The following is a 57,093-nucleotide window of genomic DNA, read 5'->3' on the forward strand; positions in this document are numbered from 1 at the left end:
TACTGGCACAGGAGTTGGGAATACGGGCGGGATCCGACAGAGGTCCCGAGGTTTAGGTCGCCACAGTGGTCCAGACCTATTGACCTGTGGTCCAGACCTTTCTATTCTCGCGGCACCGTGGGCGTGAAGGCTCAGTCACGCCCCCCCGACTCCCCCCGAGGAGGCGCAGGATGCGCTTCAGACACAGAGCCGCGGCAGCGTTCGCGACACTGTTGCTCCCGCTCACCGGCCTGGTCGGCCTCGCGAGCCCCGCCCAGGCCGCCACGACCGCCACCGCCACCTACACCAAGGCCTCGGACTGGGGCACCGGCTTCGAGGGCAGGTGGACGGTGAAGAACACCGGCACCACCGCCATCAGTTCGTGGACGGTCGAGTGGGACTTCCCCTCCGGCACCTCCGTCACCTCCGCGTGGGACGCCGACGTCACCTCCGCCGGCACCCACTGGACCGCCAAGAACAAGTCCTACAACGGCTCCCTCGCCCCCGGCGCCACCGTCTCCTTCGGGTTCAACGGCGCGGGCACCGGCTCCCCCTCCAACTGCAAGCTCAACGGCGGCGGTTGTGACGGCACCACGGTCCCGGGCGACGCCGCCCCGTCCGCCCCGGGCACCCCGACGGCGTCCGCCGTCACCGACACCTCGGTGAAACTGGCCTGGTCCGCCGCCACCGACGACAAGGGCGTCAAGAACTACGACGTCCTGCGCGACGGCGCCAAGGTCGCCACGGTGACGACGACCTCGTACACGGACAGCGGCCTGACCGCCGGCACCGACTACTCCTACACCGTCCGGGCCAGGGACACCGCCGACCAGACCGGCCCGGCCAGCGGCGCGGTCGCCGTGCACACCACCGGCGGCGGCACCACTCCCCCGACCACCGGCGACAAGGTCAAGCTCGGCTACTTCACCGAGTGGGGCATCTACGGCCGCAACTACAACGTCAAGAACCTGGTGACCTCGGGTTCGGCCGCGAAGATCACGCACATCAACTACGCCTTCGGCAACGTCACGAACGGCCAGTGCGCGATCGGCGACTCCTACGCCGACTACGACAAGGCCTTCACCGCCGACCAGTCGGTGAGCGGCGTGGCCGACACCTGGGACCAGCCGCTGCGCGGCAACTTCAACCAGCTGCGCCAGCTGAAGGCCAAGTACCCGAACATCAAGGTCCTGTGGTCCTTCGGCGGCTGGACCTGGTCCGGCGGCTTCGCCCAGGCCGCGGCCAACCCGGCCGCCTTCGCCCAGTCCTGCTACAACCTGGTCGAGGACCCGCGCTGGGCCGACGTCTTCGACGGCATCGACATCGACTGGGAGTACCCGAACGCCTGCGGCCTGTCCTGCGACACCAGCGGGGCGGCGGCCTACAAGAACCTGATGCAGGCCCTGCGCGCCAAGTTCGGCACCGGCAACCTGGTCACCGCGGCCACCACCGCCGACGGCTCCACCGGCGGCAAGATCGACGCGGCCGACTACGCGGGCGCGGCGCAGTACGTCAACTGGTACAACGTGATGACGTACGACTTCTTCGGTGCCTGGGCGGCCCAGGGCCCGACGGCCCCGCACTCCCCGCTCACCTCGTACAGCGGCATCCCACAGGCCGGGTTCACCACGGCCGACGCGATGGCCAAGTTCAAGGCGAAGGGCGTACCCGCGAGCAAGCTGCTCATCGGCATCGGCTTCTACGGGCGCGGCTGGACCGGCGTCACCCAGGACGCACCGGGCGGCACGGCCACGGGACCGGCGGCCGGCACCTACGAGCAGGGCATCGAGGACTACAAGGTCCTCAAGACGTCCTGCCCGGCCACCGGCACCATCGCCGGCACCGCGTACGCGAAGTGCGGCAGCAACTGGTGGTCCTACGACACCCCGGCCACCATCGCCGGAAAGATGACCTGGGCCAAGAACCAGGGCCTGGGCGGTGCGTTCTTCTGGGAGTTCAGCGGAGACACCAGCAACGGTGAGCTGGTGAGCGCCATCAACAGCGGACTGTCGTAAGGAAGCGGTCGTAAGAGCAGCATCCGTGTGACCGCATGACAGTCGCCCTCCCCCGGACCTCGTCCGGGGGAGGGCGAACGCGGCTATGCCACATTCACCCGCTGGCCGGGCGGGGCCGCCTCCAGCCACGCCAGGAAACCGGTCAGGGCGTCCTCGCTCATGGCGAGTTCGAGGCGCGTGCCCCGGTGCACACAGGTGAGGATCACCGCGTCGGACAGCAGCGCCAGCTCCTCCTCGCCCTCGGGCAGACGCCGGCCGGCCACCTCGATCGAGCCCCGCTCCAGGACACGGCGCGGACGGTAGGCGTAGGAGAAGACGCGGTACCACTCGATGCGGTCGCCGTTGTAGCGGGCGACGCCGTAGCTCCAGCCCTTTCCGCTCGTGTCCGGTTTCTCGGGGACGTCCCAGCGCAGGGAACAGTCGAAGGTGCCGCCGGAGCGCTGGATGAGTCTGCGGCGCAGGCCGAAGACGAACAACCCCAGCGCCACCAGGGCCACGACGATTCCGCACACAGTCAGAGCGAGGACCATCGACACCGACCTCCTCGTCTCCTAGATACCGGAATAGGTAACGGAACGGAAAAAACATCCAGATCTGCCTCAGCCGCGGTCGGCTCCGGATTGCTCCGGTGCCGACCGCGGCTGAGTGACGTCATACGCTTCCGCGCTGGTTCAGCGCGAGGCCGCCGCGCGCAGTCGAACGTCCGCGCGACGCTCGGCGGCGGCGTCGCCCTCCGCCTTCGCGCGCTCGAGTTCCCGCTCCACGCGCTGGACGTCGATCTCGTCCGACAGCTCGGCGATCTCGGCCAGCAGCGACAGCTTGTTGTCGGCGAACGAGACGAAACCGCCGTGCACCGCGGCGACGACCGTTCCGCCATCACTCGTACGGATGGTCACCGGGCCCGACTCCAGCACACCGAGCAGCGGCTGGTGACCGGGCATGACGCCGATGTCGCCGGACGTGGTGCGCGCGACGACCAGGGTGGCCTCGCCGGACCAGACCTCTCGGTCGGCCGCGACCAGCGCGACGTGCAGCTCAGCAGCCAAGGTGGCTCCTCGGGTCACCACCCGGCGGGTCTGCCGGGTGTTGGTTACAAGTCTAATGGGCGTGAGTGAGGGGGCGGGACGCGCCCGCCCCCTCAGACGTGAGCCGAAGGGCTCACTTCGAACTCAGGGAGTTCAGGAGACGCCCAGCTCCTTGGCGTTGGCCTTCAGGTCCTCGATGCCACCGCACAGGAAGAACGCCTGCTCCGGGAAGTGGTCGTACTCGCCGTCGATGATCGCGTTGAAGGCCACGATCGACTCGTCCAGCGGGACGTCCGACCCGTCGACGCCGGTGAACTGCTTGGCGACGTGGGTGTTCTGGGACAGGAAGCGCTCCACGCGACGGGCGCGGTGGACGGTGAGCTTGTCCTCCTCGCCCAGCTCGTCGATACCGAGGATCGCGATGATGTCCTGAAGGTCCTTGTACTTCTGCAGGACCGTCTTGACGCGCATCGCGGTGTTGTAGTGGTCCGCCGCGATGTAGCGGGGGTCCAGGATCCGGGACGTGGAGTCCAGCGGGTCCACGGCCGGGTAGATGCCCTTCTCGGAGATCGGACGGGAGAGAACCGTCGTCGCGTCGAGGTGGGCGAAGGTGGTGGCCGGGGCCGGGTCGGTCAGGTCGTCCGCGGGGACGTAGATCGCCTGCATCGAGGTGATCGAGTGACCACGGGTCGAGGTGATGCGCTCCTGGAGGAGACCCATCTCGTCGGCCAGGTTCGGCTGGTAACCCACCGCGGAGGGCATCCGGCCGAGCAGGGTCGAGACCTCGGAACCGGCCTGGGTGAAGCGGAAGATGTTGTCGATGAAGAACAGCACGTCCTGCTTCTGCACATCGCGGAAGTACTCCGCCATGGTCAGACCGGCCAGGGCCACGCGCAGACGGGTGCCCGGGGGCTCGTCCATCTGACCGAAGACCAGGGCGGTCTTGTCGATGACGCCGGACTCCGCCATCTCCTCGATGAGGTCGTTGCCCTCACGGGTGCGCTCGCCGACACCGGCGAACACGGAGACACCGTCGTGGTTGTTGGCGACGCGGTAGATCATCTCCTGGATGAGCACCGTCTTGCCGACGCCGGCACCACCGAACAGACCGATCTTGCCGCCCTTGACGTACGGGGTCAGCAGGTCGATGACCTTGACGCCGGTCTCGAACATCTCGGTCTTCGACTCGAGCTCGTCGAAGTTGGGGGCCTTGCGGTGGATGGACCAGCGCTCGCCCTCGTACTGCTCGTCGACGTTCAGCACCTCACCGAGGGTGTTGAACACCTTGCCCTTGGTGAAGTCGCCGACCGGGACGGTGATACCCGTGCCGGTGTCGGTGACCGCGGCCTGGCGGACCAGACCGTCGGTGGGCTGCATCGAGATCGTGCGGACCAGGCCGTCACCCAGGTGCTGGGCGACCTCCAGGGTCAGCGTCTTCTTCTCGCCGGCGAGGGCCGGGTCGGCCACCTCGACGTGAAGGGCGTTGTAGATCTCCGGCATGGCGTCGACGGGGAATTCCACGTCGACGACCGGGCCGATGACCCGGGCGACGCGGCCCGTGGCAACGGCCGTCTCAACTGTCGTCGTCATTACCTGTCACTCCCCGCGGTCGCGTCGGCCAGGGCTGCGGAGCCACCGACGATCTCGCTGATTTCCTGGGTGATTTCGGCCTGGCGGGCCGCGTTGGCAAGGCGGGAGAGCGTCTCGATGAGCTCTCCTGCGTTGTCGGTGGCCGACTTCATCGCGCGCCGCGTGGCGGCGTGCTTGGAGGCTGCCGACTGGAGGAGAGCGTTGTAGACGCGGCTCTCCACATAGCGCGGCAGCAGGGCGTCGAGGACGTCCTCCGCCGACGGCTCGAAGTCGTACAGCGGACGGATCTCGCCCTTCGACGCCGACTCCTCGGCCACCTCGTCGAGGCTGAGCGGAAGCAGGCGGTCGCCGAGCGCCGTCTGCGTCATCATCGAGACGAACTCGGTGAAGACGATGTGGAGTTCGTCCACGCCGCCGTCCGCCGTCTCCTTCTCGATGGCCTCGATCAGCGGACCCGCGACCTTCTTCGCGTCCGCGTAGGTGGGCTCGTCGGTGAAGCCCGACCACGACTCCGCGACCTTGCGCTCGCGGAAGTTGTAGTGGGCCAGACCGCGGCGGCCGACGATGTACGTGTCGACCTCCTTGCCCTCGGCCTCGAGGCGCGCCGTCAGCTGCTCGGCAGCCTTGATCGCGTTGGAGTTGAAGGCGCCGGCCAGTCCGCGGTCGCTCGTGAGGAGCAGCACCGCGGCACGGGTCGCCGTCTCCGCCTCCGTGGTCAGCGGATGCTTGGTGTTCGAACCGGTACCGACCGCCGAGACCGCGCGGGTGAGCTCGGTCGCGTACGGCGCGGAGGCCGCCACCTTGCGCTGCGCCTTGACGACGCGCGAGGCGGCGATCATCTCCATCGCCTTGGTGATCTTCTTGGTCGCGGTGACGGATCGGATGCGACGCTTGTAGACCCGGAGCTGGGCTCCCATGAGTCAGGTCCCTTCCTTACGTCACTTGGCCGCGGCCGGGGCGTCCTCGCCGAGAAGCTTGCCGTCCGAGGTCTCGAACTGCTTCTTGAACTCGGCGATCGCGTCGGCAACAGCGGTGAGGGTGTCGTCCGACATCTTCGCGCCCTCCTTGATGGAGGTCATGAGGCCCTGCTCCTTGCGGTGCAGGTACTCCAGGAGCTCCTTCTCGAAGCGGCGGATGTCGGTGACCGGAACGTCGTCCATCTTGCCGGTGGTGCCGGCCCACACGGAGACGACCTGGTCCTCGGTCGGCATCGGCTGGTACTGAGGCTGCTTGAGCAGCTCGACCAGGCGCTGACCGCGCTCCAGCTGGGACTTCGACGCGGCGTCCAGGTCGGAACCGAAGGCGGCGAACGCCTCCAGCTCACGGTACTGGGCGAGGTCGAGGCGGAGCCGGCCGGACACCTGGCGCATCGCCTTGTGCTGGGCGGAACCACCGACGCGGGAGACCGAGATACCGACGTTCAGCGCGGGGCGCTGACCGGCGTTGAACAGGTCCGACTCCAGGAAGCACTGGCCGTCGGTGATGGAGATGACGTTGGTCGGGATGAACGCCGAGACGTCGTTGGCCTTCGTCTCGACGATCGGCAGACCGGTCATCGAGCCGGCGCCCAGGTCGTCGGAGAGCTTCGCGCAGCGCTCCAGCAGACGGGAGTGCAGGTAGAAGACGTCGCCCGGGTAGGCCTCGCGGCCCGGCGGGCGGCGCAGCAGCAGCGACACGGCGCGGTAGGCGTCGGCCTGCTTCGAGAGGTCGTCGAAGATGATGAGGACGTGCTTGCCCTCGTACATCCACTGCTGACCGATGGCCGAACCGGTGTACGGCGCCAGGTACTTGAAGCCGGCCGGGTCGGACGCCGGGGCGGCGACGATGGTCGTGTACTCCAGCGCGCCGGCCTCTTCGAGGGCGCCACGCACGGAGGCGATGGTCGAGCCCTTCTGACCGATGGCGACGTAGACGCAGCGGACCTGCTTCTTCACGTCGCCGGAGCGCCAGTTGTCGCGCTGGTTGATGATCGTGTCGACGGCCAGGGCGGTCTTGCCGGTCTGGCGGTCACCGATGATCAGCTGACGCTGACCACGGCCGATCGGGGTCATCGCGTCGACGGCCTTGTAGCCGGTCTCCATCGGCTCGTGCACCGACTTACGGGCCATGACACCGGGAGCCTGAAGCTCCAGGGCACGGCGGCCGGACGTCTCGATCTCGCCGAGGCCGTCGATCGGGTTGCCGAGCGGGTCGACGACACGGCCGAGGTAGCCCTCGCCGACGGCGACGGACAGGACCTCTCCCGTGCGGGTGACCGGCTGGCCCTCCTCGACGCCGCTGAACTCGCCGAGGATGACGGTACCGATCTCGCGCTCTTCGAGGTTGAGCGCGAGGCCGAGGGTGCCGTCCTCGAACTTCAGCAGTTCGTTGGCCATGGCCGAGGGAAGGCCCTCGACCTTCGCGATGCCGTCGCCGGCAAGGGTGACCGTACCGACCTCCTCGCGCGAGGCCGCGTCCGGCTTGTACGACTGGACAAAGTTCTCCAGCGCGTCCCGGATCTCCTCCGGCCGGATCGTGAGCTCCGCCATCTGGGTTCCCTGCTCTCCTTGTTGGGCCCGAAGTTTCACTTTGGGGGGATGGGGACTCCCCCCTGAAAGAGGTGAATCCTCTGCACGGCCCAACCAGGGCCGCCATCAGTTCGTACTGCGGTCTTGAGTTGCTGCTAGCTCGCCATGCGGCGGGCGGCGTCCTCGATGCGGTCCGCGAGGGAACCGTTGATCACCTCGTCGCCGACCTGCACCCGGATCCCGCCGAGGACCGCGGGGTCCACGTCGAGGTTCAGGTGCATCGGGCGGCCGTAGAGCTTGGCGAGGGCGGCGCCGAGGCGCTGCTTCTGCGGGTCGCTCAGCGGTACCGCCGAGGTGACGACGGCAACCATGCGGTTCCGGCGCTCAGCGGCGAGCTTGGACAGGGCCTCGAGGCCCGCTTCCAGGCTACGTCCACGGGGCGCGGTCACGAGGCGCGTCACCAGTCGCACGGTGGCCGCGTCGGCCCGGCGCGTGAGCAGGCTGCTCAGCAGCGCGCTCTTGGCCGAGGCGGTGGCCTTCCGGTTGGTCAGTGCGGCGCGCAGCTCGGGATTCGAGGCGACGATCCGTCCGAAGCGGAACAGCTCGTCCTCGACGTTGTCGAGCGTGCCGGCCTTCTGCGCGGCGGTGAGGTCGGCGATGTCCGCCAGCTCCTCCAGCGCGTCCACCAGGTCGCGGGACTGCGACCAGCGGGAACGCACCAGGCCGGACACCAGGTCGACGGCGGGGCCGCTGATCCGGGATCCGAGCAGGCGCTGGACCAGCTCGGCCTTGGCCTCGCCGGCCTGCGCCGGGTCGGTGAGGACCCGACGCAGCGAGACCTCGCGGTCGAGCAGCGCGGCGACGGTCGCCAGCTCACCCGCGAGCTGTACGGCGTCCACGGACGTGGAGTCCGTCAGCGCGTCGAGACGCTCACGGGCTGCTGCGAATGCCTCGCGGCTCGCTCCGTGTGCGGTCATCGAGACGCCTCGGCCTTCTCCTCGAGGTCGTCGAGGAAGCGGTCGATGACGCGGCTCTGACGGGCGTGGTCCTCGAGGGACTCCCCGACGAGCTTGCCGGCCAGTTCGGTGGCGAGCCTGCCGACGTCCTGACGCAGCGCGGACGCGGCGGCCTTGCGGTCCGCCTCGATCTGGCTGTGCCCGGCGGCGACGATCTCCTCGCGCTGTCGCTGGCCTTCCGCACGCATCTCGGTGATGAGTGCGGCGCCCTGCTCCTGCGCCTCCTGGCGCAGCCGCGCGGCCTCGTGACGGGCCTCGGCGAGCTGGGCCTTGTACTGCTCAAGAACGCTCTGGGCTTCGGTCTGTGCGGCCTCTGCCTTCTCGATACCGCCCTCGATGGCCTCGCGCCGCTGCTCCAGAACCTTGTTGATGTTCGGGAGAAGCTTCTTGGCGAGGAAGCCGAAGACGATGACGAAGGCGATCAGGCCGATCACGAGCTCCGGAATCGGCGGGATGAGCGGGTTTTCCGCTTCCTCAGCCGCCAGCTGAACCAGGGGGCTCATATCAGTGCCTTTCGTCGAAAGGGACGGTCCGACGGATCAGGACGTCGGGTAGACGAACGGCATGACCAGACCGATCAGGGCGAGCGCCTCACAGAAGGCGAAGCCGAGGATCTGGTTGGCGCGGATCAGGCCGGCAGCCTCGGGCTGACGGGCGAGCGCCTGGGTGCCGTTACCGAAGATGATGCCGACGCCGACGCCCGGGCCGATCGCGGCGAGGCCGTAGCCGATCGAGCCGAGGTTGCCCTTGATCTCGACGCCGGCGGCAAGGGTCTGGAGAGCGGACATGCCGGTTCTTCCTTCTCTTTCAAGGACCGGTGGGGGTTGGCCACCGGATGTCTGGGTGGGGGTCGGGCTGGCTCAGTGGTGCTCGGCGAGCGCGCCCTGGATGAAGCTGCAGGTCAGGAGGACGAAGACGTACGCCTGCACAGCCTGGATGAAGAGTTCGAAGGCCGTCATCACGAGAACCATCACGAACGAGACGGCGGAGTAGGCGATGCCGATGCCGTTCAGCATGTACCAGGTGGCGATCGTGAAGAGCAGCAGGAGGGTGTGGCCGGCGAACATGTTCGCGAACAGTCGGACGGCGTGAGTGAAGGGCCGCACGAGGAGGTTCGAGAAGAGCTCGATCGTCATCGACAGCGGGAGGACCGCGCCGAGCGACTTGTCGTAACCGGTGAAGTTCTTCCAGGCGCCGACGAATCCTTGGCGCTTGAAGGTCAGGGAGACCCACAGGATGTAGACGATGCCGGCGAGGACCGCGGGGTACGAAATGATCGCGGTGACCGGGAACTGGGCGATCGGGACGATCGACCAGAGGTTCATCATCCAGACGAAGAAGAAGAGCGAGACGACCAGCGGTACGTACTTCTCGCCTTCCTTCTTTCCGATGGTCTCGTAGACGACACCTCGGCGGACGAAGTCGTAGCCTGCTTCGGCGACCAGCTGGAGCTTGCCGGGGACGACCTTCGGGCGGGCGAAGGCGGCCCAGAAGAAGCCGACGATGATGATCGAGCCGAGCAGCGCCAGCAGCATCGTCTTGTTGAAGTACGAGTTGCCGTCCGCGTCGCCGAAGAGCGGCTCGAACAGGAACGAGTGCAGGCCCGGAGCCGGGAAGCCACAACCGTCGAACAGGTGGCAGTCGGTCTCGAAAGCGAGCACCTGCGTCGGGTCAGCACTCACCGCGGGCTCCTTCGTCGTGGTGCATGGGTACGGCAACCTCGTTGTGTCGGCGCGGCGTACGACCGCGTTTCGGCACGGGACTGGTGTTTCTGATGTGGGGGCGGCTTGGGGGCATCTCGCCTCGCGATTGAGCAGGCGTCAGCTCGAATGCCCGCGCCCGCGATGCCGCAGTTGGCACCGGACGATAGCAGGATCTCCCAGACGTCTTTATCCCGGCCCTACCCCTCACGACGAGTGCCTCGAATTTTCGGGCTTTTCGCCCTTCGAGGAGGTCGTGGAGGCCGAATCGGGTTCGACGTACAAGATCTTGGCCTTCATGTGCGCACGCGCCTGTGCGGCGATCCACGCGATGGTGGCGGCGACGAGCGTGATGGCGAAGGCCCGGGGGTTGAACAGCGTCGTGTTCTTGAACGCGGCCATGAAGATGAACAGCAGCAGGATCTGAGCCGCGTAGAGCATCAGACCCATGGCCTGGAACAACTGCGGAAGCGATTTGGCGGTGCGTTGCAGGACGTACAGCCCCAGCCCCATGAACGCGATCACGATCACCGTGCCGATGGCGGCCCCGATGGCTCCCTTGCCGCCCGCGACCACGCCACTGACGACGACGGCGACAGCACCGACGGCGACGGTTGGCACGGCGGCCTGGGCCAGGGTCCGGACGTCATTGGACGGCATGGCGGCAACTCCGCTTTCAAAGGGGGCAGGGTGTCGTCATGGACGAGCGTAGTCCCGGTTCGAGGGGCGAAAGAACTCACGCCGGCCTCGCCTCGAAGGGCCGTCGCAGGACGGTCCTTCAGTGGTGTTCGGGGTTCTCGTGAACCGTATCACAAACTATTTGATGAGGTCTTTACCTGGCAGGTGTGCTCGCTGTCACACATGAGAGTGACAGTGCGCGTCTGTGCAGGAACCTGGAGGGCTTGTCTGGTATTGGGATGCTTTGCCCTCCCTGCGCTTCCCCACGACTTGGCAATGCTCTAGTCAGATTCTTACCTTGGAGCTGCGCCGCCCGCCGATCGCGGTGGCCCCGTTCGCCCCTGTCACACCCACCGCGACGGGCGTCTGCTCCCCCGCGTGACCGTCGGCTCCGTCCGCCCCGGCCGTGGCCGCGGGCTCCGTCCCGGCCGGTCCGTACTGCCCCTCGAGCGCCGCAGGCTCCGCCCCGGAGGCGGCGCCCCGCCGGCGCCGGTAGCGCGGCGGCACGAACGCCTCGGCCCAGCGCGGGGCGCGCGGGCGGAAGCGCGGCAGCAGGAGCAGCGCCAGACCGATCGCGCTGAGAATCACGACACCGAGGACGATCCACATGGAAGCCGCGTTGACGGAGTAGGTGAGCGCGCCGAACGCGATCAGCGCCGACCAGAAGTACATGATCAGCACCGCGCGGCTGTGCGAGTGGCCGATCTCCAGCAGCCGGTGGTGCAGATGCCCGCGGTCCGCGGCGAACGGCGACTGGCCGCGCCAGGTGCGGCGCACGATCGCCAGGATCAGGTCGGCGGCCGGGATCGCGATGATCGTCAACGGCATCACCAGCGGGATGTAGACCGGCACCATCTGGTGCACCGCGTTGCGCTCGGAGCCGGAGAACAGCCGCATGATGTCCGGGTCGACCTGGCCCGTGACGGAGATCGCGCCCGCCGCCAGCACCAGCCCGATCAGCATCGAGCCCGAGTCGCCCATGAAGATCCGCGCGGGATGCATGTTGTGCGGCAGGAAGCCCAGACACATCCCCATCAGGATCGCCGCGAACAGCGTCGCCGGGGCGGCGGCCTCGATGCCGTACGAGTACCAGATGCGGTAGGCGTACATGAAGAACGCCGCCGAGGCGATGCACACCATGCCGGCCGCGAGACCGTCGAGACCGTCCACGAAGTTGACCGCGTTGATGGTGATGACGACCAGCGCGACCGTCAGCAGGGTGCCCTGCCACTGGGTCAGCGCGACCGTGCCGACCCAGGGCACGGGCAGCCACAGGATCGTCAGACCCTGCATGACCATGACGCCGGCGGCGATCATCTGGCCGCCCAGCTTGATCAGGGCGTCGATCTCGAACTTGTCGTCCAGGACGCCGATCAGCCAGATCAGCGCTGCCCCGGAGAGCAGGGCGCGCGGCTCGTTCGACTTCTCGAAGACCTCGTTGAGGTTGGTGAGGTGGTCGGCGACCAGCAGGCCGGCGCACAGGCCGAAGAACATGGCGATACCGCCGAGCCGCGGAGTGGGTTCCCGGTGCACGTCACGGGCCCTGATCTCCGGCATCGCTCCGGCCACGATCGCGAACTTGCGTACCGGCCCTGTCAGCAGATACGTCACCGCGGCCGTGATGCAGAGCGTCAGCAGGTATTCACGCACGGGCTTCCCCACAGGTCTCGCCGGCCATCTCAGTCCCACACCCTAGCGATCGACTACCGCACGGCGCATATGTGTGAGGACTTCCGGGTAGTGACGATGGTTTCACGTGAGGCTGTGCGCGTGGACGTGCAGGGGGTGCGCGCAGGGCGCGTCCGGGAGACGCCTACCCCGGATCAGCCCGGATACGGCGGAAAAGCCAGGGTCAGTTCCCGTACCTCCTCACGGGCCCTCCGGGGTTCGATCCGGTCCCGCAGCACGGCCGCGAGCAGGGCCGCGATCCGGGTCATCTCCTCCTCCCGCATGCCCTGCGTGGTCACTGCGGCGGTGCCCAGGCGCAGGCCACGGGCGTGGGCGGCGGTGACGTCGGCGCCTCCGACGTGCGGGAGGGCACAGCAGTCCAGCACCGTCCCGGCGGCGGACAGCAGCCCGCGCGCGGTGCGCCCGTCGACGCCGAGCGGCGCCGGGTCGGCGATGATCAGGTGGGTGTCCGTCCCGCCGGTCGTGACGGTCATCCCCTCCGCCTCCAGGGCAGCCGCGAGAACCCTCGCATTGGCGACCACCTGATGGGCGTACGCGGTGAACGCCGGGGTGGCCGCCTCACCGAACGCCACCGCCTTCGCGGCGACGGTGTGCATCTGCGGGCCCCCCTGCGTGAACGGGTAGACCGCGCGGTCCACCCGCTCGGCGAGCCCGGCGCCGCACAGCAGCATCCCCCCGCGCGGTCCGCGCAGCACCTTGTGCGTGGTGGCGCAGACGATGTCGGCGTACGGCACGGGACTGGGCGCCGCTCCCCCGGCGACGAGCCCGATGGGATGGGCGGCGTCGGCGATCAGATAGGCGCCCGTCTCGTCGGCGACCTCACGGAAGAAGGCGTGGTCGAGGTGGCGCGGGTAGGCGATGGACCCGCACACGATCGCTTTCGGCCGGTGGTTGCGGGCCAGGGTGCGGACCTGCTCGTGGTCGATGAGCCCGGTCTCCGCGTCCACCCCGTAGGGGATGAAGTCGAACCAGCGTCCGGAGAAGTTCGCCGGCGATCCGTGCGTGAGATGACCGCCGTCCGACAGCCCCAGCGCCAGGACGGTGTCGCCGGGCCGCAGCAGCGCCGCATAGGCGGCCAGTACGGCGGAGGAGCCCGAGTGGGCCTGCACGTTGGCGTGTTCGGCGCCGAACAGCGCCTTGGCGCGCTCCACCGCGATCTGCTCGGCGACGTCGACGATCTCGCAGCCACCGTGGTGCCGTGATCCCGGATACCCCTCCGCGTACTTGTTGGCGAGCGGTGAGCCGAGAGCCGCCAGCACGGCGGGCGAGGTGAAGTTCTCGGCGGCCACCAGCTGGAGCGTCGACGCCTGCCGTTCCCGCTCCCCGAGCAGGATCTCGGCCACTTCGGGATCCTGCCGGTGCAGGACATCGGTCTCGGGGACACGGGTGACCGACATGATGCGCTCCGGGCGTCGACGGTGACGTACGTCCAATGTAGGCCCGGGGTGGGTGGCACGCGCGGTCTTCGTCCCCGAAGCGACCGTGGGACCGCCGCGTCCTGGCAGGCCTCGCGGACGGCGGGCCGCCGCGGCGGACTCCGGCCGGCGGCCCGGACCGGGCCACGCGGCGACCACCCGGCCGAGCACGCGTCAGGCGCGCGCGGGGACGCCCGTCAGCGCGGTGACGACCGGGTCCAGGGCCTGGTGTATCTCGTCGCCGATCGAGCGGAAGAACGGCAGGGGCGCCCCGTACGGGTCGTAGACCTCGTCCGCCTCCAGGGTCGGCGCCAGAAGCCACCCGCGTAGAGCCGCCGCCGCGCGGACCAGGGCCCGGGCGCGCATCACCACGCCCTCGTCCAGCGAGGGCAGGGTGGCCGGGTCGATGGCGTTCACCAGGCGGGTGAACTCCTTGAGGGTGAAGGTGCGCAGGCCCGCCGAGTGCCCCATGGAGATGACCTGGGCGCGGTGGTCACGGGTCGCCGTCAGGACCAGGTCGGCCATGATGACGTGCTCGTCGAGCAGTTCGCGCCCGGTGAACCCGGAGGCGTCCGCGCCGAAGTCGGCCAGCACGGTCTCCGCGTTGGCCTCCATCGGCGCGCCCTCGTGGCCCCAGGTGCCCGCGCTCTCCACGATCAGCCCGCCGCCCAGCACCCCGAGGCGCTGCGACACGAAATGCCGGGTCAGCCGCTCGGTGATCGGCGAGCGGCAGACGTTGCCGGTGCTGACGTGGAGGATGCGGAAGCTGTCGCGCGGAAACCCGAACGTCGTGGTCTGTTCCGCGGCACGGTCCCCGTTGCCTATGCCACGCCCCGCGTCAGGGGCTGTCAATTCGCCACCTCGAGGTCGGGTACGACCTTCCGCAGCTCGTCCGCGGAGATCGCACCCTCACGCAGCAGCAGCGGCACCTCTCGGCTGACGTCGACGATCGAGGAGGGGACGTTGCCGGGGGTCGGCCCGCCGTCGAGGTAGACGGAGACGGAGTCGCCCAGCATCTCCTGGGCGTAGTCGCAGTTCTCCGGCGACGGGTGTCCGGTCAGGTTCGCCGACGAGACCGCCATGGGGCCCACCTCGGTCAGCAGCTCGATGGCGACCGGGTGCAGCGGCATGCGTACGGCGACCGTGCCGCGGGTGTCGCCCAGGTCCCACTGGAGGGACGGCTGGTGCTTGGCGACGAGCGTCAGCGCGCCCGGCCAGAACGCGTCCACCAGTTCCCAGGCCATCTCGGAGAAGTCCGTGACGAGCCCGTGCAGCGTGTTCGGGGAGCCGATGAGGACAGGGGTGGGCATGTTGCGGCCCCGGCCCTTGGCCGCCAGGAGGTCGGCGACGGCCTCCGAGGAGAACGCGTCGGCGCCGATGCCGTACACCGTGTCGGTCGGGAGGACCACGAGCTCGCCACGGCGGACGGCGGACGCGGCCTCGCGCAGGCCGGTCACCCGGTCGGTCGCGTCGTTGGTGTCGTATCGCCGAGCCATCTAGCGGGCCTCCTCGTACACGTACTGCTGGGGGTCGAAAGGGTGGGGGGTGTTCACGGCGTCGCCCGGCGGGCGGTCGCGAAGCGCGGGCGGTTGTTGAGGTCGGGGTGGTCGGCCGCGTCGGCCCAGCCCCGCTCCTCGGTGAAGATCCACGGCACCTGGCCCCCCTGGGTGTCGGCGTGCTCGATGACGACGACACCGCCGGGACGCAGCAGCCGGTGCGCGGTGCGCTCGATGCCGCGGATCAGGTCGAGGCCGTCCTCGCCCGAGAACAGGGCGAGTTCGGGGTCGTAGTCACGTGCCTCGGGGGCCACGTACTCCCACTCCGTGAGCGGGATGTACGGGGGGTTGGAGATGACCAGGTCGACCTGGCCGTCGAGGTCGCGGAAGGCGTCCAGGGCGTCTCCCTGACGCAGGTCGACCCTGGACCCCTCCATGTTCTTGCGCGTCCAGCGCAGGGCGTCCTCGGACAGCTCCACGGCGTGCACACGCGAGCGCGGCACCTCCTGGGCGAGGGCGAGCGCGATGGCGCCGCTGCCCGTGCACAGGTCGACGATGCGGGGCTCCACGACGTCCATGGCCCGTACGGCGTCTATGGCCCAGCCGACCACGGACTCGGTCTCGGGGCGCGGGACGAAGACGCCGGGGCCGACCTGGAGCTCCAGGTACCGGAAGAAGGCCCGCCCGGTGATGTGCTGGAGCGGCTCGCGCTGCTCCCGCCGGGCGATGGTCTCCCAGTAGCGGGCGTCGAAGTCGGAGTTCTTCACGGAATGGAGTTCACCGCGCTTCACACCGTGCACGAACGCGGCGAGCTCCTCCGCGTCGTTGCGCGGCGAGGGCACGCCGGCGTCGGCCAGCCGCTGGGTGGCCTGGGCCACCTCTGCGAGCAGCAGGTTCACGCAAGTCCTCCGTGTCGTACTCGTCGTGCGTACGTCCTACAACGCCTACGCGGCTGCGAGCTTGGCGGCCGAGTCCGCGTCGACGCAGGCCTGGATCACCGCGTCGAGGTCGCCGTCCAGGACCTGGTCCAGGTTGTACGACTTGAATCCGACGCGGTGGTCCGAGATGCGGTTCTCCGGGAAGTTGTACGTGCGGATCTTCTCGGAGCGGTCGACGGTGCGGACCTGGCTGCGGCGGGCGTCGGCGGCCTCCCGCTCCGCTTCCTCCTGGGCCGCCGCGAGCAGCCTGGAGCGCAGGATACGCATCGCCTGCTCCTTGTTCTGGAGCTGGCTCTTCTCGTTCTGGCAGGAGGCGACGACTCCGGTGGGAATGTGCGTGATGCGCACGGCGGAGTCGGTGGTGTTGACGGACTGCCCGCCGGGCCCGGAGGACCGGTAGACGTCGATGCGGAGGTCGTTCGCGTTGATCTCGACCTCGACCTCCTCCGCCTCGGGCGTCACCAGCACACCGGCTGCCGAGGTGTGGATGCGCCCCTGGGACTCGGTCGCGGGCACCCGCTGCACCCGGTGCACGCCGCCCTCGTACTTCATCCGCGCCCAGACGCCCTGGCCGGGCTCGGTGGCCCCCTGGCCGCCCTTGGTCTTCACCGCGACCTGGACGTCCTTGTAGCCGCCCAGCTCGGACTCGGTCGAGTCGATGATCTCGGTCTTCCAGCCGACGCGCTCGGCGTACCGGAGGTACATGCGCAGCAGGTCGCCGGCGAACAGGGCCGACTCGTCGCCGCCCGCGCCCGCCTTGATCTCGAGGATGACGTCCTTGTCGTCGGACGGGTCCCGGGGCACCAGCAGCAGCCGCAGCTTCTCCGTCAGCTCCTCGCGCTGCTTCTCCAGCTCCTTGACCTCGGCGACGAAGTCCGGATCGTCGGCGGCGAACTCGCGCGCCGTCTCGATGTCGTCGCCGGTCTGCTTCCAGGAGCGGTACGTGCCGACGATGGGGGTCAGCTCGGCGTAGCGCTTGTTCAGCTTGCGCGCGTTGGCCTGGTCGGCGTGGACCGACGGGTCGGCGAGCTTCTTCTCCAGGTCGGCGTGCTCTCCGAGCAACTCCTCGACGGCCTCGAACATGGTGGGCTCCTGAATGACGAACGTGGGGGAAGGGCGGGCGACCAAAAACGCCGGTCCCGGCGTGCCCCTGGGCGGGGACACTGCCGTGGACCGGCGAAGAGGGGCTCGCTACTTCTTGGAGCCGGCGGCAGCCTTGCCGAAGCGGGCCTCGAAGCGGGCCACACGGCCACCGGTGTCGAGGATCTTCTGCTTGCCCGTGTAGAACGGGTGGCACTCGGAGCAGACGTCGGCGCGGATGGAACCGCTCTCGATCGTGCTACGCGTGGTGAACGAGGCGCCACAGGTGCAGCTGACCTGCGTCTCGACGTACTCGGGGTGAATGTCGCGCTTCAAGGTGTCTCCTAGTTTCGGGAGGGCGCCGGGTCGCTGCCGCGGGATACGGCAAACGTGAACCGGAGCCGACGTACCAGTCTGCCAGGACTGGCCGCATCCCCCAAAACCGGGGGGCGGGGGGATCTATTCCCCGGCGTGCGCTGAGCCTCTCGGGACAGCCCCACCACGGCCTCGGAACGGCCCGGCCACGGCCTCGGGGCTGCCTCGCGACGGCGGCATCCGCACGTCAGGACGTCAGGACGTCAGGACGACGACACGACTCCCGCGGCCTCGCCCGTGGCGGTGCCCTCGGTGGCGGCCTTCGGGATGGGCCGGTCGTTCTTCAGGGCCGCCCACACCTGCTTGGCCTTGGCCTCGGCGACGACGACCCGGTTGGGGTTGGACGGGTCGTACCGGACCGGCATCGTGACCATGCTCATGTTGGCGGAGCCGATGCCCTTGAGGCCGTTCGCGAAGGACATGAGGGAGTTCAGCGAGGCGAGGCCGGAGTCGGGCGTGACGGCCTTCGTGGCGGTGTTGGCGAGGTTGTACAGCTTCGTGCCGTCGCTGAACAGGCCGATGTGCTTCACCTGGTCGACCAGGGCCTTGATGAAGGCCTGCTGGAGCTGGATGCGGCCGAGGTCGGAGCCGTCGCCGACGCCGTGCCGGGTGCGGACCAGGCCGAGGGCCTGCGCCCCGGTGAGCGTGTGGGTGCCGGCCTTGAGGTTCAGATGGCTGTCGGGGTCGTCGATGGCCTTGCTCGTGGTGACCCGGACGCCGCCGAGTTCGTCGATGAGCTTCTCGAAGCCGGAGAAGTCCACTTCCAGGTAGTGGTCCATACGGATGCCGCTGATCGACTCGACCGTCTTCACCGCGCAGGTGGCGCCACCCGTCGAGTACGCGGAATTGAACATCACGCCGGAGGCGGCGTCGTGCGTGACGCCGCTCGTGTCGGTGCAGGCGGGGCGGTCTATCAGCGTGTCGCGGGGTATGGAGACCACGCTGGCCTTCTTGTGGCCCTTGTACACGTGGATGACCATCGCGGTGTCGGAGCGGGCGCTGCCGTCGTCCGTGCCGCCGCCGAGCTTCTTGTTGGCGCCGGAGCGGGTGTCCGAGCCGAGGACGAGGATGTTCTCGGAGCCGTTGTCGACCTTCGTGGGCCGGTCGGTGCCCAGGGCCTGGTCGATGTCGACGCTCTTGATGTTGCCGTTGAGCTTGAAGTAGAGGTAGCCGACCCCGGTGCCGCCCAGCACGACGACGCCCGCTGCGGTCCACGCGGCGATCAGCACCCCCTTGCTGCGGCCGCGCTGCCTTCGGTGGCGACGCGGGCCGCTGTCGGCCGCGCCGCTCGTTGTGCCGGCCTCACCCGGTGTGCCGGGCTCCGGTGTGCTCTCGGCGGACATGTGCTCCTCTGTTCTCGTTCGACCTCACCATCGTCACTCCGACAGGTCAGACGGGGAAACTCGGGACAGGGTTGCACACCGCCGTATGTCCCGGCCGCCGCGTCCTACACGCGCGAAGGGCCACCCCCGTGAGAACGGAGGTGGCCCCGAGAGCGCCGCGAGCGGCGCACGAGCACGGCTCAGCCGAAGAGGTTGAAGGCTCCCCAGCCGGTGCCGACCTTGACGCGCGCACTGAACGGAGCCGAGGCGACACCGCGGCCCTGGTAGAGCCACATGACGCCCGAGGTGTCCCGAACGAGCAGGTCAGCCTTGCCGTCACCGCTGACGTCACCGCTGGCGGTGTAGGCGTTGTAGTTCCAGCCCGTGCCGACCTTGACCCGGGCGCCGAAGGGCGCCGAGGCGACACCGCGGCCGGGGTACAGCCAGAGCACGCCGGAGCTGTCCCGCGCGATCAGATCGGCCTTGCCGTCGTTGGTGTAGTCGCCCTGGCCCGTGATGGTCATCACGCCCCAGCCGCTGCCGACCTTGAGGCGGGAACCGAAGGTCCCGTTGCCCTTGCCCGGGTAGACCCACAGGACGCCGGTCTTGTCCTGCGCGAGCAGGTCGGGCAGTGCGTCCCCGCTGAGGTCGCCGGGGATCAGGAGGTTCTTCATCGCGTTCCAGCCGCTGCCGACGCGGTGCTCCTCGAAGCTGTCGACACCGTTGAACGCGAACCAGTACAGGACGCCGTCCAGGGTGCGGAACAGGTAGTCCTGGTAGAAGTCCCGGTTCAGGTCGGCCTGGCGGACCAGGTTGACCCCGCCCCAGTCGCCGAGCGAGACCCGGCCACCCAGCCACGGCGACCTGCCGAGGGAGTAGTACTCGTAGGCCGTACCGCCGGACGTACGGGCGAACAGGTCCGCCCGGCCGTCGAAGTCGAGGTCGCTGTCGTCGATGCGCGCGTTGATCGCACCGACGTAGGAGCGCGTCTTGGCGTAGACGCTGTAGGAGCCCGCCTCGACGCAGTCCACGGCGCCCCACGACACCACACCGGCTATCCGCCCGTTGACCACGAGCGGGCCGCCGGAGTCACCGTTGCACGACGCGACCGTGCCGGCGTCCTGGCCGGAGGCCGGGTTGCCGGCGCAGGCCATCTGCCCCGCGACGAAGTCGGTGCCGTAGTACGCCGAGCAGCTGGAGTCCGCCCGCATGGGGACGGTCGCCTTCTTCAGCGTCAGGGAGATGTCCTGGCTGGTGGAGCTGGTGCGCCCCCAGCCGAAGACCTGCGCCGGCGTGTTGGCGTTGTAGGACACGGTGTCGGAGCTCGACGTGACCTGGAGCGTCTTGTACGGCAGCGCCTCGGTCAGCGTCAGCACCGCGAAGTCGCCGCCCGCGGCGGTGCCGCTGGCCGTCGCGCGGTACGTGGGGTTGACCCACTGACGCCAGATGCCGCGGACCTGGCCGCCGTGCACGTCGTCGCCGTCCGGGAGCTGGGTGGTGCCGGCGACGATCGCGCCGTGCTTCGCCCAGTCCAGGCCGTCGACGCAGTGCGCGGCGGTGAGGACCTTCGCGGGCGCCACCAGGGTGCCGCCGCAGAAGTAGCCCTCGTCGTCGGAGGTGTCCGCGGTGCCCTTGTCGTCGTAGTAGTGCAGCTGCACCATCCACGGCGCCTCGGCGAGCGTCGCGTCCTGACCGCCGATGATCTTCGGGTCGACCCGGGAGGACGACGCCTTGGGGCTCGGAGTGGCTCCGGGCTCCGTCGGCGACCCCGCTGCGGCTTCGTCGCCGAGCGCGGTCTGGGCACCCTCGACACGGTCGAGCAGTTCACTCTTGGAGGGGCTGGGCAGCTCCTTGGCGGCCTGTGGTGCCGGGAGCGGAGCCACGCCGGACGCCACGGCCGGCGTGGCTGTCAGGACCGCGCTTCCCAGCGCGAATGCGGCGGCTGCCGCGGGAAGAACTCTGCGAGCTCTTCGAGAAGTTGATGTCACTCAGATCTCCTGTCGAAGGACAGTACGGCGTCGCACGCACATGTCCGCACGAATGCGTCGCCGGGCTAAGGGCGCTCGAAGGAGAGAGAAAGACCCACGGGTGCGGAACGGCTGAAGGCAGCCCGCAACACTCGGTGGGCGCATTAGAAAACGCGTTCCCCCCCACAACGACTCGGCGAGCTTACAGCGCAGAAGTCCGCCCCGTCACTTGCATAACGGGGCGGACTTCGTACCTCTTCGACAACAGTCGGTCAGGACCTCTAGTCGTTGTTGCCCGTCGACGGCGTCGTCTTCTGGATCTGCATCAGGAACTCGCCGTTCGACTTCGTCTGCTTCATCTTGTCGAGCAGCAGCTCGATCGCCTGCTGCTGGTCGAGCGCGTGCAGCACCCGGCGCAGCTTCCAGGTGACGGCCAGCTCCTCGTTGCCGAGCAGGATCTCTTCCTTACGGGTGCCGGACGCGTCCACGTCCACCGCCGGGAAGATGCGCTTGTCGGCGAGCTTGCGGTCGAGCTTGAGCTCCATGTTGCCGGTGCCCTTGAACTCCTCGAAGATCACCTCGTCCATGCGGGACCCGGTGTCCACCAGGGCGGTGGCGAGGATGGTCAGCGAGCCGCCGTCCTCGATGTTGCGGGCCGCACCGAAGAAACGCTTCGGGGGGTACAGGGCGGTCGAGTCGACACCACCGGACAGGATGCGGCCGGAGGCCGGGGCGGCGAGGTTGTACGCACGGCCCAGACGCGTGATCGAGTCGAGCAGCACGACGACGTCGTGACCCAGCTCCACCAGACGCTTTGCGCGCTCGATGGCGAGCTCGGCGACCGTGGTGTGGTCCTCGGCCGGACGGTCGAAGGTCGAGGAGATGACCTCGCCCTTGACCGACCGCTGCATGTCGGTGACCTCTTCCGGACGCTCGTCCACCAGGACGACCATCAGGTGGCACTCGGGGTTGTTGTGCGTGATCGCGTTGGCGATCGCCTGCATGATCATGGTCTTGCCGGTCTTCGGCGGGGCCACGATCAGACCGCGCTGGCCCTTGCCGATCGGCGACACGAGGTCGATGATGCGGGTCGTCAGCACGCCCGGGTCCGTCTCCAGACGGAGGCGGTCCTGCGGGTAGAGCGGGGTCAGCTTGTTGAACTCCGGTCGCCCGCGCCCGGAGTCGGGCGCCATGCCGTTGGTGGAGTCAAGACGGACCAGCGCGTTGAACTTCTCGCGACGCTCGCCGTCCTTGGGCTGACGGACCGCGCCGGTGACGTGGTCGCCCTTGCGCAGGCCGTTCTTGCGGACCTGGGCGAGCGAGACGTACACGTCGTTGGGGCCCGGCAGGTAACCCGACGTACGGATGAAGGCGTAGTTGTCGAGGATGTCCAGGATGCCCGCGACGGGGATCAGGACGTCGTCGTCGGCGACCTGCGGCTCGGCGGCGCCGATCTCGTCACGCCCGCGACGGCCACGGCGATCGCGGTAACGGCCGCGACGGCCACGCCGGCCGTCGCCGAACTCGTCGTCGTCCTGCGGGCCGTTGTCGCGCTGCTGGCGGTCCTGGCGGCCACCGCTCTGCTGCTGGCCCTGCTGCTGGCCGCCGCGCTGCTGCTGACCCTGCTGCTGGCCACCCTGCTGGTCGTCGCCCTTGCGACGGTCACCGCGGTCACCACGGTCACCACGGTCACCGCGCTCACCACGGTCGCGGCCGCGCTCACGGCGGTCGCGGCGGCGGCCCTCGGCGCCGTCGGCTTCGCCCCTGGCGTCGCCCTGCGGCTGCGCCTGGGTTTCGGTCTGCGCCGGCGCGGCCGTCTCGGTCTTCGGAGCGGCCTTCGCCTCGGCGACGACCGTCTCCGGGCTGCCCGCCTCGGAGGTGGCGCGACGACGGCGGCGCTCGGCGGGCGCGTCGTTCCCGCCGGCCGGCTGGCCGGGGATCTCGATCTGCTGCTGGGCCACGGCCTTCTCGGCGGGGGCCTCGGCCTTGACGGCGACGGCCTTCTTCTCGGCGGTGTCGTCGCCGGTACGGGCCTTGGAGGTGGCGCGGCGCTTGGGCTTGGCCTCGGCCACGTCGCCGGCCGGAGCGGCGGCCTTGGGGGCGGATCCGCCTCCCGCCTGGGCCTCCTTGATGACCTCGATCAGCTGGCTCTTGCGCATACGCGCGGTGCCCCTGATGCCGAGGCCGGATGCGACCTGCTGAAGCTCGGCCAGCACCATGCCCTCGAGGCCGGTACCGCGGCGCCGCCGGGAGCCGGCACCGGTGGCAGGCGCGGAGGCGTCCGTGGCGGGCGCGGCAGCGGTCTCCTCGACACGCGCGCCCATCAGATCGGTGGTGTCGCTCACGAAGGGTCCTTCCCTGGAGCGGACGTCGGCCTGTCTGGCTCGGCGACCGTTTGTGCTGTCCGGCTTCGGTCCTTGCTGTGGCGAAGCCGGGGCGGTGGTCCGCCAAAGCGGCGGAAGAGTATTTGCTGGTGATGGCGCTACCGCGACGAGCCGTGACACTCAGTGTCACGTGGCGTGGTCGCACCGATTCCGAAGCTCCCCCAGAGGGGGGACCCCCATCTGTGGACCGCTCAGCGTCGCTGTACTGCGTACTGCCCAGGTACGACGTACGGAACGCAGTGCGGCTTGGGGAGCTCCCGGAAGAATGTCTGTCCCGAAGGGGGACACAAAGCACCTCGCCATGGTGGGGTCGGGTGCAGACTTGAGGTTAACACTACCGGATCCAACAAACATTCCCCCTCTCGAAATCCGGCAACCGCGCGCTTAAATGTCGCCGGAATGAGCTTCACCGGCGGGCGCGAGCGGCAGTACGCACGCGCCCTTCAGGTCCATGGCCAGGCGGTTCGCGGCCCAGTCCGCCCCGGCCGAGGCCTCGATCTTGTCGGCCGTGCCCGCGTCGGCCAGCGCCATGACGGTGGGCCCGGCGCCCGAGATGACGGCGGGAATGCCGTCGGCGCGCAGTCGCTCCACCAGCGCCGCGCTCTCCGGCATGGCGGGCGCGCGGTACTCCTGGTGCAGCCGGTCCTCGGTGGCGGGCAGCAGCAGTTCGGGTCGCCGGGTGAGGGCCTCGAGGAGCAGTGCGGCGCGGCCCGCGTTGGCGGCTGCGTCGACGTGCGGGACGGAGCGCGGGAGCAGACCGCGCGCGGTCTCGGTGAGAACCGGCTTCCCGGGCACGAAAACCACCGGAACGATGGAACCGGCGGGCTCCATCCTGATGGCCCGCGCGGCGCCGGCCTCCATCCAGGACAGCGAGAACCCGCCCAGCAGACAGGCCGCCACGTTGTCCGGGTGGCCCTCGATCTCGGTGGCGAGCTCGAGCAGGCCCGCGTCGTCGAGCCTGCTCTCCCCTCCTATGGTCACCGCGCGCGCGGCGACGATCCCGGCGCAGATGGCGGCGGAGGAGGAGCCGAGTCCGCGGCCGTGCGGGATGCGGTTGGCGCAGACGATCTCCAGGCCGCGCGGCTGGCCGCCCAGGACGTCGAAGGCGGTGCGCAGGGAGCGGACCAGGAGGTGCTTCTCGTCGCGCGGCAGCGTCTCGCTGCCCTCCCCCGCGATGTCGATGTGCAGCCCGGAGTCGGCCACCCGGACGACCACGTCGTCGTAGAGCCCCAGCGCGAGGCCGAAGGCGTCGAAGCCCGGGCCGAGGTTGGCACTGGTGGCGGGAACGCGCACCCGGACGGGGGCGGCGCGGAAGGCGGGACCGGCCATCTCGCGATGACTCTCCTTGAGCTGCGGGACTGTCGAATGACATTCGATATGTACGGGCGACCTGTGCGGGAGAACCCTCGAGTCCGCGGGGACGACGCGGCGACAACGCGCCACTGCGGCATATGCGGCGGGCGGATTCGGTACAGCCTATCGAAGGAAGGTTCTGTGGCGACATAGGGCGCACAGGCGGCGCACGATGCGTGTCGCAAGCCCCTTGTGCACCCCTGTGCGGGAAAGCCCTCTGCGGACCGTCGGCGAGCCGCCTTCACACCGCCCGCGAGCCACCGGGGCGCGGCCGGCGGGCACCCCGCCGGTGACGCGCGAGTGGCTCGCGGGCTCCTTTACGCGAGGCCGAGGCGCTCGGCCGCCGTCACCGCGTCGACCGGGACCGTGACGGGCTGCGGGGCGCCGGCGACGGCCCAGTCCGGGTCCTTGAGGCCGTTGCCGGTCACGGTGCACACGATCTTCTGCCCCGGGTCGACCTTGCCCTGCTCGGCGGCCTTCAGCAGACCGGCCACGGACGCGGCGGACGCGGGCTCCACGAAGACGCCCTCCTGCGCGGCCAACAGCCGGTAGGCGCGCAGGATCTCACGGTCCGTCACCTCGTCGATGAAGCCGCCGGACTCCTCCTGCGCGGCCAGCGCGAACTTCCAGGAGGCGGGGTTGCCGATGCGGATCGCGGTGGCGATCGTCGACGGGTCCTTGACGACCTCACCGCGCACGATCGGAGCGCTGCCGGACGCCTGGAAACCCCACATACGGGGCGTCCGCCGGGCGATCTTGTCGGCGGCGTACTCCTGGTACCCCTTCCAGTACGCGGTGATGTTGCCCGCGTTGCCGACCGGCAGGACGTGGATGTCGGGGGCGTCGCCGAGCATGTCGACGATCTCGAACGCGGCGGTCTTCTGACCCTCGATACGGACCGGGTTCACCGAATTGACCAGCGCCACCGGGTAGTTGTCGCTCAGCGCACGGGCCAGCGTGAGGCAGTCGTCGAAGTTGCCGTCGACCTGGAGGATCTTCGCGCCGTGGATGAGGGCCTGGCCCATCTTGCCGAGCGCGATCTTGCCCTGCGGGACGAGAACGGCCGAGACCATGCCCGCCCGCACCGCGTAGGCGGCGGCCGAGGCCGACGTGTTGCCGGTGGAGGCGCAGATGACGGCCTGCGCGCCCTCCTCCTTCGCCCGGGTGATGGCCATGGTCATACCGCGGTCCTTGAAGGACCCGGTCGGGTTGGCACCCTCCACCTTGAGGTGGACCTCGCAGCCCGTGCGCTCGGAGAGCACCTGCGCGGGCACGAGGGGCGTGCCGCCCTCACGGAGCGTCACGACCGGCGTGCTGTCGGATACCGGCAGTCGGTCCCGGTACTCCTCGATGATTCCGCGCCACTGGTGGGTCATTGCTGGTTACTCTCCTTCAACCCGCATGATGCTGGCGACACCCCGCACGGTGTCGAGCTTGCGCAGCGCCTCGACGGTCCCGGTCAGGGAGGCGTCGGACGCGCGGTGGGTGACGACGACGAGGGAGGCCTCGCCGTCGCTGTCCTGCCGTCCTTGCTGGCGAACCGTATCGATGGACACCCCGTGCTCGGCGAACACGGTCGCCACCTGGGCGAGAACACCCGGTTTGTCGGCGACGTCCAGGCTGATGTGGTAGCGCGTGACGACGTCGCCCATGGGCGACACCGGCAGGGCGGCATACGCCGACTCGCCGGGCCCCGTTGCCCCGCTGAGCCGGTTGCGGCAGACGGCGACGAGGTCGCCGAGCACGGCTGAGGCGGTGGGAGCACCACCGGCGCCGGGACCGTAGAACATGAGCTGCCCGGCCGCGTCGGATTCCACGAAGACGGCGTTGTAGGCACCGCGCACCGAGGCGAGCGGGTGGGTCAGCGGAATCATCGCGGGGTGCACGCGCGCGGTGACGGAACCCCCGTCGGCCGCCCGCTCGCAGATGGCGAGCAGTTTGATGGTGCAGCCCATCTCCCTGGCGGAGCCGAAGTCGGCCGCCGTCACCTCGGTCATGCCCTCGCGGTAGACGTCGTCGAGGCGCACGCGTGTGTGGAAGGCGATCCCGGCGAGGATGGCGGCCTTGGCGGCCGCGTCGAAGGCCTCGACGTCGGCGGTGGGGTCCGCCTCGGCGTACCCCAGGGCGGTGGCCTCGTCGAGGGCTTCCTGATATCCGGCGCCGGAGGAGTCCATCTTGTCGAGGATGAAGTTCGTGGTGCCGTTGACGATCCCGAGCACCCGGTTGACCTTGTCCCCGGCGAGGGACTCACGGAGCGGCCGGATCAGCGGAATGGCGCCGGCGACGGCAGCCTCGTAGTAGAGGTCCTTGCCGTGTCCGTCGGCGGCGGCGTGCAGCGCGGCGCCGTCCTGGGCGAGCAGCGCCTTGTTCGCCGACACGACGGACGCGCCGTGCTCGAAAGCGGTGGTGATGAGCGTACGAGCGGGCTCGATGCCTCCGATGACCTCGACGACGACGTCGATGTCACCCCGTTTGACCAGGGCGGTGGCGTCGGTGGTGACGAGGGCGGGGTCGATGCCCTCCCGGACCCGGGACGGCCGCCGGACCGCCACCCCGGCCAGTTCCACGGGGGCCCCGATCCTCGCGGCCAGGTCGTCGGCGTGCGTCGTCATGATGCGCGCCACCTCTGAGCCGACCACTCCACAGCCCAGCAGCGCCACCTTCAGCGGACGCGTACGCATCATCCGACCTCGTCTCCTCATACCGTCTACGGATGTTTCCGGTTGCCCCAGTCTCACTCACCGGACCGGAGTTTCTATCCCTGGTCCGGATCGTGAGACATCTATTTCATTTTCGCGAGGGCGGCAGACAGGAGATCTTGCACCCTGTTCCACCGGCTCCCGTCAATCGCCGGCCGGCGGTCCGTCGGCCCTTTCACCGGCGTTCCGACCGCCCTTTCCGGCGCCCTTCTTCCGGCAATTCCCGGGCGCTTCTTTCCGGTCCTTCCGTCCCCTGCGCTCAGCCGACGTCGAGCCGCAGCAGATCCTCCTCGGTCTCCCGCCGCACGATGACCCGCGACTCCCCGTCGCGCACCGCGACGACGGGCGGCCGCAGCACATGGTTGTAGTTGCTGGCCATGGACCGGCAGTACGCGCCCGTGGCCGGTACGGCGATCAGGTCACCCGGTGCCAGGTCGGCGGGCAGGAACGCGTCCTTCACGACGATGTCGCCGCTCTCGCAGTGCTTGCCGACGACCCGGGCGAGCATCGGCGCGGCCTCGGAGGTCCGGGAGACCAGCGCGACGCTGTACTCCGCGTCGTACAGCGCGGTGCGGATGTTGTCCGACATCCCGCCGTCGACGGAGACGTACGTGCGCAGCCCGTCGAGGGGCTTGATGGTGCCGACCTCGTAGAGGGTGAAGGCGGTCGGCCCGACGATCGCGCGCCCCGGCTCCACGGAGATACGGGGAGTGCGCAGACGGGCGCTCTCACACTCACGGGTGACGATCTCGGTGAGCGCCTTGGCGATCTCGTGCGGCTCACGCGGATCGTCGTCGCCGGTGTACGCGATCCCGAGGCCACCGCCGAGGTCGATCTCGGGCAGCTCGACGCCGTGCTCGTCACGGATGTCCTTGAGCAGCCCGACCACCCGGTGGGCGGCGACCTCGAAGCCGGACATGTCGAAGATCTGGGACCCGATGTGCGAGTGCAGTCCGATGAGTTCCAGCCCGTCGAGCTGAAGGGCCCGCCGGACGGCTTCCGCCGCCTGTCCGCCCGCGAGCGGAATCCCGAACTTCTGGTCCTCGTGCGCGGTCGCGATGAACTCGTGCGTATGGGCCTCGACGCCGACGGTGATACGGATCTGCACACGCTGCCGCTTGCCGAGGGACTGCGCGACATGGGCGACGCGCACGATCTCCTGGAAGGAGTCGAGGACGATCCGCCCGACCCCCGCGTCGATGGCACGGCGGATCTCGTCGACGGACTTGTTGTTGCCGTGGAACGCGATGCGATCGGCGGGCATGCCGGCGGAGAGGGCGGTGGCGAGCTCGCCGCCCGAGCAGACGTCGAGGTTGAGCCCCTCCTCGTGCAGCCACCGCACGACGGCCCGGGACAGGAACGCCTTGCCCGCGTAGAACACGTCGGCGTCGGCCCCGAAAGCGGTACGCCAGGCCCGGGCCCGGTCCCGGAAGTCGGCCTCGTCGAGGATGTAGGCCGGGGTGCCGTGCTGCTCGGCGAGGGTGGTGACGTCGACACCGCCCACGGTCAGCACGCCTTCGGCGTCGCGGGTGACGGTGTGCGCCCAGACCTTCGGGTGCAGGGCGTTGAGATCGGTGGGCGGGGCGGAGTAGTGCCCCTCCGGAAGGACGTCGGCGTGGCGGGGCCCGGCGGGGTGGGCGGAACGGCTCATCTTGGGCGTGCTCTCTCAGAGATGGTCGGGTGCGTCGATGCCGAGCAGGGACAGGCCGCCGGCCAGCACCACCCCGGCAGCTTCGGCAAGCGCGAGCCGGGCACGGTGGGCGGCCGAGGGTTTCTCCTCACCACGGGGAAGGACAGTGGGAAAAAGAGGGGCCACGGCATCGGCGACGACGAGAAGATGCCGGGCGAGCCGATCGGGAGCGCGATGCGTCGCGGCCGCGGCCAGGACGCGGGGATGGTCGGCGAGAGCGAACCCGAGCACACGCAGGTCCTGCGCAGCTCTGGTGTCCCGTGGTTCCCCGGGATCCCCGGGGTCTCCGCGTTCATCACGGTATGCGGTTTCGCCGAGACCTCCGGGGAATCCGGGATCTGCGGGGAATCCGGGATCTCCGGGGTGGGCGTCGAATCCCAGATCGGCGGCGTTGCGGCTGAGCGCCCGGGCACGGGCATGGGCGTAACGGACCCGGAAGAGCGGATTGCCCTCACGCTGGGCGAGGTGCTCGCCGGTGATACGGGGCCGGTCATGAGCCGCGGGATGGAGCAGGGCCCAACGACCGGCGTCGCGACCGAGAGCGGCCGGGTCCTCCGGACCCGCGGGGACGGGCCGCACATCCACCTCGACAGGGGCGGACGACTCGGGCATGCCGTACACGTCGACCTCGGCGCCGAGCACCTCGGACCACTCCGGCTCGGGGCGCGCCGCGCAACCGGTGCGGACCAGGACTCCCTGGGAGCGCAGCACACGGGCCACGGCATCCATGAAGACGACGGCACGGACCTCGTGGGGGGCGTGGAGCCGCACGACCTCCCCGGTGGGACGATCGGCGTACCCGTACCGCGCCCCGCTCCGCAGGATCTCCCGCACGAGCCCGGCCGAGGCCTCACCCCGCCGCAGGCTGATGTTGAGGAACCCGGGCCCGGTGACGACGACCTCGCTGACGCCGACGGCGCCGAGGAGATACGGCCGCAGCACCTCGGCGACCCGCTTCGGGGGCTGCCCGGCCGGCCGCGCGAGCTGGAGGGCGATGTTGGTCGCGTAGTCCCCGCACCCCCCGGGCCCCGGAGCGGTGACAACGGCCCGCCCCGGCACATCCACCCGCAGCTCCCCGTCGTCGACAGCACGACGCACCGCGCGCAGCACGGTACGGGAGAGCTCGACAGGGGTCACGGCCCAAGCCTAGGGGAGGAGGGGGGTGGGCAGGCGACCCGGTTTGCCAAGGGTCCGGGATGTGGACGGTGGGAGGAGAGGCGGGGAGGGCGGGGAGACGGGGAGTCGGGGGCGCGGCGGGGATGTCGGGTACGCAGAGACGACGGTCGCCGACTGCGGAGTGCCGACTGCCGGCCACACCCGGGCGAGGCCCGTACAGGCGGTGATGGGTTACGTCCCGAGGGAAGCGCTCACCAGGGACGCGTCGCACGGCGTGCAACGCGTCAGGCCCTGTCGGCCCCGTCAGGCCCCGTCGGGCTCCGTCAGGCCCCGTCAGGCCCCGTCGGGCTCCGTCGGGCTCCGTCAGGCTCCGTCGGGCTCCGTCGGGCTCCGTCGGGCTTGAGGATGACGTCGGAAGGGTGCCCGGAGGACGCCGGGGGCCGCCGGGACGACGCCGACGCCCATGGAAACCTGTCGGCATGGATACGTTCACGGCCCGGCTGGAGGGCGCATGGGACTGGTGGTCCGCCGCCAAGCTGTCCGGAATCTATGCGATCGGCGAACAGGGCGAGATATGGATGACACAGCTCCGAGAAGGCAGGACCCCACCGGAAAACGACATCGCCCGGGCAGAGGGTTTCCTGACCGGCCCAGGGTCGATCGAGGATCTGGAACTCTTCTTCTACGACTGAACGGCTGAACGGCCGAACCCATGAACACCTGACGGCAGTCTCGCCTCGATCCCAGCGGGCCAGCCGGCCGGAAGAACCCCAGCGGCACCCATGGCGAGACGGCTCTAATCGGCCCGAGGACCGGCGATCGGCCCCCCGCCTTTCCCCACCCCTACGCCTTCTTCGACTCCGAGGACGGTCCGCCCCACCTCGACAGCCCCGAGCCCCATCCCGAGCTCCAGCCCGCCCCCGCCCTCACGGTCCACCGCTCCCCCGCGCTCCAGCAACTCCCTAACGACGGAGACGAGTTCGGCGGGATCGAAGGGCTTGGCAAGGAATGCGTCGACGCCGACCTCGAGCCCGGCCTCGACCTCGTACTGCGTACAGGCGCTGATGACCACAAGGGGAAGATCACGCGTCCGCGGATCCGCGCGCAGCCGAGCGGCAGTCCGCATGCCGTCCAAACGGGGCATGACCACATCGAGGGTCACGAGATCGGGCTGCACCTGATGAACGACATCCAGACACTCGGCACCATCGGACGCGGTCACGACCTCGATGCCCTCCAGCTCGAGATTGACCCTGATCAGCTGCCGGATGACCTTGTTGTCGTCCACAACAAGCACCCGACCCGACGCGCCCGGCACAACTCGAGAGTAGGTCCGGACCGGCCACCGCGTCCGGGTTTTCCCCACTTCCACCCCAGGCGAGCACCCCACCCCCCTCCCCCGACCCACGCGCGGACACCGGCACACCTCTCCCGACCCGTACGGGCGACTCCGCACCCACCCTCGACCACGCAGAAACCCGTTCATGAACACCCCGGGCGAGCTGGTAGTGTTCTACCCGTCGCCGCGAGCAACACCTCCCGACCGACACGCCCCCGTAGCTCAGGGGATAGAGCAACGGCCTCCGGAGCCGTGTGCGCAGGTTCGAATCCTGCCGGGGGCACCTTGGATCAGGTGCCCAAAGACCCCGTCACCAGCGGAAACGCTGAGGCCGGGGTCTTCGCGTATGTGCAGGCAGATGCAGCCCGGAGCGGCCGTATGTCGGCGTCTGTGGACGAGGCGTGGACGGGATCTTGGGGCATCACCGCAGGTGAGGTCCAGGAAAGGGCGAGGCCCGCACCAACGCCAGGCGCCCCCGCCCGGCACGGAATCATCATGCCGCAAGGGCTACCGGCGGCTGACGAGGAGGACTGCCGGCACCTCACCGAGGCCACCAACTCGGAAACGCTTGAAGCGCCTGGGCATCTACTCACCTCCCGGCCGGACCTCCGCGCTGATGGGGCTCTCCACCCACCTGACGGCGGCGATCCTCACCTAGTCCTGGGCATCAGCCCCGAGACCGCCACCGCCTGGACCCAGGAAGGAGGCCACTGGGCACGTTACGCGGCCGAGCTTCCATGTCGACCACACATTCGAGGCTAGAGGTTGTCCCGTATGGGGTATGAGTTACCCGGTGAGGGCGAGGTTGTGTAGTCGGGCGATGCCGAGCATGGCCTGGTGAACGCCGTTGCCCTTCAGACGGCAGTCCCGCAGGATCTTCCAGTTCTTCAGTCGGGACAGGGCGTGTTCGACCCGGGCTCGGGCCCGGCGGTGGACGGCGTTCTCTGCTTCCTGTTGCGGGCTGAGATATGCCTGGCCGCGTCGTCTGCGGTGCGGGATGAGCAGGCCGGTGCCCTGGTAGCCGCCGTCGGCGATGGTGGGGGCTCCGCGGCAGGCCCGGTCCACGCCGGACTCGGTGAACGCCCGGCAGTCGTTGCGGCTGCCGGGCAGCGGGAGACCGATGGCCACGACAAGGTGGCTGTTGGCGTCGATGACGACCTGAAGGTTGGTCGAGTAGCGGTAGTTCTTGCTGGAGGCGGCGATGGTGCGGTCGCGGGTGGGCACCAGGGTGCCGTCGACGATGTAGACGGTGTCCTTGCGCGGCCGGCGGGCCGGCGAGATCGCCAGCAGCGGTGCAAGGTGATCGAGGATGCGGTCGGCTGCGGACTTCGAGACCCCAAACAGCGGCGCTACCTGCCGCAACGTGAGGTTCGTGCGCCAGTACGTGGCCACCAGCAATACCCGGTCCTCCAGCGGCAGTCGCCAGGGACGGCCTCGTTGGACGTCGCCGCCACGACGCCGCACCAAGGCCACCAGCCTGGCGAACTGCACCTCGGTCAGCCCAGAGAACGGCTCGATCCACTTCGGATCATCCGCTGAGATCACACCACCCATGCCCAGCCAACGCACCAACAGCCCCACCAGTTACGGGACAACCTCTAGGCACGAAAACCGTGTTCGACCGCGGTTCCGACAGGCTTAGAGTCCAGCCCATGCATGCGGAAAAGCTCAAGCTCTCCTCTCAGAGGTGGATGACAGCGGCGCTCACGGCGTTCTCTCAGGGGGCCGCCTCCCACGACTTCGCCGTTCACCACGCAGGGATCGCAGCCGAACACCTGCTCAAGGCCTACCTCTCGTCCCTTCACCCGGCGCTGATAGTCGAGGCCAAGGACTTCGACTCGCTGCTTCATGCCACCGGCCATGGCACGCATGCGTCCGCTCCGGCAAGCCGCGCGAAGACGATCGGCCTGGTCGAAGCACATGCCCGAGTGCACAAGATCCTTCGCAAGCAAATCCCGGTCGACCAGCGGGCCCTCCTGCCGGTCGCGAACGCCCGCAACGGCGTCGCACACAGCGGAATCCATGACATCGCCGAGGTCCAGATCGTATTCACCACCTGCCTTCGGCTGATCGATCCGTTGCTCACCGAGTTGGAGATCGACCCGAAGGACTACTGGGGCAGCTATATCTCGCTGCACGACAGGCTGATCGAGGAGCAGGCCAAGGCCGTCCGCATCCAGTTGGAGGGCAAGCTCGCCAGGGCGCGAACTCTCTTCGAACAGCGCTACGGACACTTGGCACCGCAGGAGCGTGAGATTGTCCTGGCGACGATCACGCGGCAGTCCCCGAGATACATGGAGGCGGACCAAGAGAAGCCCTGCCCGGCCTGCGGCTCGAAGGGCTGGCTCATGGGCGACACCCATATCGACGAGACGAACGAGCCCCTCGTGGTCTTCACGCCCTACGTCTTCGCCTGTTCCGCCTGCGACCTCAATGTCGAGAGCGAGGAACTATGGGAGCTTGGAGACTTTGCTGAGGAAGTCGTCCTCGACGTGACCGTGGAAGAGTTCTACGTGAACTGGGAGCCCGACGAGGACCTCTACAGAGACCTGTGACCCTGTCCCTCATTCCGCAGGTTCTGTTAGCCGCAGTTACCAATATCCACTTCGTTGGCCAAGGGGATGGAGTGCAGGACGTGCCAGCCGTGGCGCCCTAAGCGGTTCAGCTCGGTTCCCACTCGCTGCTCCCCCACCAACCCTTTCGCCAGGAGTCCCAATCCGTTGGTCGCCGCAGAAGCCGTGAGACGACTCGCTTTAGCAGCCCCGGGCCGGATTCGGCGAGCAGATCGCGCAAGGACTGCCTGGGAGGGTTGACGGCCAGGTCGTCGGCCGGCGTCAGAGGCGGCAGCGTCGGACGCGTCTGAGCCTCCGGCGCCCTGTCTGGCGAGACAGGGTCGGTGAGGCTCTGTAATTGCTTCGTGAGCACGGCGATCACGTCGTCGCGGCACTCGGCCCGCAAGACCGTGATGTCCCCAGTCGTGACATCCGCCCAACCGACCGCGGTGCCATCAGGCAGGTTGGCGTACAGACGGTCATGCCCGTACCGCTTTCAGCGCGTGACGTGCAGCTGCACAAGGCCCCCTTTGCGCCCGCATTGACGTTGCCGACATGCCAGCAGCAAGCGAGACGAGACCACAAGACCCCATGGCAAGCAGCGCGGCTCAGCTCGCTCTTTCCGAACGAAGCATCGGCACAGGTAGGGCACAAAACGAGGGAGGCCTCAGGCGCCATGCCTGAGGCCTCAATGTGGGTGCAGGTTGTCTCACTCGTACTCGCGGAGCAGGTCCTCGATGCGCCGGTTGGCGACGTCCTGCCGTCCGTTGAGGCACTTCGCGTACCGGGTCAGCAGGACCTCAACGCTGTTGCCGGCGCGCTCGGCAACCTCGGTCGGGTCGGCTCCTGCGTTGAGCCACGTCGATAGCGCCGAGTGCCGAAGGTCGTACGGCCTACTGGCGAGTGGCGAGGCCGCAACGGCCTGCGGAAGCGCCAGGAGCCGAGCCTCCTGCCACACGCGGTAGTAGGTCGAGGACGGGACGACCGAGCGCTCTCGCTGAAGAAGAGCCGCCCGTCTTCCGCCGTGCCGAACGTGGCCAGGTGATCGCGCAGCATGGTGACGAGCTGCGGCGGAATGGGCACGCGCCGAACATCCTCGGTCGGCCGATTCTTGAGTCCGGCTGGCGACTGCCTACCCCGCTGCGGGGCCTTCGCCGAGCGACGCTGATGCGCCGTGACCACCGTCTGGCGCTGGGCCGCCAGTGCGAACGTCTGCGGACCATCAGCGCAGATGAGAGGCGTCACAGACAAAGGCAGCTTCCTCAACCAGGTTCTTCGTGATGAAGAGGTCATCACGCTAGGTGCGACCCATCGCATCAGCCGTTGAGACTTGCTCTCATTGACGGCGGACCACCTGGCTTAGCCGGTAGGGGTATAGCGAGGCATACGCACGCCGGCGCGGTCGGCTGACCCGCCATCGTGACGGATTGTCGTCGGCTAAGGCTCAGACATCCCTGGGCCCAGCTCCACCAGGGATCGTTCGAGGCGAAGGCACCATGCCATTCGCGTGCCAGATCCTGCGGGGAATCAAGGGGAACAGCGGGAACTCGCCCCGGATGCGACCAGGACTCCTGAGCCGAAGCACGATAGTTGTCATCAACGGCCTCCGTTGACCTGAGGTTTCAACCGGACGAAGCAGCCTGGTTGTCACTGGTGAGGCAAGCGGTTCGTCACACGCCCTGACTCGGCAGCATCCCTGTCCCCGTCTGCAGGAGGGTGTGTGGCAAGCCGACAGTTCATGGGATCAGGTCTGTGTGTGGATGTTCGGGGGAGGTCGGGCAGACGTAGATCTGCATGCTGTCCGTGCTGCCTACTTCTACCCTCGTCAGCTGCGAGGGGTACTGGCCCGGGCGGCGAGAGCCAGCGAGGGCGGTAGCCTGCTCTTCCTGCGGCGCCCAGCTGCGACCTTCACCGCCGTCCCACTCCCGGGAAGCAATCGTCAGTAGCGGGACCATCTGCACCTCGCACACAGCGCAGTACCGGGGGTTCGGGTCGGTGCGGCCCCAAGGGGGCCAGCCGCCGACCTTCCAGCCGGGTGCGTTGCCCAGGTGAACGTGGTAGAACTCGCGCGGATACTGCGCGTAGGAGCTATCCACGTCGGCACCGGCTGCCTGCCACCTGTTCCAGTCCTCCAGCATCCGCTGCAGCTCCGGGCTCAGATCCAGGCTGTTGGGGTACTCGGTGATCGCTTCTGGCGCCAGCACGCACGGCTCTGGCACGTAACCCGGATAGTCCGCCTCGTACGGTTCCGGTGGTGTGGCGAGGATGTCGCCGACCTCCGCGGCCGACCGCCAGAACAGTGCGGTCGACGGCTTGTAGTCCGGTTCGTGTTCGTACGGACACCAGAGAATCTGAAGCAGATCGGCCTGCCCGGGCGGCCGCAACAGGGGTATGTCACGCAGGAACAGCTGAGCCACGGGCAACAGCGGGACCGGGCATTCGGCGGGCCAGGGAGGGCCGGCGTCGAGCCGTTCAGCGAGTCGTGCGGCAGCGCGTTCCTTGAGCGCTTCCTCTTCGGGCGTGTACGCGGGAGGCCGGCCATCAGGGCGCCACCGGGACTGCAAGCGTCTCTGGAGCCGCACTTCGGTCAGTGACTCACGGAATCCAGTGTCCACGTGCAGATGCACGTCCTCGCAGTGCGGCCACGGCTCCCCTGCCGGCCACAGCAACGGCCCGCCGACCGAGCTGTCCCTGACCGAAGGCGACCCCGGACGTGGATGCAACCGGATGGCAGGTCGCGCCAATGGGGCCAACTCGGGGAAGACCGCGGTCACCTGGACGGGCCGGGGCGGAGTAGTACGTACGAAAACCATGCCGGTGATCCTGCCACCAGCCACCGACAGTCCCCTGCCGCCTCAACCCGCGTCACCGCTCAACTGGCCACAAGGCCCACCAACCCCGGCCACGGTGACAACAAGACTGCCTATGTGGCAACTATCGTGCTTCGGCTCAACTCCAGCACCACTCCGCCGCAGGCCAGCGCAGCAACCGCAACCAAGAAACCCAAGCTTCCCAAGCTGATGTCCTTCCGGAGTCGGCGGGGGCAGGCCAGCCGACGTCAGGGACGATGCCCGAATGCGCTACTTCAACGGGGCAGTGCACGAGCTGAAATGGCTTACTCATAGGGGCCGAGGAACCGTGAGCCGTTCAAGTGGATCAGGTGGTCAGGCGCGTCAGCCACCCAGGCTTCGGTCTCCCATGCGAGGTCGGCCAGCCACTTGCGCATGGTGGCGCGGTCCGGGAAGCAGTTCACGAACACCAGCCCTGCTTTGTCCGTCGCGAAGAGGTTCCTCAGGTGCTCACGCCGTCCGAAGTCGATCGGTCCGTGAGAAGTGACGGCCTCCATCAGGAAGAGCCAATCGCGTTGCTCGTCGTAGACCACGAGGTCCGGGTTCTTGCCGTGCTCGTCGAAGGCCAGCCCGAGACGTGCGAAGACGTCGTCTTGGCGGATGTCATAGCGGTGATCCTTGGCATCCCCCAGGTAGAGCACCTGTCCGCCGGGGGCGAAGCGAGGGCAGAACTCCTCGACCATGTTCCGGATCAGGGGGTTCTGGCCACCGGGAGAGAGGCGGAACAGAGAACCGTCGGGCAGTGTGACCGGGAGCATCTGCATCTCGCGGGTGGCTTTGTAAGCGGCCTGCTGGGTGGGAGCTTCGGCTATCCAGGCTTCGAGGGCGTCCTGGAACCCCGGGGTGCCGAAGAGGCGCACTACGGACAGAGCAGCCGGAGCTATCCGGTAATTGTTCTTTGAGGAGTTGACCGCGCGCCCTTCGGGAGCATCGGAGTTGTGCTCAGCGAACCCCGCGTCGACGAATTGGTGGAGCGTCTGCTTGCGGAACGTCTCGCGCGAGTTCGGGGCGTACACCTTGCCCCACTTGTCCGCAATGACGCCCATGACTTCCGTGACGCCGAGGCGCGGATTGGTTGCCACGTCCCACGGCTCGCCGGGCTCCAGGCCGAGCAGCACGAGGGCTGTCAGGGCGGACCTGTCATTGGAGCGAACCCTGTCAAAGCCGAAGGCTTGCAGGAGGGCGCTAGCGTTGTCGACGGACGCTCGTAAAGGGCTGATCACTCTGCTGAGCCTACGACAGCGGGGAACAAGTCAGCTACGAGAGCGTCGAGCTTCTCTTGTTCCGGGAGCCATTCCGGCGCGTTCTGCGCCAAGCGCACCAGGTCGTCACGGGAGGGGAAGGGGAGCGTCTTGACGTCCCCGGCGTTGACCTGGGTGTGTCCGGAGAAGGTGCGGAAGATCGCGTCGAGCGTCGAGGAGTTCAGCCAGAGCATCAGCCCGTGTGCGAGCTGAGGGTCGATAGGCCCCTTCTTCTCATGCAGGTAGTTGGTCTTATTGTCCAGGGCAACCGGGCCGTCGTGCTTCCAGACGCCCGCGACCACGCGCCGCTTCTCCTCCTTCGCGGAGAAGCGCTTGATGATGACGTAGTGCCCTTCGGGCAGGAGCAGTTTGCGGGCGGCCTCGGTGCTGGGGGAGAAGCCCTGCGGCTTCCTCGCGGGGCTCTGTGGCCATTCGATCTCTCCGTGGCGCACGTTGGCCTGGTAGACCATCGGCACGACGCCGCCGACGCCGAGGTCTTCGGTCAAGTGTTCGCGGTTGCGGAAGTCGACGACCTTGCCCGTGCTGACGCCCAAGCCAAGGTCGGCCAAAGTGAACGAGGCGGCCGGCGGCACGACAGCGGAGTCATCGAAGCGGACGAACCGCTCGCGGTCCCCGGGCAGGACCACGGCGTCGAACGGCACCGTGCGACGCAGCGGGGCGTCGTCGTGGGCGATCGACGCCGACAGGACGACCTGCGGCTGCTGGTCGCCCCTAGTGCCAACCACGATGACGTTTTCCTGGAGGACGCCGGTGTCGGCGAAGACCGTGTTGCGGCTCTCGAAGACGTGTAGGAGGTCGAGGCTGGTGCGGTCGAGCATCCACTGACGAAAGGCGCGGTGGTAGGTGCCGTTGGCCCAGGAGCGGGGCGCGATGATCGAGATCTGGCCGTCGGGGGCGAGGGCAGCTGTTGCCCTGGCCCAGAAGGCCGTGTAGATGTTGCTGGCATCGACCAGGTGGTGCGCAATGCGCGTACGCTGCAGGCTGCCTGCGGCGAGCTTTCCATACGGTGGGTTGACGACGACTAGGTCGAATGGCCCGTCCATGAGTGCGTCGTCCTCGGTGAGGTAGTCGCCCTGCACGAGTTCGAACGTGGTGCCGTAGCTTGCCCTGCATTCCTCGAGCGTGGCCCGCAGGTAGGGCATGACCTGCGGGTCGGTCTCCACAGCAACGACGTGAACGTCCAGGTCAGGGCGCTCTTCGTGCAGTCGGGTCACCAGTGCGGCGGTCAGCGAGCCGACCCCGGCACCGGGGTCCAGAACTCGTACGGTATCGCTCAGCGCGTCCAGACGAGGCATCGAGGCGATCAGGTCGGCGGCAGGTGCAGGGGTAAAGAACTGCCCCAGGGCGGCCTGAGTCTGAGGGGCAAGGACACTGAGCGCCTCCACCCGTCGTGCCTCGGTGTTCTCGATCAGTTTCACGGCGGTGATTCTCTCACGGGGCACCCCACCCCCACGAGGCGTTGGGGGAAGCCTATGCGGCGTCACTGGACGAACCCGAGCTCGATCGGACGGCTGATGACCTGCGCCAGCTTCTGACCTGCGGGGTCAGTTCACCAACCAGCGAGCCAGGACGCCTGTAGCTGCTGGCCTGTCTGTTGAATTACGAGGTTGAGGCCGTGCGTCATTCAAATTAGCGCCGGTACAGGACAGGAAAACCATCGCGTTGCATGGATTTCAAATCGGAAGGAAATTGGTTCTTCACATAAGCAGGAAACTCTGCGAAAGGTCGGAACATAGCAGTCTTGAAGTAAGCAGCATCTCTCGTTTCGCGTGGACGTCTTCGGACAGATTCGCAGTGCTGAAGCATGTCCCATGGCCGGGCGAACCACAACCCCACTCCTACATACCGTTCTGTCGGTGCGTGCGCTCGACCGATGACCTGGGCATGGACCAAGAAAATTGGGGCGTTCAACGCTACTGCGGCTGCCGTTATGTCATTGCAGTCGGTTGTGTCGAGTTGAAACTGAGACATAGGACTCCCTATGCCACCTCCAGCAAGTGCACTGCGGCCGCTTTTCAGTTCGATCCCCAGCGCGACTTCACCTGACACGTAATTGGCCACGAAATCGGCTGTCGCCACCCGATCCGCGTCTGACCGCTGCCCCCGAGGGCGCAACTCGACCGGATCAATTTCCCGAAGTGACAACTCTGGCGTCGTCCTAAATTTGTCCGCCCACTCCGATTCAACAAATTTGGCGGATGCAATGCCCCGCCCGATCGACCGCACGACACGATCACAGGTACCGCAAAGAAACCACTGCGAGAGGCGCACTTCTCGGAATTCATTACAATGGCCGCAGTATCCGTCGATCCGCTCCCTCGAGACCCACTCCGGTCTCCGATCGCCGAAGGCGCGGTGAGCGTAAGCGTCTCTACACGAGTTACACAAGAAGTAGGCCCGCAATTCGGCGTCTCGGGCAACCTCTGAATGGCGGGCACATTCATACGCCGCGTATGGGTCGGCAGCTAGAGATAGTCCTACCTCCTCGAGCACCGAGACAATATGCGATACGGTGCTCGGGCCGATCCCGGGCAACAACCGAAGCTGGCGCTCGTTCAGCGCAAGCAGCTGCTCAACATTGACGACCTCGACCCCCAGCAACTTCTTCTCGACTGCGCGCGCAAATGGCACCTCTGAACCGTGGAACTCCACGGCCCCCCCTCCATGTTGACCCGACCGGGGCGATCAACCTAACAGGGAGCATGCACAGAGGCGTCAGGGGTTGTGGACTATCTGTGGTAGCCAACTTCGGGGTCCTGGAACCGCGTGTGACCAGGGTGAACGCAGACAGCCGAACCGCCCTCCGGAGCCGTGTGCGCAGGTTCGAATCCTGCCGGGGGCACCTTGAATTGGGTGCCCGAAGACCCCGCCACCAGCGCTTTCGCTGAGGACGGGGTCTTGGCGTGTGCCGGTTGGGGCGGTTGGTTGTCGGGGCTGTGGGCTGCGCGGGACGGGCACCGGGTGAGGGTCCGTGACTCAGGGGCTGAGAATGACGAGGCCGCTGTACGCAGTTCCGCGGACGTCATGCGGCAGGTGGGTGTTTGGGTCGGTGTCAGGGCCCGTCGGCGGGTTCGTCGCTCTGGTGGGCATCCTTGCCGAGGGGTTCGGCGGGTGCTGCGATCCGCGCAGTGGGGATCGGCTTGGCAGCGCTGCCGTCGCTTCGTTCCTGGTGGAGCAGCGGTCTTCCGGTGGCCCGGTATTTGTCCGTCGTGCGGGTCTCAGGACGCGTCCTCCTCGGATCGCACCCAGGCCAGTTGCTCCTCGCTGAGCGGAGGGGAGAAGCCCTCCGGGAACGCCATCATGAGGGGCTGAGGCCATATGTTCTCGGGGCCGTGGCGTTCGCAGTGGAGGGCGATGAGATGCGCGCCTTCCCCGCAGGCGTCATGCCAGTAGGAGCGGTCATGCGTCTGGCAGAAATAGGAGAACGCCGAGCAGTCGTCCTCGTCCGCCGGCTCGTAGTGGTTCGGATCGCGCACTGTCTGCGTCACCGGATCCTGCCGGTTGAGTCTCGGGATGGGTCTGGGATCGCGCCACAACAGCCGGGCAGGAAGCATTCGGCCATCTTCCCCCAGCCCCTCGCTGCCGCGCCGCCCGTCAGCCGAGTCCGCATACGACGAGTGACACACCCTCTGGAGCGGCGTCAGTCTCCAGTGGCTCATCAGCATGCCGAGGCCCGGTCGTGGTTGCTCCGGCATACGTGCGTCTGGTCGTTCGACGCCCGGCGCCGTCGTTGACGTTCGTCGGCTGAGGCTCAGGTGGCCAGTGCCCAGTCTGGATCTTTTGCGTGCCATCGGGCTGAGTCGGGCTTTGTGAGCCGGGCTTGGAGTACTCGCCGGAGCGGTCCGCGGGCAGGTCGTCGGGCGGCGTCGGGGGGAGCATCGGGCGCGCTTCAGCCGCGGGTTCGCCTTGTGTGCGGCTCGGCGAATCAGGCTTGATCAGGCTTGGATTTCGCGCATCAGGGTGTTGTCCGCGTCGTAGAGCTTCAGGGATGGCCGGCAGCGGGGGAAGACAGGGGCCTCGTCCGGGTCGACTCGACCGCTGTCCAGCACCGCCTCGTTGCCGGCTCGTCGCCCTGCCGGGCAGACGGTTCCGACGTCCGGCCGGCCCGCGCGCAGTGTGCGGCCATGAGCGAGGCGTCCCGGCAATCGCGCGGAACGCCGCGTACGTTGTTGCCGATTCCCAGCCGCTCAGGGGCGAGCTGGGCGGTCGTGGGCCCGGGTGGTGCGGGTCAGATCAGTTCGGGTTCGGGGTGGGGTTCCGGGTGGTGGGTCGGGGCGGGTTTCGGTTCCCAGGGGGTGGTGGTCCGTGCGTAGGCGTAGATCACCGAGGTCATCGCGAGTACGAGCAGCGGTCCGGAGAGCCACGGGTGTTCGGCCATCTCGAGCGGGAGGTAGCGGTAGGAGACCAGGAGCGCGGTGAAGACCGTGGCGCCGTGGGCGACCAGTCGGATCCCGGATCGGTCCCAGCCGCGGTCGTGTGCGCGCAGCGCTCCCTCGATCGTGAGCGTGAACACCACGCCGGCGATGAGGTCCGCGCCGTAGTGGTAGCCGAATCCCAGTGTCGCGGTGAGCGTGGCGATCAGCCAGAACGTGCCGGCGTAGCGCAGAAGGCGCGGGCCCTTGCGGGAATGGATGAAGATCGCGGTGGCCCACGCCGTGTGCAGGCTGGGCATGCAGTTGCGTGGGGTGACCCCGTCGAACGGCATGTGGTGGGGGGTGCTGATCGTCGTCGGTGTGTGGGGCCACAGGTCGGCGGCCGCCCACTGCACGCTGGGGTGCGAATCCGTCCAGAGGCTGACGGCCGTCCAGTGCTCGGTGCCGTCGCCGTACGCGAAGATCGGTCCTACCACCGGGAAGATCATGTAGAAGGCCGGCCCGAGGAGGCCGATCGCCAGGAAGGTGCGCACCAGGTGGTGGGTCGGGAAGCGGCGTTCGACCGCCACGTTGCGCAGCTGGTACAGGGCGACGAGGACCGCGGCGACGGGGAGTTGGCCGTAGACGAAGTCGAGGAAGTTGAAGCCGATCGCGCCGGTTGCCGTGACCATCCGGCCCACCAGCCACGACGGGTTGCCCAGTGCGTGATCGGCGGTCGCCACGTACTGGTCCAGCACCATCGGGCGGGTTTTCGAGGTGATGAGCAGCCAGGTGTCCCCGGTCTTGCGGCCGGTCATCAGCAGCAGGCCGAGTCCGGCGCCCTTCAGCAGGAGAGCGCGTTCGCGGCCGGTGCGGCGTGTGACGGCGTAGACCGCACAGCCGATGGTCACCCACAGTGCCCCGTTGCCGAAGGGGTGGCCCTCGGTCACCTTGATGTCGGCCGCCCACCGGACCGCCACGAAGACGAGGTCGATGCCTATCGCGGCGGCGATCGCGACGAGCCGTTGCCGCCAGGTCAGCACCACCAGCATCAGCGCCATGCTGGCGTACAGCAGGCCACCCGATTTGGGTGGGAATATCACCTCTCGCGCCTGCGTGGTGATCGGTCCCGGCAGGCCCAGGTGACGGGCCACCAGCTCCAGCGCGAGGACGAATCCAACGGCCACCACGCCCGCAGCGACTGCCAGTATCAGCCGCGGTCGGCGCCACGCGGAGAACGCCATTGTGCTCTTTATTCGCGAAAACACCCGCGGTGACATGGATATCAATTCTCTGACCGATTTGTGAGATTTGGCTGGATCGCTCGCTTTTCTCGCCGAATTGCACGGTTTTCCCCGTGAAGAACGGGAATTGGGGGGCGTTCGCCGCGAGTTCGAACATGTTAACGGAGGGGTGCGGGTGGGTTACGCCCGAATGTGTGATGTCCCGGGTCGGGGTGACCTCGGCCCCTCGGACGGGCGGCCGTCGTGGAGCATGCGCAGGGCCGACAGTCCGGTGGCTCCCCGGGCGGGCGGGATGCCGTAGGCACCCTCGTCGCCCAGGTGGGGCAGGGGGGCGGCGACCGTCACGCCCTCCTCGTACAGCTCGATCACCCGTGGGTTGATGCAGGAGGCCCGGCAGACGGCGGCGGTGTTCCTTGGACGCCGACGCACCCGCTGCGACGGCGTCGGACGGATCGTGGCTTCGGCGTGGCAGGACGTCCGGGACGTCTCCCCTGGCGTTGGGCCCTCCTCTGCCGCGGTGGCAGCCGCAGCCGCGGTGGGGCGCCGAAGCCGCCCGAACCGCCCCCCGGCGCACGCGCAGGCCTGCCTGGAGGGGGAACGGGGTCGGCGATCCGGACCAGGACCAGGGCCGGGGCCAGGCCTGCGGCCGCAGGCCGCGTCGAGCAGCCCTCGGGGTCCGCATCGGCCGGCGATGCGGTGGCCTCGCACTTTTATCGTTCACCACTTAGAGTGAAAGATCATTAGATGTCCGACTGGGCTGCTCCAAGAGTTTGAGCCGGCCGCAGTGCGGGACCCGCGAGGTCCAAGTGGCCCGTACGCCGCCCGGGACGGAGCACCCCCCGATGCGCATCCCTGAGATCAACGCACTCTTCCACGACCCGGCCGCCGCCCTTGTCGTGGACGGCCGCACGGTCGCGTCCGCCGAGGAGGAGCGTTTCAGCCGCCGCAAGCACGGTCGGCGGGTCCCCTGCCGTACTCCGCTCGGGAACACCGTCGGCCGGCCCATGGTCGACGGTCCGCGGGACGCACTGAAGTGTTTCGGCTCCGCCCCCGTGAATCTGCTCGCGATCTGCCCCTTCGCGGTGCGCCGGGGCGCGATGTACGGAAGGGGCTGACATATGAACGCCTACGCCGTCGTGATCCCGACGCTGGTGCGTGACACGCTCGCCGACTGTCTCGCCGCGCTCGTCGCGGCGACCGGTCCGAAGCCGGACGAGATCGTGCTCGTCGACGACCGGCCCGCGCCCCGGCCGGACCCCGACGCGCTGGAGCGCCCGCGGAGCCTCCTCGGCGATCTGGGCGAGCTCACCTTGGTGATCCACAGCGGTGGACGGGGACCCGCCGCCGCCCGCAACAGCGAGCTGCGCGCGGTCATCGCGCCGTGGGTCGCCTTCCTCGACGACGATGTGCAGGTCGGGCCGCACGCCTGGCACTGGACCGGTGGTCTGTGGCGTCATCGCGGTGCCGCCCCCTGGCTGGAGGTGGCGCCGTGACCGGGATCGACGTCGTGCTGTTCGACCGCGACGGCACCCTCGTCCATGATGTGCCGTACAACGGCGACCCCGAGCGCGTGCGCCCGGTGGACGGGGCCCGCGAGGCGCTCGGCCTGCTGCGTGACCGGGGCTTCGGCACCGGTGTGGTGACGAACCAGTCGGGCGTCGCGCGCGGGCTGCTGTCCACGGCCGACGTCCGCCGGGTCAACGAGCGGATCGGCGGGCTGCTCGGCCCCTTCGACGTGTGGGCCGTCTGCCCGCACGGTCCCGACGACGGCTGTCACTGCCGCAAGCCCCGGCCCGGCATGATTCTGTGGGCTGCCGGGCGCCTGTGCACCCCGCCGGAGCGGATCGCCGTGATCGGCGACATCGGCGCCGACATGGAGGCCGCCCGCCGGGCGGGTTCGCTGGGCATCCTGGTCCCGACCCCGCAGACGCGGCCCGAGGAGGTCGCCGCCGCCGACCATGTGGCGGCCGATCTGTCGACCGCCGTGCGCGCGCTGCTGTCCGGGCGGTGGCCGCTCGGCCGTGTCCTCGCCGACGAGCGGCCCCTCGAGGCCGCCTTCGACCCCACCCGGAGGGTCCGGTGAGTGCCCTGGTCGCCCGCCTGGACAGGCTTCGGTGACGTGCTGCGCCGCACCGGCACCGGCACCGCGGCGCGGGTCGGGCGCTCGGACGAGCCGGTCGCCGTGCCGCCTGTGAGCGCCGTGCCGCCTGTGAGCGACAGACGGTCAGCGCTCCCTCCAGCGGCGCAGCAGCCGGAACGCCGTGTACAGCGTCAGGGGCCAGACGGCTGCGAACGCCCAGATCACACCGGGTTCCGAGGTGACGACGCCGGAGACCATGAGCGCGACGGACACCGCGAGCAGCAGGGCGACGGCCCATGGTCGCGGCGTGCGCAACACTCGCCGGGACGACGGGGCCGGCCGACGGTCGGCTCGGACCGGGCGGCCGGGACGACGTGGACGACCGGAGCGACGGGAGCGGCTCATTCTGCGCAGGCGCCGCTGGAAGCCACGGTCCCGGCGCAGGGCGCGCTCCATCTCGTCCAGGATGCGCTGCTCGCGCTCGGGGAGTCGGCCGATCGACACTGTCACTCCTTAGCGGACTCGCGGTGACCCGTTCCGGGTGCCCCGCGCCCGGCGAACCAACCGGCGGGGCACGGCCGGTGGGATCGAGGGGGCCCGGCTCGCTACGGTCGGGGGGCGAACCGCAAGGGAAGGCCAGGCCGGTGGGGGCGGGTCCGCCGCCGTGACCGTCGCGGCGTGCCGGTCCGCCGCGCCGTGACCGGTCGCCGACGAGCTGGTTCCCGGGGTGCAGGGCGCGCCCTACCTGGGGGACGGGCGTTCACCCGCCGCCTTCCTCACGGCCGTTCCGTGCGGCCGTGCCGGACGGCCGTGCCGGACGGCCGTGCCGGACGGCCGTTCCGTGCGGCCGTGCCGTGCGGCCGTGCCGTGCGGCCGTGCCGGACGGCCGTGCCGGACGGCCGTGCCGGACGGCCGTGCCGGACGGCCTCGGGTGCCCGTGGACCGGGGCTCGAGATGGCGCGCCGGTTCGGCGGCCCGCATCTCAGCGCCTCTCACCGCCACGCGGCGCCGCCGTGACTCGGGAGCGAGCGGGTTTACACCCTCCGCTTGCGGTTAGGTTCGTTGACAGTGCCTGGCAAACAGGTACGTTTCCGGCGCCCCGAGGAGCCGACCGCCGGGGCCCCGACGTCGGCCGACCCCGCGGATTGGAACCCTCGCAATGAGCCAGCTGTCCCAGCATCCCGCCGAAGACGGCTCACCGTCCGATGCCCCTGCTCCTGGCCGCGGCTCCGGGCAGGGAGGCGCATCGCGATGGCAGCAGAGCGAGCTCGATCTGCGCAACCGCCTGTACGGCCGCACCGGAGTCGCCAGAGCCGAGGACGTGCTGCTCAAGCGCTACGGCCTCGGGACCGCCGACGAGGCGTTCGCTCTGCTGAAGGGTGCCTCCCAGCGGTTCAACATCAAGCTCTCCACCCTCGCCGACGCGGTCGTACGCACCCCGGCTCCCGATCTCGACGCGCGGCTCTGGTTCCCCCGCCGGATGCGGCCCCGTCGGCCGGGTCTTCCCGGCCTCCCGGTGGAGGGCAGCGGCACCAGCCAGGGCGCGGTGGTCAAGGCGGCCCTGCAACGGGTCCTGTCGATCAACCAGACGCCCATGGGCAACGTCCAGCTGGCCGAGGCCGGTCGGCTGCGCATGACCCGGCACACCGGTCTGAACAAGTACTTCACCGACTTCTTCGCCTTCGTCGACAGCCCGACCACCTCCTGCTCGCAGGCGGCTGCCGAGCGCCGGCAGGTCACCGTGCGGGACGTGGCGACCGCGGGGGTGTTCGACGAGGCCTCCCGCCACGCCATCCTCCAGGCCGGCAGCCGTGCCTCGCACAGCGTTCCGCTGGTGAACCGTGCCGGTGTGCCGCTGGGCATGGTGTCCTCCCACCACGAACGGCCGCTCGCGGAGCTCACCCACGCCCAGCTGGCCGCGCTCCGGCAGACGGGCCTCGACGTCGGCCGCTGGCTGGCCTGGCATTGGAACACCGTCGTGCTGGACGCCCTGGAGCACCTCCACTCGACGGCCACGCGGGGCCGTCCGGGCTGACGTCGCCGGGGCGACCGTCCCGGTGAGCGTCCGGGCCCGCTCAGCGCGGGGCGGCGGTGCTGTGGCGGACGCACAGCTCGACGGGGACGAGGGTCAGGGGGCTCCCGGGGGCCGACGGGTCGGCGATGCGGTTGAGCAGGATGTGCAGGGAGATCGTGCCGATGTCGGTGAAGTCCGTGCGGATCGTGGTCAGCGGGGGGAGGAAGTGGGCGGCCTCCGGGATGTCGTCGTAGCCGACGACGCTGACGTCCTCCGGGACCCGGCGGCCCGCCTCGTGCAGGGCGCGCAGGACACCGAGGGCCATCTGGTCGTTGGACACGAAGACCGCGGTGACGGACGGGTCCTTCGCCAGTTCGCGGCCCAGGTCGTGGCCGGAGTCGGCGCTCCAGTCGCCGATGAGGGGGCTGTGCACCTCGGCCCCGGCCGCCTCGAGGGTGGCGCGCCAGCTCTCGGCCCGGCGGTCCGCCGAGGTCCAGCCGGTCGGGCCGGCGACGTGGTGGACCGTGGGGTGGCCGAGGGAGAGCAGGTGCCGGGTGGCCTTGCGGGCGCCGGTGCGGGCGTCCGAGGTGACCATGGGCGTGCCGTCTCCCAGGTCGTTGTCCATCACGACCAGGGGGGTGTCCAGACGGGCTTCGGCGAGGGCCCGCGCCACCCGGACCTGGGGGGCGATCGCGATCACGCCGTCCGCGCCTTCCGCCGACAGCCGGTCCGCGGCCCGCACCACCGTGTCCCGGTCCGCGGTGTCCAGTGCGATCGAGCTCACCAGGTAACCGGCTTCCTGGGCGGCCGTGTTGATGGCGGTGAGGGTCGAGGCGGGGCCGTAGCGGGCCGCGTCGAACGAGATCACGCCGAGCATGCGGGTGCGGCCGCTGGCCAGTGAGCGAGCGCTGCTGCTGGGGCGGTAGCCGAGCGTGCGCATGGCGGCCCGGACGGCCTCCCGGGTCTCGGGACGGACGGCCGGGTGGTCGTTCAGCACCCGGGAGACCGTCTGTTTGGAGACTCCGGCCAGTTTCGCGACGTCGTCCATGACCGGACGCGAGCCCGCGAAGTTGCGTCTGCTGCGTCCTCTGGTCGCCGGGCCGACCGGGTCGTCGGCGCTTGGGGTCATGGTGGCGGCTTCTCCTCGGGACTGGTCCGGGACCGGTCGCACTGGGCCGCCCGGCGGACCCACAGGATAGGCCGGGCGGACGAGGAGGCGGGGATCAGGTCAAGGGGTGGCCGGCCTCCGGGGCGGGTCGTGGTGCGTGCGGCGTGCCGCCCCCCGGCGATGCGGGGCGGTGCGGCGCCGGGGAGGCGGGACGCTTGTCCGGCGGCGCATCAGGGCGTGTTCGGGCCGAGGTCGGGGGTGTCGGTGAGCTGGGCGTCCGGGGTGGTGGTGCCGTGCAGTTCGAGGAGGACGAGGTCGTTGGCGCCGGGCCGCAGGGCGGGGGCCGGGACGTAGAGGGTGCGCTGGGGGCCGCGGTTCCAGTAACGGCCGAGGTGGAACCCGTTGATCCAGGCCTGGCCCTTGGTCCAGCCGGGGAGGGAGAGGAAGGTGTCTGCGGGGGTCGTCACCTCGAACGTGCCGCGGTGGAAGGCGGGTTGGGCCGAGGCGGTCGTCCCGGCCGGCTCGAAGTCGGCCGTGGCCGGTACGCCCTCCAGGGGCAGGGCGTGGGAGTCCCAGCCGTGCAGGGGCGTGCCGTCGAGCGTGACCGGGCCGAGCAGGCCCTTGGCGACGCCTATGCGGGGGCCGTAGTTGACCCGGCCCATGTTCTCCACGAGCACCTCGAGGACGGCGCCCTCGCGGGGGACGTGCACGGGCAGGGTCTCCTCGTGGCGCTCGCGTTCGAGGACGCCCGCGGGGGCGCCGTCCAGGAAGACCTGGGCGCGGTCGCCCACTCCGCCGGTGAAGCGCAGGAGGCCGGCCCCCTGGGTGGGGACGGTCGTCCGGTACAGGGTGTATCCGGCGCGCTGGCCCAGGTCGTCGGCGGAACGCGGGGCGGTGGCGTGCACGGCGTGACCGGCGAGCGGGAGGAGGGGGGCGCGGTGGGTCAACCGGACGGTGGTGGGCGGGAGTTTGGGCGACGGGGCGGGAGCCGGCTCGTCGGGGACCGGGGCGTGGCGGGCGATGACCTCGCGGAAGGCGTGGTACTTCGGGCCCGGGTCGCCGCTCTCGGTGAGCGGGGCGTCGTAGTCGTAGGAGGTGACCGTGGGCACGTAGGTGTGGTGGTGGTTGGCGCCGTTGGTGTAACCGAAGTTGGTGCCGCCGTGGAACATGTAGATGTTGACGGAGGCGCCCGCCGTCAGGAGCCTGTCGAGGTCGGCGGCGGCGTCCGCGGCGTCCCTCCCGTGGTGCGGGCCGCCCCAGTGGTCGAACCAGCCGATCCAGAACTCCCCGCACATCAGGGGCCCTTCGGGTTGTGCCTCGCGCAGCCGGGCGAGGGACTGCTCCACGCGGCTGCCGAAGGTGCCGGTGGCGAGGACGCCGGGCAGGACGCCGTTCTTGAGGTGGTCGCCGTCGGTCTGGTCGCAGGTGAAGAGAAGCTCCTCGACACCGCGTGAGCGCAGGGAGCGTTCGAGGTGTTCGAGGTAGGCCATGTCGTCGCCGTAGGCGCCGTACTCGTTCTCCACCTGTACGGCGATCACCGGGCCGCCCGACGCCGCCATGTACGGCTGGAGCGGCGGCAGGAGGAGGTCCAGATAGCGGTCCACGACGTCCGTGAAGCGGGGGTCGCTGGTGCGCAGACGGATGTCGGGGTCGGTGGTGAGCCAGTGCGGCAGACCACCGCCGTCCCATTCGGCGCAGATGAAGGGGCCGGGGCGGAGCAGGACGCGCAGGCCCTCCGCGGCGGCCAGCCGCAGGAATCGGGGCAGGTCGAGGAGCCCGTCGAGGACGAGTGTGCCGGGCTCGGGCTGGTGCAGGTTCCACGGGATGTACGTCTCGACCGTGTTCAGTCCCATCAGGCGGGCCTTGCGCAGCCGGTCGGTCCACTGGTCGGGGTGGACGCGGAAGTAGTGCAGCGCGCCGGAGAGGATCCGGAACGGTTCACCGTGGAGGAGGAAACCGTCGGAGGTCGTGGTCAGGGCGGGCATGCGGGTCCCTTCGTCGGGGCGGGCTTGCGAGTGCTCGTGCTGTGGGACGCGTCGGTACGTCGAGGCGTCGTCCGGGCCTTCGAGGCGTCCGGGGTTCCCGGTCGTGACGCGTCGGATGCGCCGGATGGGCCGGATGCGCCAAGCGGTGCATCGGGGTGGTCGGGTCACGGGCGCGTCGGGATGGTCAGGTCACGGGCGCGCCGGGGTGGTCAGGTCACGGGTTTCGTGCGGGTCGCGGGCTTCGTGCGGGTCGCGCGGGTCAGCCACAGGGTGGCCGCGAGGCAGGCCGCGGAGACCGCGGCGAGGAGGAGCGGGACCGCTCGGACGCCGGACCACTCGATCACCTTGCCCAGTGACGGGCCCGCCACGACACCGCCCGTCAGGGACGCGGCGATGACGAGCGCGCCGGCCCGGCGGGCGTGCGGTGCGGCCCGGTGCAGCCAGGGCAGCCCGGTGGGGAAGACGGGGGCGATGAAGAGGCCCACACCGGCGTAGGCGAAAGGCGCCAGGTCCGGTACGGCCGCCAGGAGCAGGCAGACGGTCATGCCGGCGCAGGAGACCGTGATGATGGCCTGAGGGGAGAACCGCAGGGCGAGCGGGGCGACCAGGAAACGGCCGACGGTCATCATCAGCCAGTACACGGAGGTGGCGGTGGCGGCGATACCGGCGCTGTGGCCGACGCTCTCCAGGTGCGTGGGTTCCCAGCCGCCCACGCCCGCCTCGATGCCGACATGCAGGACGTAGAGGACGACGAAGACGGCGAGGACGGAGCGCAGGGCGCGGGCGGCGGGCCCGGACACCTCACCGGCGGGCCGGCCCTGCGGTGGCTGCGGGGGCCTGTCGCGTACCCCGCGCAGACAGAACAGCAGGGGCAGGTTGGCCAGCGCGAAGACCAGGAAGACGACGGGGTAGTGCTCGGCGCCGACCGCCCCGATCAGGGCGGGGCCGAGGACCGCGCCGATGCCGAAGTGGGCGTTGAGGATGTTGAGCATCGCGGTGGAACGGTGGCCGAAGCCGACCGCGAAGAGCTGGTTGAGGCCGTAGTCGAGACCGCCGAAGCCGCATCCCGCGAGGAGCGCCGCGGCGAGGGCGAGCGGCCAGTTCGGGGCGAGTGCGAAGCCCGCCGCGCCGAGGGCCATCAGCAGGTACGAGGTGCCGAGTATCCGGCGGTTGCCGGTCCGGCCGTAGAGCCGGTCGAAGACGAGGACTCCGCCGACCCCGCCGACGAAGTGCGCGCTGAGTGCGAGCCCGGCGGCGGAGGGCGACAGACCGAACTCCTCGCGCAGGGCCGGGATCGCGGGGCCGTAGAAGGCCTGGAGGGCGCCGAAGAGCATGAAGCCGACGCAGGAGGCGGCCACGGCGGACCTGGTGAAGACGGGATCGGCACCGGTTCCGCTGCCGGCGCGCACCGCGATGCGGGTGCCGTTGTCGCCGGTGCCTGTACCGGTGGTGCCGATGCCTGTGATGGCGTCCGGCGGGGTCGGGCCGGTCTGGGTGCGCCGCGCCGTGGGGTGGTCGGTCACACGGACTCCAGGGGCGGTCGGCCCACCTCTGCGTGGGCGGCGGATGGTGCTCCGACCCCATCGATGTTACCGGTAACATTCGACCCGTCAAGATGCCGGACGCGCCGTCGCGCACACCCCCGCCACCGCCTTCGGAGGGCGGGGCGTCCGCGCCGCGCCAAGCCGGTCAGGGACACCTGCCCATGCCCTCCAGGGCCCTTGCCAGGACAGGGATCGGGTGGAGCGCGGCCCGGTGGGGTCCGGCCGGTCGATGTCGCCTCGGGCACGGGTTGGTTGCGACAAGGACTATTCGGCGCCGGGGAGTTGAGGGGACGGCACCATGCGAGGCATGAGCCGAGACCGAGACCGGTACGTCGACTTCCTGCGTGCCTGGGCGATCCTGCTGGTGGTGCTCGGCCACTGGCTGATCACCGGGCTGGTCCGGCATCCGGACGGCGAGATCACCGCGCCGGAACTGCTGGCGACCGTGCCCTGGACGCAGTGGCTCACCCTGGGCTTCCAGATCATGCCGCTGTTCTTCCTCGCCGGCGGGCACGCCGCCGGGGGCTCCTGGTCACGGGCCCGGGCCGCCGGCGGGACCGCCGCGGGGTGGGTGGGGCAGCGGGCCGTGCGGCTTCTGCTGCCGACGGCCGTGTACAGCGGCCTCGTACTGCTTGCCGTCGGCCTGTGCTCCGGACTCGGCGTGGACCCTGCCACCCTCGCGCTGGTGGGGTGGGCGATGGCCATGCAGTTCTGGTTCCTGCCGGTGTACCTGCTGATCAGCGCTGTGACGCCGGCCCTGTACGCCCTCCACGAACGGTGGGGCCTGCGCGTCCCCGTGGGCATGGGCGCGGTGGCGTTCGGCATCGGTGCACTCGTGGCAGCGGGCCACCCGTCGTCGCGGGGCTCGGCCGTCGAGGTGATCGGGGCGGTCAACTACCTGCTCGTGTGGGGCACCGTCTACCAGCTCGGCTTCTGCTGGCGGGACGGACTCCTGGGCGGCGACGCGCGGACGGCGGGGCGGGCTCCCGTCCGGGCCCTGGTCCTGGCGGTGGCGGGTGTGGCGGTGTTCGCCGTACTCGTCGGACCGGGGCCGTTCCCCGTCAGCCTGATCCTGGTGACCGGGCAGGGGCTGAGCAACACCGACCCGCCGTCGGCGGCCATGCTGGCCTGGAGCCTGGCCCAGGTCGGGGTGGCGCTGCTGGTCGCACCGGTCGTGCGACGCCTGCTGGAGCGGGCCGGGGTGCGGCGGGCGGTGCGGGTACTGGGGTCCGGCAGCATGGCGCTCTACCTCTGGCACATGCTGCCGGTGCTGATCGTCGCCGCCGCCTTCTATCTGACCGGACTCGCACCGGAACCCGTCTACGGCTCGGCGGGCTGGTGGGCGCTGCGGGTGCCGTGGCTGCTGGTGCTGGCGGGTGTCCTGGTGGGCGTGGTGTGGGCGCTTCGTCCGCTCGAGCGGGCGCTGGCCTCCCTGTACGTCCGTGTGCGGCCCGGTCCGGCGCTCCGTGGGCCGGCGGCCTGGCGGATATGGGCCGGGCTCGGCGTGAGCGTCTGGGCGCTGACGTATTTCGCGGGGCACGGGTTCGCCTACGGCGGCGAGTTCCCGGTGTGGCCGGCCGTGGGGCTGGCGCTGGGCACGGCGTGCGTGACCCTCCCCCACCGGCCCGACGGAAGCGGCGAGAACGGCGGCGGCGCCGAGGTCCACGCCCTGGAAGAGGCCGCCTGAACGACCCGACCTCGCGGCTCCGCCGGAGGGGCGAGGCGGGGGGAGGCGGGTGAGGCGCGGGGCGGTGACCCAGGCGAGGCGGTGAGTCGAGTGAAGCAGTGAGGCGGTCAGGCGGTGAGGCGGTGAGCTCAAGCCGCCCGCACGATGGCCAGCCGGCTCAAGCCACGCGCACGATGACCGGCGGTCTCAGGCCACGCGCATGGCGACCAGTCGGCTCAAGCCGTGCGCTTGCGGGCCGTCGTCTTCTTCGCGGCCGTCTTCTTCGCCGTCGTTTCCTTGGACGCCGTCGTCTTCTTGGCGGCCGTCTTCTTGGCCGTGCTCCTGTTCTGCGCGGCGCCCCTGGTCTGCGTGGTGCTCTTCGACGCCGTCGTCTTCTTCGTCGTCTGTGCCGATTTCGCCGTCGACTTCCTCGGCGCCGCCGTGGTCTTCTTCGTTGTCGACGTCGACTTCTTGCCACCTGTCCGCTTGGGCGCCGTGCGGGCGGACCTGCGCTGTGGAAGGCGTCTGACCTCGGCCTCCGTCTCCTCCACCGGCTCCTCCGTCGTCCGCTCCCCCGGCTGAGAGGATCCCTGCTCCGCCTTCTCGCCGCGCGACTCCCTCGCCGCCCGCACGCTCTTCTCCAGGGCCGCCATCAGGTCCAGCACCTTGCCGCTGGACGGCGGGGCCGGCGCCTCGCGGGGTGTCTCGCCGGCCGCCTTCGCCGCCACGACCTCCTCCACCGCCTCGCGGTACTCGTCGTGCAGGTCGTCGAGGTCGACCTCGCCGAGGGTGTCCATCAGGGCGTCCGCGAGATCGAGTTCCTTGTCGCGGACGGTGACCGAGGTGTCGGGGACAACGCCCTCCGGGGCGCGGACCTCGTCCGGCCAGAGCAGGCCGTGCATGGCGATCGCGTCGCCGACCACGCGGAGCATCCCGAGGCGCTCGCGGCCGCGAAGGGCGTACTTCGCGATCGCCACCTTGTTGCTGCGCTTCAGGGCCTCCCTGAGCAGGGTGTACGGCTTCGCCGCCGGGGCGCCGCCCGCCTGGAGGTAGTAGGCGGTGTCCATCTGGAGCGGGTCGATCCGGTCGGCCGGCACGAAGGCCACGATCTCGATCGTCTTGGCGGTCGGGAGCGGCAGGTGGGACAGGTCCTCCTCGGTGATCGGGATGATCGTCCCGTCCGCGTCCTCGTATCCCTTGCCGATCTCCGCCGAGGTCACCTCGTGGTCGTCCAGCTCGCAGACCTTGCGGTAGCGGATGCGGCCGCCGTCCTCGAGGTGGATCTGGCGGAAGGAGATCGAGTGGTTCTCGGTGGCGTTCACCAGCTTGATGGGGATGCTGACGAGGCCGAAGGAGATGGCGCCGTTCCAGATGGATCTCACGTGCAGCACCTTTCCGGCCACAGAGCGCGCCATGAGGAGATTCGGATGATGTGCCCAGACATGCGGCGATAGCGGATGGTTTCGTGTGATTCTCATCGTATGACGCCGATCACTGAGGTGGAGGGGAGACGGGTCGCGCTCAGCAATCTGGAGAAGGTGCTGTATCCGGCGACCGGCTTCACCAAGGGCGAGGTGCTGCACTACTACGCGACCGTCGCCGACGCGCTGCTTCCCCATCTGCGCGACCGGCCGCTGTCCTTCCTGCGCTATCCGGACGGGCCTGACGGGCAGGTCTTCTTCGCCAAGAACGTGCCGCCGGGCACGCCCGAGTGGGTCACCACGGCCGCGGTGCCGCGTTCGGACGGGCCGGCCCGGATGGTGGTTGTGCAGGATCTGGCGAGTCTGGTCTGGGCGGCGAACCTCGTCACGGAGTTCCATACGCCCCAGTGGGTGATCCAGGAGGCCGAGATGGCCGACCGGCTCGTCTTCGACCTCGATCCGGGCGCGCCCGCGACCGTCGTCGAGTGCTGCGAGGTCGCGGTGTGGCTGCGGGAGCGGCTCGCGGCGGACGGGATCGAGGCGCACCCGAAGACGTCGGGGTCGAAGGGGCTGCATGTGCTGGCGGCGGTGCGGGGGGCGTCGTCCGAACGGGTCACGGAGTATGCGAAACAGCTGGCCGTGGAGGCGGAGCGGGCCATGCCACGGCTGGTTCTGCACCGGATGACGCGGAGTCTGCGGCCGGGGAAGGTGTTCGTGGACTGGAGTCAGAACGCGGCGCGCAAGACGACCGCGGCGCCGTACACCCTGCGGGCGCGGGCCGAGCCGACGGTGTCGGCCCCGGTCACCTGGGAGGAGGTCGAGGACTGCCGGTCCGCGGGCCCACTCACGTTCTCGGCTCCGGACATCGCCCCGCGGCTCCAGGACCACGGAGACCTGCTGGCGCCGCTGCTGGACGCCGGACGGGCGGGAACGGTGCCGTGAGCGGCCCTCGGACCACCCGCCTCTGGCGTCTCGCCTCTCACCCGTCCTCCCTCACCCTTCGTCCCTCACCTCTCGTCCGGCGGCGCCTCCCGCGTCGCCGGGTCACACCCTCTTCCAGGTCCCGCGGTCCCGGGCCATCGCGTGCAGTGCCTCGACGTCCGCCGGTTTGAGCACGCCGCCGAGCCGGGCGAGATCGGTGAGGTCGGTGTCGTTCACGACGCGGACCCGGCGCGGAGGGACGGTGACGGTGACCTCCGCCGGGCCGACCAGGGCCAGCACCGGGCGCACCTCGGCCGTCAGGGCGTAGGACGCGCGGTCGGCGTCGGCCCGTACCCGGCGCAGCAGTGGTTCCGGGTCCCGGCGGCCCAGGGCGACCATCGGGTCGGCGATCCGGACCCGCTGCTTGCGGGCGTGCAGCGTGTGAACCGCGAACAGGCCGGCGGGGCCGATGGACAGGTGGTGGACCCGGTCGCCACCGGGGAGGAGGAGGGAGTGCAGGGTGTGCCAGCCGGCGCCGTCGAGGCGGTCCAGGGCCTCGCCGACCGCCTGCTCGGCAGCCAGGGCGCGACGGCGCGGGTCGGTCCTGAGGCGATGGGCGGGGCCCGGGTCCCGGTCCAGGTCGATCAGCAGGGCCTCGCCGGGACGGTTGGGGGCCAGGTCGTCGTCCGGATGGAGGGAGAGCCGGACCAGCTCGGCGGGTG

The 57,093-nt window shown here is 69.5% G+C and carries 51 protein-coding genes, 1 tRNA gene and 1 pseudogene (2 of these 53 running past the window's edge); 12 read left to right on the forward strand and 41 right to left on the reverse strand.

From position 1 onward, the window contains the following. Both OHS71_RS13805 and OHS71_RS13810 read left to right on the forward strand, forming a co-directional pair. Positions 1-56, forward strand: partial view of a response regulator transcription factor gene (locus OHS71_RS13805; RefSeq protein WP_328479677.1) — the 3' end only. The gene continues 625 nt to the left of window position 1, outside the view; only the last 56 of its 681 coding nucleotides appear in the window; its start codon lies off the left edge, out of view; it ends in the stop codon at positions 54-56. Between the two features lie 114 nt (positions 57-170). Then, positions 171-1,994, forward strand: a complete 1,824-nt coding sequence (locus OHS71_RS13810) for a glycoside hydrolase family 18 chitinase (RefSeq protein WP_328479678.1) — start codon at positions 171-173, stop codon at positions 1,992-1,994. Between the two features lie 83 nt (positions 1,995-2,077). Here the strand turns inward: OHS71_RS13810 and OHS71_RS13815 are convergent, their stop codons facing one another. From OHS71_RS13815 to nrtL, 25 genes are all read right to left on the reverse strand, one after another. Beyond that, the gene (locus tag OHS71_RS13815) at positions 2,078-2,524 is read right to left on the reverse strand and encodes a DUF2550 domain-containing protein (RefSeq protein WP_328479679.1); all 447 of its coding nucleotides are present in this window, start codon (positions 2,522-2,524) and stop codon (positions 2,078-2,080) included. A 141-nt stretch (positions 2,525-2,665) separates the two neighbouring features. Further along, positions 2,666-3,040: a F0F1 ATP synthase subunit epsilon gene (locus tag OHS71_RS13820; protein WP_189919667.1), complete on the reverse strand. Its 375-nt coding sequence runs from the start codon at positions 3,038-3,040 to the stop codon at positions 2,666-2,668. Between the two features lie 132 nt (positions 3,041-3,172). After that, entirely contained in the window at positions 3,173-4,609 is a 1,437-nt protein-coding gene (atpD, locus tag OHS71_RS13825; protein WP_328479680.1) for a F0F1 ATP synthase subunit beta, read from the reverse strand. Then, positions 4,609-5,526, reverse strand: coding sequence for a F0F1 ATP synthase subunit gamma (locus OHS71_RS13830; protein ID WP_328479681.1), 918 nt, complete (start codon positions 5,524-5,526; stop codon positions 4,609-4,611). The genes atpD and OHS71_RS13830 overlap by 1 nt, the downstream gene beginning before the upstream one ends. A gap of 21 nt (positions 5,527-5,547) precedes the next feature. After that, the gene (gene atpA, locus OHS71_RS13835) at positions 5,548-7,137 is read right to left on the reverse strand and encodes a F0F1 ATP synthase subunit alpha (protein WP_328479682.1); all 1,590 of its coding nucleotides are present in this window, start codon (positions 7,135-7,137) and stop codon (positions 5,548-5,550) included. Between the two features lie 134 nt (positions 7,138-7,271). Beyond that, positions 7,272-8,093 carry a F0F1 ATP synthase subunit delta gene (locus tag OHS71_RS13840; RefSeq protein WP_328479683.1) on the reverse strand — a complete coding sequence of 274 codons (822 nt, stop codon included), beginning with the start codon at positions 8,091-8,093 and terminating at the stop codon, positions 7,272-7,274. Continuing rightward, the gene (locus OHS71_RS13845) at positions 8,090-8,635 is read right to left on the reverse strand and encodes a F0F1 ATP synthase subunit B (RefSeq protein WP_328479684.1); all 546 of its coding nucleotides are present in this window, start codon (positions 8,633-8,635) and stop codon (positions 8,090-8,092) included. The genes OHS71_RS13840 and OHS71_RS13845 overlap by 4 nt, the downstream gene beginning before the upstream one ends. A gap of 36 nt (positions 8,636-8,671) precedes the next feature. After that, the gene (locus tag OHS71_RS13850; protein ID WP_030008695.1) at positions 8,672-8,920 is read right to left on the reverse strand and encodes an ATP synthase subunit C; all 249 of its coding nucleotides are present in this window, start codon (positions 8,918-8,920) and stop codon (positions 8,672-8,674) included. 72 nt (positions 8,921-8,992) lie between these two features. After that, entirely contained in the window at positions 8,993-9,814 is an 822-nt protein-coding gene (atpB, locus tag OHS71_RS13855) for a F0F1 ATP synthase subunit A (protein WP_307165438.1), read from the reverse strand. 225 nt (positions 9,815-10,039) lie between these two features. Beyond that, positions 10,040-10,492, reverse strand: a complete 453-nt coding sequence (locus OHS71_RS13860; RefSeq protein WP_328479685.1) for a hypothetical protein — start codon at positions 10,490-10,492, stop codon at positions 10,040-10,042. Between the two features lie 303 nt (positions 10,493-10,795). Beyond that, positions 10,796-12,160 carry an MraY family glycosyltransferase gene (locus OHS71_RS13865; protein ID WP_328479686.1) on the reverse strand — a complete coding sequence of 455 codons (1,365 nt, stop codon included), beginning with the start codon at positions 12,158-12,160 and terminating at the stop codon, positions 10,796-10,798. A 173-nt stretch (positions 12,161-12,333) separates the two neighbouring features. Beyond that, on the reverse strand, positions 12,334-13,596 hold the full coding sequence (glyA, locus tag OHS71_RS13870; protein WP_328479687.1) for a serine hydroxymethyltransferase: 1,263 nt from the start codon (positions 13,594-13,596) through the stop codon (positions 12,334-12,336). 192 nt (positions 13,597-13,788) lie between these two features. After that, positions 13,789-14,466 carry an arsenate reductase/protein-tyrosine-phosphatase family protein gene (locus OHS71_RS13875; protein ID WP_328479688.1) on the reverse strand — a complete coding sequence of 226 codons (678 nt, stop codon included), beginning with the start codon at positions 14,464-14,466 and terminating at the stop codon, positions 13,789-13,791. Continuing rightward, entirely contained in the window at positions 14,463-15,110 is a 648-nt protein-coding gene (locus tag OHS71_RS13880) for an L-threonylcarbamoyladenylate synthase (protein WP_328479689.1), read from the reverse strand. Before OHS71_RS13880 ends, OHS71_RS13875 begins: the two co-directional genes overlap by 4 nt. Before the next feature lie 53 nt (positions 15,111-15,163). Further along, positions 15,164-16,009, reverse strand: coding sequence for a peptide chain release factor N(5)-glutamine methyltransferase (prmC, locus tag OHS71_RS13885; RefSeq protein ID WP_328479690.1), 846 nt, complete (start codon positions 16,007-16,009; stop codon positions 15,164-15,166). Positions 16,010-16,054: 45 nt separating this feature from the next. After that, on the reverse strand, positions 16,055-17,131 hold the full coding sequence (gene prfA / locus OHS71_RS13890; protein WP_328479691.1) for a peptide chain release factor 1: 1,077 nt from the start codon (positions 17,129-17,131) through the stop codon (positions 16,055-16,057). Between the two features lie 108 nt (positions 17,132-17,239). Beyond that, on the reverse strand, positions 17,240-17,464 hold the full coding sequence (gene rpmE / locus OHS71_RS13895; RefSeq protein WP_189919687.1) for a 50S ribosomal protein L31: 225 nt from the start codon (positions 17,462-17,464) through the stop codon (positions 17,240-17,242). A 242-nt stretch (positions 17,465-17,706) separates the two neighbouring features. Beyond that, positions 17,707-18,846, reverse strand: a complete 1,140-nt coding sequence (locus OHS71_RS13900) for an LCP family protein (protein ID WP_328479692.1) — start codon at positions 18,844-18,846, stop codon at positions 17,707-17,709. A gap of 179 nt (positions 18,847-19,025) precedes the next feature. Further along, the gene (locus OHS71_RS13905) at positions 19,026-20,708 is read right to left on the reverse strand and encodes a trypsin-like serine protease (protein ID WP_328479693.1); all 1,683 of its coding nucleotides are present in this window, start codon (positions 20,706-20,708) and stop codon (positions 19,026-19,028) included. Between the two features lie 365 nt (positions 20,709-21,073). Then, on the reverse strand, positions 21,074-23,137 hold the full coding sequence (gene rho, locus OHS71_RS13910) for a transcription termination factor Rho (RefSeq protein WP_328479694.1): 2,064 nt from the start codon (positions 23,135-23,137) through the stop codon (positions 21,074-21,076). Between the two features lie 423 nt (positions 23,138-23,560). Further along, entirely contained in the window at positions 23,561-24,505 is a 945-nt protein-coding gene (gene thrB, locus OHS71_RS13915) for a homoserine kinase (protein ID WP_328479695.1), read from the reverse strand. A 341-nt stretch (positions 24,506-24,846) separates the two neighbouring features. Next, positions 24,847-25,905, reverse strand: a complete 1,059-nt coding sequence (gene thrC / locus OHS71_RS13920) for a threonine synthase (RefSeq protein WP_328479696.1) — start codon at positions 25,903-25,905, stop codon at positions 24,847-24,849. A gap of 6 nt (positions 25,906-25,911) precedes the next feature. After that, positions 25,912-27,210, reverse strand: a complete 1,299-nt coding sequence (locus OHS71_RS13925) for a homoserine dehydrogenase (RefSeq protein WP_328484504.1) — start codon at positions 27,208-27,210, stop codon at positions 25,912-25,914. A gap of 277 nt (positions 27,211-27,487) precedes the next feature. Then, positions 27,488-28,879 (reverse strand): diaminopimelate decarboxylase, encoded by a 1,392-nt coding sequence (gene lysA / locus OHS71_RS13930; RefSeq protein WP_328479697.1) that lies wholly within the window; start codon positions 28,877-28,879, stop codon positions 27,488-27,490. Positions 28,880-28,894: 15 nt separating this feature from the next. Beyond that, a complete protein-coding gene (nrtL, locus tag OHS71_RS13935; protein WP_328479698.1) occupies positions 28,895-30,055 on the reverse strand; it encodes an ArgS-related anticodon-binding protein NrtL in 1,161 nt (386 codons plus the stop codon). Positions 30,056-30,513: 458 nt separating this feature from the next. Between nrtL and OHS71_RS13940 the strand changes: the two genes are divergently transcribed. After that, positions 30,514-30,726: a hypothetical protein gene (locus OHS71_RS13940; RefSeq protein ID WP_328479699.1), complete on the forward strand. Its 213-nt coding sequence runs from the start codon at positions 30,514-30,516 to the stop codon at positions 30,724-30,726. A 104-nt stretch (positions 30,727-30,830) separates the two neighbouring features. Here OHS71_RS13940 and OHS71_RS13945 read toward each other — a convergent pair whose 3' ends face one another. Next, complete coding sequence (locus OHS71_RS13945) at positions 30,831-31,322, reverse strand: response regulator (RefSeq protein ID WP_443046938.1); 492 nt, start codon at positions 31,320-31,322, stop codon at positions 30,831-30,833. A 262-nt stretch (positions 31,323-31,584) separates the two neighbouring features. Here OHS71_RS13945 and OHS71_RS13950 point away from each other — a divergent pair. Then, positions 31,585-31,656: transfer RNA gene (locus OHS71_RS13950), tRNA-Arg, on the forward strand. A 503-nt stretch (positions 31,657-32,159) separates the two neighbouring features. Here OHS71_RS13950 and OHS71_RS13955 read toward each other — a convergent pair. Next, a complete protein-coding gene (locus tag OHS71_RS13955; protein ID WP_328484505.1) occupies positions 32,160-32,927 on the reverse strand; it encodes a transposase in 768 nt (255 codons plus the stop codon). 98 nt (positions 32,928-33,025) lie between these two features. On the opposite strand from OHS71_RS13955, the gene OHS71_RS13960 reads away from it, so the two are divergent. Then, positions 33,026-33,928: a hypothetical protein gene (locus OHS71_RS13960; RefSeq protein ID WP_328479701.1), complete on the forward strand. Its 903-nt coding sequence runs from the start codon at positions 33,026-33,028 to the stop codon at positions 33,926-33,928. A gap of 706 nt (positions 33,929-34,634) precedes the next feature. Here OHS71_RS13960 and OHS71_RS13965 read toward each other — a convergent pair. Next, positions 34,635-35,044: pseudogene (locus tag OHS71_RS13965) on the reverse strand (tyrosine-type recombinase/integrase); the annotation flags it as partial. A 55-nt stretch (positions 35,045-35,099) separates the two neighbouring features. On the opposite strand from OHS71_RS13965, the gene OHS71_RS13970 reads away from it, so the two are divergent. Further along, complete coding sequence (locus OHS71_RS13970) at positions 35,100-35,252, forward strand: hypothetical protein (protein ID WP_328484820.1); 153 nt, start codon at positions 35,100-35,102, stop codon at positions 35,250-35,252. A gap of 409 nt (positions 35,253-35,661) precedes the next feature. Here OHS71_RS13970 and OHS71_RS13975 read toward each other — a convergent pair whose 3' ends face one another. The 7 genes from OHS71_RS13975 to OHS71_RS14005 form a co-directional block, all read right to left on the reverse strand. Beyond that, positions 35,662-36,738 (reverse strand): hypothetical protein, encoded by a 1,077-nt coding sequence (locus OHS71_RS13975; protein ID WP_328479702.1) that lies wholly within the window; start codon positions 36,736-36,738, stop codon positions 35,662-35,664. Between the two features lie 302 nt (positions 36,739-37,040). Then, positions 37,041-37,997, reverse strand: a complete 957-nt coding sequence (locus OHS71_RS13980; protein ID WP_328479703.1) for a BsuBI/PstI family type II restriction endonuclease — start codon at positions 37,995-37,997, stop codon at positions 37,041-37,043. Continuing rightward, positions 37,994-39,454: an Eco57I restriction-modification methylase domain-containing protein gene (locus tag OHS71_RS13985; RefSeq protein ID WP_328479704.1), complete on the reverse strand. Its 1,461-nt coding sequence runs from the start codon at positions 39,452-39,454 to the stop codon at positions 37,994-37,996. The genes OHS71_RS13980 and OHS71_RS13985 overlap by 4 nt, the downstream gene beginning before the upstream one ends. 211 nt (positions 39,455-39,665) lie before the next feature. Beyond that, entirely contained in the window at positions 39,666-40,688 is a 1,023-nt protein-coding gene (locus OHS71_RS13990) for a hypothetical protein (RefSeq protein WP_328479705.1), read from the reverse strand. Between the two features lie 566 nt (positions 40,689-41,254). Continuing rightward, positions 41,255-41,524: a hypothetical protein gene (locus OHS71_RS13995; protein ID WP_328479706.1), complete on the reverse strand. Its 270-nt coding sequence runs from the start codon at positions 41,522-41,524 to the stop codon at positions 41,255-41,257. A gap of 740 nt (positions 41,525-42,264) precedes the next feature. Continuing rightward, entirely contained in the window at positions 42,265-43,632 is a 1,368-nt protein-coding gene (locus tag OHS71_RS14000) for a phosphatase PAP2 family protein (protein WP_328479707.1), read from the reverse strand. 180 nt (positions 43,633-43,812) lie between these two features. Continuing rightward, a complete protein-coding gene (locus OHS71_RS14005; RefSeq protein WP_328479708.1) occupies positions 43,813-44,001 on the reverse strand; it encodes a hypothetical protein in 189 nt (62 codons plus the stop codon). 473 nt (positions 44,002-44,474) lie between these two features. Between OHS71_RS14005 and OHS71_RS14010 the strand changes: the two genes are divergently transcribed. From OHS71_RS14010 to OHS71_RS14020, 3 genes are read left to right on the forward strand one after another with little or no spacing between them, the layout of a single operon-like run. Next, positions 44,475-44,747 carry a hypothetical protein gene (locus OHS71_RS14010; protein WP_328479709.1) on the forward strand — a complete coding sequence of 91 codons (273 nt, stop codon included), beginning with the start codon at positions 44,475-44,477 and terminating at the stop codon, positions 44,745-44,747. A gap of 3 nt (positions 44,748-44,750) precedes the next feature. Continuing rightward, positions 44,751-45,125 carry a glycosyltransferase family 2 protein gene (locus tag OHS71_RS14015; RefSeq protein ID WP_443046939.1) on the forward strand — a complete coding sequence of 125 codons (375 nt, stop codon included), beginning with the start codon at positions 44,751-44,753 and terminating at the stop codon, positions 45,123-45,125. Further along, positions 45,122-45,715, forward strand: a complete 594-nt coding sequence (locus OHS71_RS14020) for a D-glycero-alpha-D-manno-heptose-1,7-bisphosphate 7-phosphatase (protein WP_328479710.1) — start codon at positions 45,122-45,124, stop codon at positions 45,713-45,715. The genes OHS71_RS14015 and OHS71_RS14020 overlap by 4 nt, the downstream gene beginning before the upstream one ends. Before the next feature lie 141 nt (positions 45,716-45,856). On the opposite strand, the gene OHS71_RS14025 is transcribed toward OHS71_RS14020, so the two are convergent. After that, a complete protein-coding gene (locus OHS71_RS14025; protein WP_328479711.1) occupies positions 45,857-46,216 on the reverse strand; it encodes a hypothetical protein in 360 nt (119 codons plus the stop codon). Between the two features lie 655 nt (positions 46,217-46,871). On the opposite strand from OHS71_RS14025, the gene OHS71_RS14030 reads away from it, so the two are divergent. Further along, entirely contained in the window at positions 46,872-47,747 is an 876-nt protein-coding gene (locus OHS71_RS14030) for an ANTAR domain-containing protein (RefSeq protein WP_328479712.1), read from the forward strand. Positions 47,748-47,787: 40 nt separating this feature from the next. Here the strand turns inward: OHS71_RS14030 and OHS71_RS14035 are convergent, their stop codons facing one another. From OHS71_RS14035 to OHS71_RS14045, 3 genes are all read right to left on the reverse strand, one after another. After that, on the reverse strand, positions 47,788-48,855 hold the full coding sequence (locus tag OHS71_RS14035; RefSeq protein WP_328479713.1) for a LacI family DNA-binding transcriptional regulator: 1,068 nt from the start codon (positions 48,853-48,855) through the stop codon (positions 47,788-47,790). Positions 48,856-49,064: 209 nt separating this feature from the next. Beyond that, positions 49,065-50,819 carry a glycoside hydrolase family 35 protein gene (locus tag OHS71_RS14040; protein ID WP_328479714.1) on the reverse strand — a complete coding sequence of 585 codons (1,755 nt, stop codon included), beginning with the start codon at positions 50,817-50,819 and terminating at the stop codon, positions 49,065-49,067. Between the two features lie 209 nt (positions 50,820-51,028). Further along, positions 51,029-52,153 carry an MFS transporter gene (locus OHS71_RS14045; protein ID WP_328484506.1) on the reverse strand — a complete coding sequence of 375 codons (1,125 nt, stop codon included), beginning with the start codon at positions 52,151-52,153 and terminating at the stop codon, positions 51,029-51,031. Between the two features lie 517 nt (positions 52,154-52,670). Between OHS71_RS14045 and OHS71_RS14050 the strand changes: the two genes are divergently transcribed. Next, positions 52,671-54,050 (forward strand): acyltransferase family protein, encoded by a 1,380-nt coding sequence (locus tag OHS71_RS14050; protein WP_328479715.1) that lies wholly within the window; start codon positions 52,671-52,673, stop codon positions 54,048-54,050. 215 nt (positions 54,051-54,265) lie between these two features. Here OHS71_RS14050 and ku read toward each other — a convergent pair whose 3' ends face one another. After that, complete coding sequence (ku, locus tag OHS71_RS14055; RefSeq protein ID WP_443046941.1) at positions 54,266-55,411, reverse strand: non-homologous end joining protein Ku; 1,146 nt, start codon at positions 55,409-55,411, stop codon at positions 54,266-54,268. 99 nt (positions 55,412-55,510) lie between these two features. Here ku and ligD point away from each other — a divergent pair, with 99 nt between their 5' ends. Then, positions 55,511-56,392, forward strand: coding sequence for a non-homologous end-joining DNA ligase (gene ligD, locus OHS71_RS14060; protein WP_328479716.1), 882 nt, complete (start codon positions 55,511-55,513; stop codon positions 56,390-56,392). Between the two features lie 102 nt (positions 56,393-56,494). On the opposite strand, the gene OHS71_RS14065 is transcribed toward ligD, so the two are convergent. Next, positions 56,495-57,093, reverse strand: partial view of an NERD domain-containing protein gene (locus tag OHS71_RS14065; RefSeq protein ID WP_328479717.1) — the 3' portion only. It continues 205 nt past the right edge of the window; 599 of the gene's 804 nt are visible here — the last part of the coding sequence; the start codon falls outside the window, past its right edge — the gene reads right to left on this strand; its stop codon occupies positions 56,495-56,497.

It is taken from the genome of Streptomyces sp. NBC_00377 (assembly GCF_036075115.1).
In the GTDB taxonomy this organism is placed as follows: domain Bacteria; phylum Actinomycetota; class Actinomycetes; order Streptomycetales; family Streptomycetaceae; genus Streptomyces.

What these genes read in the sequence shown, in the direction of transcription:
- atpD (WP_328479680.1), bottom strand. Translation starts at nt 4,609, where the DNA reads ATGACGACGACAGTTGAGACGGCCGTTGCCACGGGCCGCGTCGCCCGG.
- OHS71_RS13925 (WP_328484504.1), bottom strand. Translation starts at nt 27,210, where the DNA reads ATGCGTACGCGTCCGCTGAAGGTGGCGCTGCTGGGCTGTGGAGTGGTC.
- OHS71_RS14010 (WP_328479709.1), top strand. Translation starts at nt 44,475, where the DNA reads ATGCGCATCCCTGAGATCAACGCACTCTTCCACGACCCGGCCGCCGCC.
- OHS71_RS13850 (WP_030008695.1), bottom strand. Translation starts at nt 8,920, where the DNA reads ATGTCCGCTCTCCAGACCCTTGCCGCCGGCGTCGAGATCAAGGGCAAC.
- OHS71_RS13880 (WP_328479689.1), bottom strand. Translation starts at nt 15,110, where the DNA reads ATGGCTCGGCGATACGACACCAACGACGCGACCGACCGGGTGACCGGC.
- OHS71_RS14015 (WP_443046939.1), top strand. Translation starts at nt 44,751, where the DNA reads ATGAACGCCTACGCCGTCGTGATCCCGACGCTGGTGCGTGACACGCTC.
- atpA (WP_328479682.1), bottom strand. Translation starts at nt 7,137, where the DNA reads ATGGCGGAGCTCACGATCCGGCCGGAGGAGATCCGGGACGCGCTGGAG.
- OHS71_RS13840 (WP_328479683.1), bottom strand. Translation starts at nt 8,093, where the DNA reads ATGACCGCACACGGAGCGAGCCGCGAGGCATTCGCAGCAGCCCGTGAG.
- OHS71_RS14035 (WP_328479713.1), bottom strand. Translation starts at nt 48,855, where the DNA reads ATGACCCCAAGCGCCGACGACCCGGTCGGCCCGGCGACCAGAGGACGC.
- OHS71_RS13830 (WP_328479681.1), bottom strand. Translation starts at nt 5,526, where the DNA reads ATGGGAGCCCAGCTCCGGGTCTACAAGCGTCGCATCCGATCCGTCACC.
- ligD (WP_328479716.1), top strand. Translation starts at nt 55,511, where the DNA reads ATGACGCCGATCACTGAGGTGGAGGGGAGACGGGTCGCGCTCAGCAAT.
- OHS71_RS13845 (WP_328479684.1), bottom strand. Translation starts at nt 8,635, where the DNA reads ATGAGCCCCCTGGTTCAGCTGGCGGCTGAGGAAGCGGAAAACCCGCTC.
- thrC (WP_328479696.1), bottom strand. Translation starts at nt 25,905, where the DNA reads ATGACCCACCAGTGGCGCGGAATCATCGAGGAGTACCGGGACCGACTG.
- OHS71_RS13955 (WP_328484505.1), bottom strand. Translation starts at nt 32,927, where the DNA reads ATGGGTGGTGTGATCTCAGCGGATGATCCGAAGTGGATCGAGCCGTTC.
- OHS71_RS13960 (WP_328479701.1), top strand. Translation starts at nt 33,026, where the DNA reads ATGCATGCGGAAAAGCTCAAGCTCTCCTCTCAGAGGTGGATGACAGCG.
- OHS71_RS13900 (WP_328479692.1), bottom strand. Translation starts at nt 18,846, where the DNA reads ATGTCCGCCGAGAGCACACCGGAGCCCGGCACACCGGGTGAGGCCGGC.
- OHS71_RS13810 (WP_328479678.1), top strand. Translation starts at nt 171, where the DNA reads ATGCGCTTCAGACACAGAGCCGCGGCAGCGTTCGCGACACTGTTGCTC.
- glyA (WP_328479687.1), bottom strand. Translation starts at nt 13,596, where the DNA reads ATGTCGGTCACCCGTGTCCCCGAGACCGATGTCCTGCACCGGCAGGAT.
- OHS71_RS13860 (WP_328479685.1), bottom strand. Translation starts at nt 10,492, where the DNA reads ATGCCGTCCAATGACGTCCGGACCCTGGCCCAGGCCGCCGTGCCAACC.
- OHS71_RS14000 (WP_328479707.1), bottom strand. Translation starts at nt 43,632, where the DNA reads ATGGCGTTCTCCGCGTGGCGCCGACCGCGGCTGATACTGGCAGTCGCT.
- OHS71_RS13815 (WP_328479679.1), bottom strand. Translation starts at nt 2,524, where the DNA reads ATGGTCCTCGCTCTGACTGTGTGCGGAATCGTCGTGGCCCTGGTGGCG.
- prfA (WP_328479691.1), bottom strand. Translation starts at nt 17,131, where the DNA reads ATGTTCGAGGCCGTCGAGGAGTTGCTCGGAGAGCACGCCGACCTGGAG.
- OHS71_RS14030 (WP_328479712.1), top strand. Translation starts at nt 46,872, where the DNA reads ATGAGCCAGCTGTCCCAGCATCCCGCCGAAGACGGCTCACCGTCCGAT.
- OHS71_RS14040 (WP_328479714.1), bottom strand. Translation starts at nt 50,819, where the DNA reads ATGCCCGCCCTGACCACGACCTCCGACGGTTTCCTCCTCCACGGTGAA.
- OHS71_RS13940 (WP_328479699.1), top strand. Translation starts at nt 30,514, where the DNA reads ATGGATACGTTCACGGCCCGGCTGGAGGGCGCATGGGACTGGTGGTCC.
- OHS71_RS14045 (WP_328484506.1), bottom strand. Translation starts at nt 52,153, where the DNA reads ATGCTCTTCGGCGCCCTCCAGGCCTTCTACGGCCCCGCGATCCCGGCC.
- OHS71_RS13975 (WP_328479702.1), bottom strand. Translation starts at nt 36,738, where the DNA reads ATGGTTTTCGTACGTACTACTCCGCCCCGGCCCGTCCAGGTGACCGCG.
- lysA (WP_328479697.1), bottom strand. Translation starts at nt 28,879, where the DNA reads ATGAGCCGTTCCGCCCACCCCGCCGGGCCCCGCCACGCCGACGTCCTT.
- OHS71_RS14050 (WP_328479715.1), top strand. Translation starts at nt 52,671, where the DNA reads ATGAGCCGAGACCGAGACCGGTACGTCGACTTCCTGCGTGCCTGGGCG.
- thrB (WP_328479695.1), bottom strand. Translation starts at nt 24,505, where the DNA reads ATGGCCGGTCCCGCCTTCCGCGCCGCCCCCGTCCGGGTGCGCGTTCCC.